This is a genomic window from Blautia sp. HCP3S3_C12 (genome assembly GCF_052064155.1).
Taxonomy (GTDB): domain Bacteria; phylum Bacillota; class Clostridia; order Lachnospirales; family Lachnospiraceae; genus Blautia_A.
Genome location: NZ_JBQHWC010000006.1, coordinates 57,672 through 115,342 on the forward strand (window position 1 = coordinate 57,672; position 57,671 = coordinate 115,342).

Annotated in this window: 51 protein-coding genes and 2 pseudogenes (1 of these 53 only partly in view); 3 read left to right on the plus strand and 50 right to left on the minus strand. The window is 44.8% G+C overall.

Going from position 1 to position 57,671, the window contains the following annotated elements:
• From ACTNDS_RS07400 to ACTNDS_RS07570, 35 genes are all read right to left on the minus strand, one after another.
• Window positions 1-282 carry the 5' end (the start) of a rod shape-determining protein gene (locus tag ACTNDS_RS07400; protein ID WP_441034740.1) on the minus strand. Its footprint begins 732 nt before the window's first position, so the window shows 282 of its 1,014 coding nt (coding positions 1-282); its start codon is at window positions 280-282; its stop codon lies beyond the left edge, outside the window.
• Between the two features lie 12 nt (window positions 283-294).
• Entirely contained in the window at window positions 295-1,005 is a 711-nt protein-coding gene (gene radC / locus ACTNDS_RS07405) for a RadC family protein (RefSeq protein ID WP_173742877.1), read from the minus strand.
• Between the two features lie 86 nt (window positions 1,006-1,091).
• Entirely contained in the window at window positions 1,092-2,678 is a 1,587-nt protein-coding gene (locus ACTNDS_RS07410) for an NAD(P)/FAD-dependent oxidoreductase (protein WP_441034741.1), read from the minus strand.
• 11 nt (window positions 2,679-2,689) lie between these two features.
• Window positions 2,690-3,886 (minus strand): NAD(P)/FAD-dependent oxidoreductase, encoded by a 1,197-nt coding sequence (locus ACTNDS_RS07415; RefSeq protein WP_441034743.1) that lies wholly within the window; start codon window positions 3,884-3,886, stop codon window positions 2,690-2,692.
• Window positions 3,887-3,920: 34 nt separating this feature from the next.
• Window positions 3,921-5,195, minus strand: a complete 1,275-nt coding sequence (locus ACTNDS_RS07420) for an aminotransferase class I/II-fold pyridoxal phosphate-dependent enzyme (RefSeq protein WP_441034745.1) — start codon at window positions 5,193-5,195, stop codon at window positions 3,921-3,923.
• A gap of 14 nt (window positions 5,196-5,209) precedes the next feature.
• Window positions 5,210-6,187, minus strand: a complete 978-nt coding sequence (miaA, locus tag ACTNDS_RS07425; RefSeq protein WP_441034747.1) for a tRNA (adenosine(37)-N6)-dimethylallyltransferase MiaA — start codon at window positions 6,185-6,187, stop codon at window positions 5,210-5,212.
• Between the two features lie 32 nt (window positions 6,188-6,219).
• Window positions 6,220-8,229 (minus strand): DNA mismatch repair endonuclease MutL, encoded by a 2,010-nt coding sequence (gene mutL / locus ACTNDS_RS07430; RefSeq protein WP_441034748.1) that lies wholly within the window; start codon window positions 8,227-8,229, stop codon window positions 6,220-6,222.
• Between the two features lie 6 nt (window positions 8,230-8,235).
• Window positions 8,236-10,875: a DNA mismatch repair protein MutS gene (mutS, locus tag ACTNDS_RS07435; RefSeq protein WP_441034750.1), complete on the minus strand. Its 2,640-nt coding sequence runs from the start codon at window positions 10,873-10,875 to the stop codon at window positions 8,236-8,238.
• Window positions 10,876-11,097: 222 nt separating this feature from the next.
• Window positions 11,098-13,662 carry a heavy metal translocating P-type ATPase gene (locus ACTNDS_RS07440; RefSeq protein ID WP_441034752.1) on the minus strand — a complete coding sequence of 855 codons (2,565 nt, stop codon included), beginning with the start codon at window positions 13,660-13,662 and terminating at the stop codon, window positions 11,098-11,100.
• Window positions 13,663-13,748: 86 nt separating this feature from the next.
• Window positions 13,749-14,108, minus strand: a complete 360-nt coding sequence (locus ACTNDS_RS07445) for a metal-sensing transcriptional repressor (protein ID WP_441034754.1) — start codon at window positions 14,106-14,108, stop codon at window positions 13,749-13,751.
• Between the two features lie 367 nt (window positions 14,109-14,475).
• Entirely contained in the window at window positions 14,476-15,810 is a 1,335-nt protein-coding gene (locus ACTNDS_RS07450) for an MATE family efflux transporter (protein WP_441034835.1), read from the minus strand.
• Between the two features lie 124 nt (window positions 15,811-15,934).
• Window positions 15,935-17,335 (minus strand): tRNA (N6-isopentenyl adenosine(37)-C2)-methylthiotransferase MiaB, encoded by a 1,401-nt coding sequence (miaB, locus tag ACTNDS_RS07455; RefSeq protein ID WP_441034756.1) that lies wholly within the window; start codon window positions 17,333-17,335, stop codon window positions 15,935-15,937.
• Between the two features lie 176 nt (window positions 17,336-17,511).
• Complete coding sequence (locus ACTNDS_RS07460) at window positions 17,512-19,674, minus strand: LPXTG cell wall anchor domain-containing protein (protein ID WP_441034758.1); 2,163 nt, start codon at window positions 19,672-19,674, stop codon at window positions 17,512-17,514.
• Between the two features lie 89 nt (window positions 19,675-19,763).
• Window positions 19,764-21,014: a glutamate-5-semialdehyde dehydrogenase gene (locus ACTNDS_RS07465; protein ID WP_433844378.1), complete on the minus strand. Its 1,251-nt coding sequence runs from the start codon at window positions 21,012-21,014 to the stop codon at window positions 19,764-19,766.
• Between the two features lie 27 nt (window positions 21,015-21,041).
• Window positions 21,042-21,605: a 5-formyltetrahydrofolate cyclo-ligase gene (locus ACTNDS_RS07470; RefSeq protein ID WP_441034761.1), complete on the minus strand. Its 564-nt coding sequence runs from the start codon at window positions 21,603-21,605 to the stop codon at window positions 21,042-21,044.
• Complete coding sequence (locus ACTNDS_RS07475) at window positions 21,583-21,804, minus strand: DUF896 domain-containing protein (protein WP_173742861.1); 222 nt, start codon at window positions 21,802-21,804, stop codon at window positions 21,583-21,585. Before ACTNDS_RS07475 ends, ACTNDS_RS07470 begins: the two co-directional genes overlap by 23 nt.
• Before the next feature lie 21 nt (window positions 21,805-21,825).
• Entirely contained in the window at window positions 21,826-22,683 is an 858-nt protein-coding gene (gene proB, locus ACTNDS_RS07480; protein ID WP_441034763.1) for a glutamate 5-kinase, read from the minus strand.
• A gap of 26 nt (window positions 22,684-22,709) precedes the next feature.
• Window positions 22,710-23,204: an rRNA maturation RNase YbeY gene (gene ybeY, locus ACTNDS_RS07485; protein ID WP_441034765.1), complete on the minus strand. Its 495-nt coding sequence runs from the start codon at window positions 23,202-23,204 to the stop codon at window positions 22,710-22,712.
• Complete coding sequence (locus tag ACTNDS_RS07490) at window positions 23,201-24,211, minus strand: PhoH family protein (protein ID WP_441034767.1); 1,011 nt, start codon at window positions 24,209-24,211, stop codon at window positions 23,201-23,203. Before ACTNDS_RS07490 ends, ybeY begins: the two co-directional genes overlap by 4 nt.
• A 71-nt stretch (window positions 24,212-24,282) precedes the next feature.
• Window positions 24,283-25,473, minus strand: a complete 1,191-nt coding sequence (locus tag ACTNDS_RS07495) for a sporulation protein YqfD (protein WP_441034769.1) — start codon at window positions 25,471-25,473, stop codon at window positions 24,283-24,285.
• Between the two features lie 9 nt (window positions 25,474-25,482).
• Entirely contained in the window at window positions 25,483-25,761 is a 279-nt protein-coding gene (locus ACTNDS_RS07500) for a YabP/YqfC family sporulation protein (RefSeq protein WP_173742856.1), read from the minus strand.
• A gap of 89 nt (window positions 25,762-25,850) precedes the next feature.
• Window positions 25,851-26,387, minus strand: coding sequence for a DUF2284 domain-containing protein (locus tag ACTNDS_RS07505; RefSeq protein WP_173742855.1), 537 nt, complete (start codon window positions 26,385-26,387; stop codon window positions 25,851-25,853).
• Window positions 26,388-26,402: 15 nt separating this feature from the next.
• On the minus strand, window positions 26,403-26,882 hold the full coding sequence (rlmH, locus tag ACTNDS_RS07510; RefSeq protein ID WP_173742854.1) for a 23S rRNA (pseudouridine(1915)-N(3))-methyltransferase RlmH: 480 nt from the start codon (window positions 26,880-26,882) through the stop codon (window positions 26,403-26,405).
• Between the two features lie 17 nt (window positions 26,883-26,899).
• On the minus strand, window positions 26,900-27,970 hold the full coding sequence (locus ACTNDS_RS07515) for a chitobiase/beta-hexosaminidase C-terminal domain-containing protein (RefSeq protein WP_441034771.1): 1,071 nt from the start codon (window positions 27,968-27,970) through the stop codon (window positions 26,900-26,902).
• Between the two features lie 65 nt (window positions 27,971-28,035).
• Window positions 28,036-30,720 (minus strand): DNA translocase FtsK 4TM domain-containing protein, encoded by a 2,685-nt coding sequence (locus tag ACTNDS_RS07520; protein ID WP_441034773.1) that lies wholly within the window; start codon window positions 30,718-30,720, stop codon window positions 28,036-28,038.
• Between the two features lie 100 nt (window positions 30,721-30,820).
• Window positions 30,821-31,699 carry an undecaprenyl-diphosphate phosphatase gene (locus tag ACTNDS_RS07525; protein ID WP_441034774.1) on the minus strand — a complete coding sequence of 293 codons (879 nt, stop codon included), beginning with the start codon at window positions 31,697-31,699 and terminating at the stop codon, window positions 30,821-30,823.
• A gap of 162 nt (window positions 31,700-31,861) precedes the next feature.
• A complete protein-coding gene (gene gltA / locus ACTNDS_RS07530; protein WP_441034776.1) occupies window positions 31,862-33,256 on the minus strand; it encodes an NADPH-dependent glutamate synthase in 1,395 nt (464 codons plus the stop codon).
• Window positions 33,256-34,143 carry a sulfide/dihydroorotate dehydrogenase-like FAD/NAD-binding protein gene (locus ACTNDS_RS07535; protein WP_173742849.1) on the minus strand — a complete coding sequence of 296 codons (888 nt, stop codon included), beginning with the start codon at window positions 34,141-34,143 and terminating at the stop codon, window positions 33,256-33,258. Before ACTNDS_RS07535 ends, gltA begins: the two co-directional genes overlap by 1 nt.
• Before the next feature lie 175 nt (window positions 34,144-34,318).
• Entirely contained in the window at window positions 34,319-35,080 is a 762-nt protein-coding gene (locus ACTNDS_RS07540; protein WP_019161628.1) for a ClpP family protease, read from the minus strand.
• An 82-nt stretch (window positions 35,081-35,162) separates the two neighbouring features.
• The gene (locus ACTNDS_RS07545) at window positions 35,163-35,894 is read right to left on the minus strand and encodes a YebC/PmpR family DNA-binding transcriptional regulator (protein ID WP_019161627.1); all 732 of its coding nucleotides are present in this window, start codon (window positions 35,892-35,894) and stop codon (window positions 35,163-35,165) included.
• A 48-nt stretch (window positions 35,895-35,942) separates the two neighbouring features.
• Window positions 35,943-37,277 carry a hemolysin family protein gene (locus tag ACTNDS_RS07550; RefSeq protein ID WP_441034779.1) on the minus strand — a complete coding sequence of 445 codons (1,335 nt, stop codon included), beginning with the start codon at window positions 37,275-37,277 and terminating at the stop codon, window positions 35,943-35,945.
• Window positions 37,278-37,370: 93 nt separating this feature from the next.
• Window positions 37,371-37,718, minus strand: coding sequence for a type II toxin-antitoxin system PemK/MazF family toxin (locus ACTNDS_RS07555; protein WP_173742846.1), 348 nt, complete (start codon window positions 37,716-37,718; stop codon window positions 37,371-37,373).
• 117 nt (window positions 37,719-37,835) lie between these two features.
• Window positions 37,836-38,993: an alanine racemase gene (alr, locus tag ACTNDS_RS07560; RefSeq protein ID WP_441034781.1), complete on the minus strand. Its 1,158-nt coding sequence runs from the start codon at window positions 38,991-38,993 to the stop codon at window positions 37,836-37,838.
• Window positions 38,994-39,073: 80 nt separating this feature from the next.
• On the minus strand, window positions 39,074-40,573 hold the full coding sequence (locus ACTNDS_RS07565; RefSeq protein WP_441034783.1) for an NAD(P)H-hydrate dehydratase: 1,500 nt from the start codon (window positions 40,571-40,573) through the stop codon (window positions 39,074-39,076).
• A 129-nt stretch (window positions 40,574-40,702) separates the two neighbouring features.
• Window positions 40,703-41,350, minus strand: a complete 648-nt coding sequence (locus ACTNDS_RS07570) for a redox-sensing transcriptional repressor Rex (RefSeq protein WP_019161622.1) — start codon at window positions 41,348-41,350, stop codon at window positions 40,703-40,705.
• Between the two features lie 271 nt (window positions 41,351-41,621).
• Here ACTNDS_RS07570 and abc-f point away from each other — a divergent pair, with 271 nt between their 5' ends.
• Window positions 41,622-43,532, plus strand: coding sequence for a ribosomal protection-like ABC-F family protein (abc-f, locus tag ACTNDS_RS07575; protein WP_441034785.1), 1,911 nt, complete (start codon window positions 41,622-41,624; stop codon window positions 43,530-43,532).
• Window positions 43,533-43,570: 38 nt separating this feature from the next.
• Here the strand turns inward: abc-f and ACTNDS_RS07580 are convergent, their stop codons facing one another.
• Window positions 43,571-44,779, minus strand: a complete 1,209-nt coding sequence (locus ACTNDS_RS07580; protein WP_441034787.1) for an NADP-dependent isocitrate dehydrogenase — start codon at window positions 44,777-44,779, stop codon at window positions 43,571-43,573.
• A 75-nt stretch (window positions 44,780-44,854) separates the two neighbouring features.
• The gene (locus ACTNDS_RS07585) at window positions 44,855-45,748 is read right to left on the minus strand and encodes a S8 family peptidase (RefSeq protein WP_441034788.1); all 894 of its coding nucleotides are present in this window, start codon (window positions 45,746-45,748) and stop codon (window positions 44,855-44,857) included.
• A gap of 205 nt (window positions 45,749-45,953) precedes the next feature.
• Here ACTNDS_RS07585 and ACTNDS_RS07590 point away from each other — a divergent pair, with 205 nt between their 5' ends.
• Entirely contained in the window at window positions 45,954-46,109 is a 156-nt protein-coding gene (locus tag ACTNDS_RS07590) for a hypothetical protein (protein WP_019161618.1), read from the plus strand.
• Window positions 46,110-46,114: 5 nt separating this feature from the next.
• Here ACTNDS_RS07590 and ACTNDS_RS07595 read toward each other — a convergent pair whose 3' ends face one another.
• From ACTNDS_RS07595 to ACTNDS_RS07615, 5 genes are all read right to left on the minus strand, one after another.
• Window positions 46,115-47,650, minus strand: coding sequence for an LCP family protein (locus tag ACTNDS_RS07595; protein WP_441034790.1), 1,536 nt, complete (start codon window positions 47,648-47,650; stop codon window positions 46,115-46,117).
• A gap of 62 nt (window positions 47,651-47,712) precedes the next feature.
• Window positions 47,713-48,513 carry an immunoglobulin-like domain-containing protein gene (locus ACTNDS_RS07600; RefSeq protein WP_441034792.1) on the minus strand — a complete coding sequence of 267 codons (801 nt, stop codon included), beginning with the start codon at window positions 48,511-48,513 and terminating at the stop codon, window positions 47,713-47,715.
• A gap of 12 nt (window positions 48,514-48,525) precedes the next feature.
• Window positions 48,526-49,245, minus strand: a complete 720-nt coding sequence (locus ACTNDS_RS07605; protein WP_303242776.1) for a polysaccharide biosynthesis tyrosine autokinase — start codon at window positions 49,243-49,245, stop codon at window positions 48,526-48,528.
• A gap of 3 nt (window positions 49,246-49,248) precedes the next feature.
• The gene (locus ACTNDS_RS07610) at window positions 49,249-50,004 is read right to left on the minus strand and encodes a YveK family protein (RefSeq protein WP_441034794.1); all 756 of its coding nucleotides are present in this window, start codon (window positions 50,002-50,004) and stop codon (window positions 49,249-49,251) included.
• A gap of 6 nt (window positions 50,005-50,010) precedes the next feature.
• Window positions 50,011-50,754, minus strand: coding sequence for a CpsB/CapC family capsule biosynthesis tyrosine phosphatase (locus tag ACTNDS_RS07615; protein WP_441034796.1), 744 nt, complete (start codon window positions 50,752-50,754; stop codon window positions 50,011-50,013).
• 199 nt (window positions 50,755-50,953) lie between these two features.
• On the opposite strand from ACTNDS_RS07615, the gene ACTNDS_RS07620 reads away from it, so the two are divergent.
• A complete protein-coding gene (locus ACTNDS_RS07620; protein WP_441034798.1) occupies window positions 50,954-52,057 on the plus strand; it encodes a ComEC/Rec2 family competence protein in 1,104 nt (367 codons plus the stop codon).
• Between the two features lie 13 nt (window positions 52,058-52,070).
• Here the strand turns inward: ACTNDS_RS07620 and ACTNDS_RS07625 are convergent, their stop codons facing one another.
• The 8 genes and pseudogenes from ACTNDS_RS07625 to ACTNDS_RS07660 form a co-directional block, all read right to left on the minus strand.
• A complete protein-coding gene (locus tag ACTNDS_RS07625) occupies window positions 52,071-53,411 on the minus strand; it encodes an MATE family efflux transporter (protein ID WP_441034800.1) in 1,341 nt (446 codons plus the stop codon).
• An 817-nt stretch (window positions 53,412-54,228) separates the two neighbouring features.
• Window positions 54,229-54,906: a transposase gene (locus tag ACTNDS_RS07630; protein WP_441034801.1), complete on the minus strand. Its 678-nt coding sequence runs from the start codon at window positions 54,904-54,906 to the stop codon at window positions 54,229-54,231.
• 420 nt (window positions 54,907-55,326) lie between these two features.
• Window positions 55,327-55,554 (minus strand): hypothetical protein, encoded by a 228-nt coding sequence (locus ACTNDS_RS07635; RefSeq protein WP_441034803.1) that lies wholly within the window; start codon window positions 55,552-55,554, stop codon window positions 55,327-55,329.
• A gap of 228 nt (window positions 55,555-55,782) precedes the next feature.
• Entirely contained in the window at window positions 55,783-56,028 is a 246-nt protein-coding gene (locus tag ACTNDS_RS07640; protein ID WP_441034805.1) for a DUF3791 domain-containing protein, read from the minus strand.
• Window positions 56,029-56,031: 3 nt separating this feature from the next.
• Window positions 56,032-56,271 carry a hypothetical protein gene (locus tag ACTNDS_RS07645; RefSeq protein ID WP_441034807.1) on the minus strand — a complete coding sequence of 80 codons (240 nt, stop codon included), beginning with the start codon at window positions 56,269-56,271 and terminating at the stop codon, window positions 56,032-56,034.
• Window positions 56,268-56,651, minus strand: a pseudogene (locus tag ACTNDS_RS07650) (DUF3990 domain-containing protein); the annotation flags it as partial. The gene ACTNDS_RS07645 and the pseudogene ACTNDS_RS07650, both read right to left, overlap by 4 nt.
• 53 nt (window positions 56,652-56,704) lie before the next feature.
• Window positions 56,705-56,848: pseudogene (locus ACTNDS_RS07655) on the minus strand (DUF3791 domain-containing protein); the annotation flags it as partial.
• 199 nt (window positions 56,849-57,047) lie between these two features.
• A complete protein-coding gene (locus tag ACTNDS_RS07660; RefSeq protein ID WP_019161589.1) occupies window positions 57,048-57,347 on the minus strand; it encodes a helix-turn-helix domain-containing protein in 300 nt (99 codons plus the stop codon).
• Between the last annotated feature and the right edge of the window lie 324 nt (window positions 57,348-57,671).

Consider the following 57,671-nt stretch of genomic DNA (forward strand, 5'->3'; position numbering starts at 1 on the left):
AGATCCTACCCCCAGAATGTGATCGATCCTGCGTATCATACTGTACAGCACGATCTCCTGCAGTTCCAGATTGGCGATCATTCCAAATGACATGGGCGAACACACTGCAACCTCTGCCGGAGACTTCTCAAACATCTCATAGGCTTCGTTGCCCACAGCAATGATCTTATGCCCTCTGGATGCGATCATGTTTTTTTCCATATAACTTTTGTTTTTAAATAATGAATAGACCTTTACAGAGCTGCTACCCAGATCTATTCCGTATGTTTTCTCAAACAGCATATATCTGCCCCTTTATCCTGTACATTCATCCCACAGACCGGTTTCCCTGAAACTGCAGTATCTTTGGTCTCCGATCACAATGTGGTCCAGAAGATGTATGCCCAGTAATTCCCCTGCCTGATAAATCCTGGCAGTGATTTCCATGTCCTCCTGGCTGGGAGTGGGATCCCCGCTGGGATGATTATGGATCAGGATCAGGCTGACTGCATGATAACGCAATGCCTCCAGATAAATTTCTCTGGGAGTAACCAGTGAACCGGTTACCGTTCCCCTGGTCAGCACCTTATCTCCAAGAAAATGTCCTTTCACATCAGACATCATGCAAAGTACAAGCTCCTGTTCCTCATGACGCAGCTGCTCCATATAATAAGCAGCAATAGAGGATGGATCATTCATTACCAGCTGCGGCCTGGCGGCTGTTCTGGCAATCCGTCTGGAAAGTTCTCCGATACATTTCAGCTGTACCGCTTTTACCTGTCCGATTCCATGAATCCTCATCAGATCCTGCAGAGATACATGGATCAGTCCTGCCAGCCCGCAATAGGCGGAATCTTCCATAAAATGTAAAATTTCCTGTGCCAGTGCCAGAGAATTCTTTCCCTGGGTACCGCTTCGCAGGATCACTGCCAGCAGCTCACTGTCACTTAATGTATTTTCACCCTGTTTGAAACATTTCTCATAAGGGCGTTGTTCTTCCGGTAAATTCTTAATAATATGATTCATAAATTCGCCAATACCGCTCTCTTAAATGCAGACGGCAAATCGTAACCTATATTCTAGCATAAAAAAGGGGAGATGTACACTCTCCCCTAGAAATTTCTATATTTTTTAGAAATGGTTTCTGCAATTTTAATCCCGTCCATAGCTGCACTGGTGATCCCTCCTGCATATCCTGCGCCTTCGCCACAGGGATAAACTCCCTGTATATTGGACAGAAGTTCACTGTCACGGGTAATGCGGACCGGTGATGAGGTACGGCTTTCGACTCCGCTGAGTAATGCATCCTCCCTGTCAAAGCCTGTGATCCTTTTTCCGAAAGAACGGATTCCCTCTTCAATAGAATCTCCCACTGCCTTGGGAAGAACAGAACGTACATTGGCAAGCACATATTCTCCCTTCATACAGGGAACCACTTCTCCCAGAGCAGTACTGGTCTGATTTTTACAGTAATCTCCAAACAGCTGTACCGGAATTTTACCCTGACCAAGCTCCCAGGCCTTCCGTTCCAGCTTGCGCTGAAATTCCACACCCCGTAAAGGACCTTCTCCGCCAAAGTCTTCAGGAGTTACTGTGACAATCATGGCACTGTTTGCATTCCGGGAATCCCTGGCCTGATAGCTCATACCATTGACTGCCAGTCTGCCTGGTTCCGAGGAAGCATTGACTACGTATCCTCCGGGACACATACAGAAGGAATAAACCCCTCTTCCGTTTTCACACTTATGAGTTACCTTGTAGGCAGCAGCACCCAGAAATTCATTTTCCTCCTCACCGTAAAGATCCATATTGATCATGGACTGGGGATGCTCAATACGCAGACCTACAGCAAAAGCCTTGGGTTCCATATAAAGTCCGCGGCGGTAAAGCATTTCAAAGGTATCTCTGGCACTGTGTCCCACAGCCAGCACACATACCTGGGCAGGAATGATTTCCCTGTCATTTACCTGAATTTCCTTTAACGCACCCTTCTCAAAATGGAGATCTGTAACCTTGGCGCGAAAACGGAAACTTCCTCCCATTGCCTCAATATCATGGCGCATTTTCTCCACGATCCCAATCAGTACATCAGTACCCAGATGAGGCTTCTGCTGATAAAGGATTTCCTCCGGTGCCCCAGCCTCCACAAAACGCTTCAGAACCTCATGATTCCTTCCATAAGGATCTTTGACCAGAGTATTTAATTTGCCGTCAGAAAAGGTTCCTGCTCCGCCCTCTCCGAACTGCACATTGGAATCCGGATCAAGAATACCGTTTTTCCAGAAATTTTCTACTGTTTTCTGCCTTTTGTCTGCTTCCTCTCCTCTCTCCAGGATCAGGGGCTTATAGCCTGCCTTTGCCAGATACCAGCCGCAGAAAAGCCCGGCCGGACCACTGCCGATCACAACCGGCGAACAGGAAAGAGGCTCCTGCCCAGGCTCCGGAAATACATAAGGCTTCTCTATTGTTAACATAACATTGTTATTGTTAACCCTTTTTGCAATTTTCTGTTCGTCCTTAATTTTTACATCAATAGTATATACAAACATTTTATCGTTTTTATGTCTGCAGTCCAGAGACTGTTTTCTGATCTCATAAGAAAAGGAAGCTGACGGACTTTTCAGAACCTTTCCGATCTTTTTTTCAAGTTGTTCCTTTGTATGGGAAACAGGAAGCTTAAGCTGTGAAATTCGAATCATAATCATTCTCCTTAAATGTCTGCAGCTGCATGTACACCGGCTGCTGCCCCGCTGCTCCATGCCCACTGAAGATTATAACCGCCGCAGGTTCCGTCTATATCCAGAAGCTCTCCTGTAATATACAGGTTCCTGCATTTACGTGATTCCATAGTACGGGAATGAATCTCCCTGGTATCCACCCCTCCGGAACATACCTGGGCCTGGGCAAAAGAAAGACTGTCTGTTACTGTAAGGGTCAGGCTTTTGACCGCCCTCACCAGATCCTTTTGTCCGGCAAAAATCCGGATCAGCTTTTCCGGAAATAATCCAATAAGAAGTTCTCTGTCATTTTTATAGGGGCAGGTTCTTTTTCGTTTTAAAAGCAGCTCCCGGAATTCATCTGCAGACAGCTCCGGCATAAAATCTATGGTGATTTCTGCATCACGGCCCTCTTTTATATTCCGTACTGCATATCTGCTAATCTGAAACACCGGAATCCCTGAAACTCCATAATCAGTAAGCTGCAGTTCTCCCTGCTCTGTAACAACAGGCTTCCCCTCTGAAAAAAGGGTGATTTTCCCCTCTGTACGCACCCCTGACCAGGTTTTAAAGAAATTCCCCTTACATTTCAGTGCAGTAAGTGCCGGCCATACAGGGACTATATGGTGTCCCAGCTTTTTGGCCAGTTCATAACCGCTTCCGTCAGAGCCGGAAATTACTGAAGCTCTGGAACCATTTGCCAGGATCAGGGCGTCTCCTTCGTAGTGCCATCCCTCTGTCAGCACACGAAAACCATTTGTTTTCTTCTGGGAAGATACCACTTTTTCAACAGATACTACTTTTTCATTTGTCTTTATCTTCACTCCCAGATTCACTGCTTCCATACACAGAACCTCAGTCACACTCTGTGCCTGGCCGCTTCTGGGATAAAGATAGCCTTTTCTGTCCAGAGGATAGATTCCCAGCTCTTTGAAAAACTCTATGGTATCAGACACAGAAAACTGTGCAAGAGCCTCCTGCACAAACTCAGGATGTTCTCCTCTGTATGCATTTTCAGGCATTGCCAGATTTGTATAATTACATCTGCCATTTCCTGTAGCATTGATTTTTTTTCCCGGTTTTTCATTCTGTTCCAGAATGGTCACAGCAGCCCCATTTCTGGCTGCCATGATTCCGGCCATAAGTCCGGAAGCCCCTGCTCCCACAATGATTACATGTTTTTTCTTCATAATGATCTGCTCCCGGCCCCTTCAGGCCACATAATTAGAGAGTAACCAGTTTTTTATCAACAAGCTTCTGCAGAGACATCAGTACCCCAAGCTTTGCATGCTCCCAGGTAAGTCCTCCCTGGAAATACACTGCATAAGGAGGTTTCATAGGTCCGTCTGCTGAAAGCTCGATGGAGGATCCCTGAACAAAGGCTCCTGCTGCCATAATAACCTGGCTGTCATATCCAGGCATGTCCCACGGCTCCGGATCCACATAGCTGTCCACAGGTGCTGATGCCTGGATTCCCTTGCAGAAAGCAATCAGTCCTTCCGGTGTACCAAGACTTACTGCCTGGATAATATCCTGACGTTCTTCTGTAGAATCAGGAATTACAGGGAATCCTAATTTTTCATAAATATTTGCTGCAAATACAGCACCCTTTAATGCACCTTTGGTAACCATTGGTGCAAGGAAAAATCCCTGGAAAAAGGAACGGTTAACTCCAAGAGTTGCACCTACTTCACTGCCAAGTCCTGGACAGGTCATTCTGTAGGAAGCGTTCTCTACACATTCTTTCGTTCCTGCAATATATCCGCCGATGGGTGCAAGTCCGCCCCCCGGGTTCTTGATCAGAGAACCTACGATCATATCTGCACCAACATCACTTGGCTCAATGGTATCTACGAATTCGCCGTAGCAATTGTCTACCATACAGATCACATCTGGTTTGATACTTTTAACGAAAGCGATCAGTTCCCCAATCTGCTTTACAGAAAATGAGGGGCGTGTCTGGTATCCCTTGGAACGCTGGATCTCTACAAGACGGGTTTTCTCATTGATTGCTTTGCGGATACTGTCATAGTCAAAGGTTCCGTCTTCCAGAAGTTCTACCTGCCGATAAGTTACACCATATTCCGCAAGGGAGCCTTTTGACGGACGGATACCGATGACTTCTTCCAGAGTATCGTATGGTTTTCCGGCAGGTGCCAGAAGTTCATCCCCCGGACGGAGATTTCCGAATAAGGCAATTGCCAGTGCATGAGTTCCACATGTGATCTGCGGACGTACCAGACATGCTTCTGTGTGGAAGGTGTCTGCATAAACCTTCTCAAGAGTTTCACGGCCAATATCATCATAGCCGTAACCGGAAGAGCTGCCGAAGCATTCTGCGCTTACCTTGTTCTTCTGCATGGCAAGGAGAACCTTCATCTGGTTATATTCTGCAGTTTTATCAAATTTTTCAAATCTTTCTTTTAAGGATTCCTCTATTTTATGACCGAAGTCATAAACTTCAGAGGAGATTCCAAGCTGTGCATACATTTCTTTCATAATCTTCTTATTCCTTAATATTCTATATTTTTATCTTTTATCTGTTCGTCAAGAATTTTCTTATCTTTACAGATTTCCACCATTCTCTCAAGGATCAGATCCTCGTTATAATCAAATTCATCTTTATTCATCCAGATCGTCTCTTTTTCTCTCCGAAACCAGGTCAGCTGACGCTTGGCAAAATGTCTGGTATCTCTTTTCAGAACCCGGACTGCTTCCTCCAGAGGATATTCCCCCTCCAGATATGCCAGGATTTCCTTGTACCCCAGTCCCTGCATGGAAACCATACCGCGATGACAGCCCCTTTTCTTCAGCTGCTCTACTTCCTCCAGAAGTCCCTCTTCCAGCATTTCATCAATACGGTCATCAATACGCTTATAGAGAAGTTCCCTGGGTACATTCAGCACAAAATAGGCCAGATTATAGGGCGTTTCATGTCCTTTCTGTTCCTGATTATGGGCAGAAATAGGGGACTGATTCTGGTGATAAAACTCCAGAGCACGGATCACACGCTTTACATTGTTGGCATGGATTTCCTTTGCGCTGACAGGATCCACTTCCTGCAGCATGGTGTGCAGGTAATCATTTCCTTTTTCTGCTGCCAGCTGCTCTAGCTCCCTGCGGTAGCCATCTTCCTGGTCTGCCTGGGTAAAATCAATATCCTTTGTGACTGCCTGTATATAAAATCCTGTTCCTCCTACCAGGATGGGAACCTTACCCTTTGCATATATTTCCTCCATAGCCGCTTTTGCCATCTGCTGGAATTTCACTATATGAAATTCTTCCTCCGGCAGCAGCTCATCTACCAGATAATGTTTTACTCCCTGCATTTCCTCCGGCCGGATCTTTGCAGAACCGATATCCATATATTTATAAACCTGCATGGAGTCTGCAGAAATGATCTCTCCGTTTACTGCCTTTGCAAGTGCAATGGAAAGATGTGTTTTTCCTGCTGCCGTCGGCCCTGTGAGAACGATCAGTGGCTTCTTCATTTTCAACTCTCCCTTTTTGTCAGATACTTTTATTATACGATACGCTTGAATTTCTTTTCAAGCTCTGTTTTAGTCATGGAAATAATGGTTGGCCTTCCGTGAGGGCAATGGTAGGGATTATCCAGTGTGAGAAGTTCATCGATCAGTGCGTCTGCCTCCTGGTTGGACATCTGATGATTGCCCTTTACTGCCGCTTTACATGCCATGGTAGCAAGTCTGGAAGCAAAAATCCCAAGAGGATCCTTATCTTTCTCAGAGGCAAGATTGTCAAGCATTTCCAGAAAAAGTTCTTCCTCCTCAAGACCATACAGATTGGCCGGGACTGCATTGATACAGTATTCCTTACCGCCGAAAGGTTCAATCTCAAATCCAAAATCCTGGAAATACTTACGGTTAGCCTTGAGAAGGGACTCTTCCTGAAGATTCAGAGATACAATCAACGGCGGACTGAGATACTGAGATTCTACTGTCTGCTCACGAAACCTTTTTACAAAACGTTCGTAATAGACCTTTTCATGTGCAGCATGCTGATCGATAATAAAAAATTTATCCTCAAACTGCACCAGCCAGTAGGTGTCAAAAATCTGTCCGATCAGCTTGTGGCGGCTGCGGGATTCCGGAGCCAGCAGTTTTTCCTCAAACAATTCCAGCTGCTGTGGCCTGGATACAGGATTATAATCTGATTCTGCAGATTCCTCTACCGTATTTTCCTTTATCGTTTTCTCTATAGATTCCGGCTGCCTTGTGGAACATGTTCTGTCTTTCTTATCATTCAGCGTTTCTTTAAAAAGCTGTTCTTCTGCTTTTGTAAATGGATCCTTTGTCTGATAAATCTGCTGTTCACGTACTGCCTGTTCTGCCATGGTGATCGTTCCTCTGGCAGGTATGGGATGTTCGGAAACTCTGGCAACCGTATTTTCAGTCCGAGCACTATATTCCAGGGCTTTTGCCCGGCGTCTGGTTTCAAATGGCTCCGGTACATCTCCGGGTTTTACCGTCGGCTGATGCTTTTTTACAGATTCTTCCCTGCCAAAAGGAACGTTCTGGATCATCTCTCTCTGGGTCAGAGCCTTATGGATAACTTCATAGATGGCATCATATACTTCCGGTCCTCTGGCAAAACGCACCTCCATTTTGCTTGGATGTACATTTACATCCAGATCATTTCCCTCCATCTGGATATGCAGGGAAACAAAAGGAAATTTATGCTGCATCAAAAATCCCTTATAAGCATCCTCAATTGCCTTGGCAATGATCCGGTTTTTTACAAAACGACCATTTATATAGTAATTTTCAAAGGTACGGTTTCCTCTGGAAATCTCCGGCTTGCCCACAAATCCCTCTATTTTCATAAAATCATTTTCACAGGAAATCTCAAGCAGTGCTTTTGTAATATCTCTTCCATATATATTATAAATAACATCCTTAATATTATAATTTCCGGAAGTATGCAGTTTCACCTGCTTATTCTGGATATATTTAAAGGAAATCTCCGGATGGGAAAGGGCCAGCTGTTCCATCAATGTTCCCACATAATTGGCTTCTGTGGAATCTGATTTCAGAAATTTGCTTCTGGCAGGAGTATTATAGAAAAGATTTCGTACCAGAAAGGTAGTTCCCTCCGGTGCCCCCATATCCTCTAAGGACTGCTCCACACCTCCGTTGATCACATAGCGGACTCCACTTAATGCGGAAGGGGTCTTGGTGATCAGCTCCACCTGTGCCACTGCAGCAATACTGGAAAGTGCCTCCCCTCTGAAACCCAGGGAAGCAATATTGGCAAGATCCTCTACCTTTTCAATCTTACTGGTGGCGTGACGCAAAAATGCCAGGGGTACCTGGTCGCGCTCCATACCCCCGCCATTATCTGTAATACGTATCATTTTTTTGCCACCGTCTGTGATCTCCACAGTTACCGCAGTTGCACCTGCGTCAATGGCATTTTCCACAAGCTCCTTCACAATGGAGGAAGGACGTTCCACTACTTCACCGGCAGCAATCTTATCTATAGTCTGCTGGTCTAATACTGCAATTTTTCTCAACTTTTATCACCATCTGTTCTTAATCTTATTCTGCAGGTTATAAAGTGTATTCATTGCCTCCATTGGAGTCATATTCCCCATATCAAGGCCCTTGATCTCATCAATAATATCGTCATCCTTAACCGTATCGAACAGCGACATCTGCGCCATATCCATCTGATCATATACCGGCTTTTTCTTTTTCGCTGCTGCCAGGTCTTTTACTGCTGCCGTAATGTCCGCATCGCTCAGCTCCTCTACCAGCTCCTTCGCCCTCTGGATCACAGAGTCCGGAACTCCTGCAAGCTTGGCAACCTGGATTCCGTAGCTTTTATCTGCTCCGCCCTGAACGATTTTTCGCAAAAATACAATATCGTCCCCCTTTTCTTTGACGGCAATACAGAAGTTATTAACTCCCGGTATTTTTCCCTCCAACTCTGTCAGCTCATGGTAATGTGTGGCAAACAATGTTTTGGCACCGCAAAGCTTGGTATTGCTGATATGCTCGATCACCGCCCACGCAATGGCAAGACCGTCAAAGGTACTGGTACCTCGTCCGATCTCATCCAGGATCAGAAGGCTTTTGGCAGTGGCATTTCTCAGGATATTTGCAACCTCTGTCATCTCTACCATAAAGGTACTCTGACCGCTTGCCAGGTCATCGGATGCACCAACACGGGTAAAGATCCTGTCAACAATGCCAATATTTGCCTTCTCTGCCGGAACAAAGCTTCCGATCTGTGCCATCAAAACGATCAGTGCCGTCTGTCTCATGTAGGTGGATTTACCGGCCATGTTCGGTCCTGTAATAATAGATACCCGTTTCTTATGACTGTCCAGATAAGTATCGTTTGCGATGAACATATCATTTTCTATCATCTGCTCCACAACAGGATGGCGGCCATTTTTAATATCGATCACGCCTGTGGTATTTGTCTTTGGGCGGACAAAATGATTCCGTTCTGCAACCAGGGCAAGGGAAGCAAATACATCCAGTGCAGCCACAGCTTTGGCAGTTTTCTGGATCCGCACAACCTCTTTTCCTACTGTATCACGTACATTACAGAACAATTCATATTCCAGGGCATAGAGCTTATCCTCTGCCCCAAGGATCATGTCCTCCAGTTCTTTTAACTCCTGGGTAATATAACGTTCTGCATTGGAAAGGGTCTGTTTCCGGATGTATTCCTCAGGCACCAGATTTTTAAAGGTGTTGCTGACCTCCAGAGAGTAACCAAATACACGATTGTATTTGATCTTCATAGTCTTGATCCCTGTACGTTCTCTCTCCTTTGCTTCCAGTTCAGACAGCCATTTCTTGCCATCTGTCCTGGAACGCCGGAATTTATCTATATCCTCATTATAACCCTCTTTGATGATCCCTCCATCCTTCTGTGCAAGAGGCGGATCTTCCACGATGGCACCTTTGATCAGATCTGTCACATCCTCCAGAGGATCCATATCCTCATAAATCTTCTGAAGCAAAGGTGTTTTAAATTCCTTCAGTACCTGTTTAATATAAGGAAGCATTTCCAGAGAAGAAGCAAAGGCGATCAGATCCCTTGGATTTGCAGATTTATAGCTGATACGACTGATCAGTCGTTCCAGGTCATAGACAGGTCCCAGATATTCCCTGATTTCATCCCGGAGCATTCCGTTTTTATTTAACTCTTCCAGTGCTTCCAGACGCTTTTCAATCTCATCTCTGTCGATCAGCGGCTGCTCCACATAACCGCGGAGGGTACGGGCACCCATGGCAGTTTTGGTCTTGTCCAGCACCCAGAGCAGAGATCCTCTTTTTTGCTTTTCACGGAGAGTTTCCACAAGCTCCAGATTTCTGCGGCTGGAGCTGTCGATCAGCATATATTTCTCTGCGGAATAGGGACGGATCGTTGCCATATGGGACAGGGCTGTTTTCTGAGTCTCCTGCAGATACTGAAAAAGAGCACCTGCTGCAATGATTCCACAGTCATAATCTCCGATTCCAAGCCCTTCCAGGGAGCCTACATGAAAATGCTCCTTCAGGGTTCTCCGGCATAATTCATCATCAAAATACCAGGAATCCAGAGAAAATACACAGATTCCCAGTCGATTTTTCAAATCATCCGTATCAATATTTGACATATAAAAGGAATCATTACAGATAATTTCTGCAGGCACAAATTTATTGATCTCATCCAGAAGCTTCTGCGGTTTGTCTACCTCTGTCAGTAAACAGTCACCTGTACTGATATCCGCAATGGCACAGCCAAAATGCTCCTCAATGGAAACAATGGACATAAGATAATTATTCTTGCTCTCATCCAGAGAAGCAGCATCCAGAGTGGTTCCCGGAGTTACAATACGGACAACCTCTCTCTTTACCAGGCCCTTTGCTTTCTTTGGATCCTCCACCTGCTCGCAGATCGCCACCTTATGTCCCCGCTCGATCAGACGGTTGATATAAGTTTCCGCAGCATGATAAGGGACACCACACATGGGTGCCCTCTCCTCTAATCCGCAATCCTTTCCTGTAAGGGTGATCTCCAGTTCCTTGGTGACAAGCAATGCATCATCAAAAAACATCTCATAGAAATCTCCAAGACGGTAAAATAGAATGCAGTCTTTATATTGTTCCTTTGTCTTGCAGTATTCCTGCATCATCGGCGACATGTTCTTACTACTCATAAAGCTCCTTATTATTCATGCGGCCTTACACCGCCTTTATCTTAAATCTGACCACGTTTTTGACACAGCATATGTTTTATAACTGTGTATAAACATGGTCAGGTAATAGTTAGTTACATTTTTGAAACTTATTCAGTTTAACACATATGAGCAGGAGGTTCAAGATGGGGTGGTGAGAAAATTTGCAGAAAACACTTATTGTATACAAAATTTTTCTTACTGTCAGTTCTGGATACCGGTTACCTCATATCCGGCTTCTGCGATCACTTCACGGATCTTTTCCTCATCCAGCTGCTTGTCTGTAGTGATTACCGTAGTTCCGTTTTCATGGGAGGATACCACATCCTCTACCCCAAAGGCTGTTTTGATTGCCTTATTTACATGTGCCTCGCAATGTGGGCACATCATTCCTGTTACGTTTACTGTGATTTTGTTCATTTTTTTATTCTCCTTTTCTTTCTCTGATTTGTGGTTGACATATTCGTGGATCTTTCTGCTGTCCGCAGGCTCTTTCAGACTTTTATCGCCGGCTGTATCATGGATTTTAAACAGATTCAGCCGCAGGGCATTGGTCACTACGCAAAAGCTGGACAGACTCATGGCAGCAGCCCCAAACATAGGGTTTAAGGTCCATCCAAAGATAGGGATCCACACACCTGCTGCCAGGGGAATGCCGATCACGTTGTAAAAGAATGCCCAGAAAAGATTCTCATGGATATTCCTCAGTGTGGCGCGGCTTAACCGGATCGCTGCAGGTACATCACTGAGCCTGCTCTTCATCAGAACCACATCTGCTGCATCAATGGCTACGTCTGTTCCTGCACCGATGGCAATTCCCATATCTGCCCTGGTCAGTGCCGGGGCATCGTTGATCCCGTCTCCCACCATTGCTACTTTTCCGAATTTTTTCAGTTCCCGGATCACACTTTCTTTTCCCTCAGGAAGGACACCTGCGATCACCTCATCCACTCCGGCCTGTTCTCCGATGGCTCTGGCTGTACGTTCATTATCTCCCGTAAGCATTACCACCCGGATTCCCATATCCTGCAGTTCTTTTACTGCCCGGGGGCTGTCCTCCTTTATAACATCAGCCACTGCGATCATACCGATCAGTGTCCCGCCTTTTGCAAAGAGAAGGGGTGTTTTCCCTTCTTCCGCCAGTTTTTCTGCCTGGCTGAGCAGTTCCGATGCCACAGAAACCTGATCACTGATAAACTTCAGGCTTCCTCCCACAATCACTTCATGGTTTTGCACTGCCCGAAGTCCGTTTCCGGGAAGAGCCTGAAAATCTGAGACCTCCTGCAGAGGGATTCCTTTTTCTTCTGCCCCGGCAATTATAGCCTTTGCAAGGGGATGTTCGCTCCTTTTCTCAAGGGCATAGGCACAGCTTAACAATTTTTCCTCTGAAATTCCTTTGGCAGGAATAATATCAGTTACCTCAGGTTCCCCCCTTGTGATGGTTCCCGTTTTATCCAGCGCAACAATCTGAACCTTACCTGCCTCTTCCAGGGAAACTGCTGTTTTAAACAGGATTCCGTTTTTCGCACCCATACCATTTCCCACCATAATGGCAACCGGTGTGGCAAGTCCAAGAGCGCAGGGGCAGCTGATGACCAGAACAGAAATTCCTCTGGCAAGTGCATATCCAAAGTCTTTTCCTGCAACCAGCCAGACAATGATAGTAACAATGGCAATACTGATAACTGCCGGAACGAAAACACCGGAAACCCGGTCTGCGATTTTCGCAATAGGAGCTTTTGTTGCAGCCGCATCACTGACCATCCTGATGATCTGGGAAAGAGTAGTATCCTCGCCTACACGGGTAGCTTCACATCTGATAAATCCGGACTGATTTACAGTTGCTGCAGAAACTGCATCTCCAGGATTTTTATCCACAGGAATACTCTCTCCTGTAAGTGCAGCCTCATTGACTGCGCTGCCTCCCTCAAGTACCACTCCGTCCACCGGAATGTTCTCCCCGGGACGTACTACGAATACATCACCTTTTTTTACCTGCTCAATGGGTATTTCCCTTTCCTGTCCCTCGCGGACAACCACTGCTGTTTTGGGAGCCAGCTTCATCAACCCCTTCAGCGCATCTGTGGTTTTTCCCTTGGAGCGGGCCTCCAGCATTTTTCCTACTGTGATCAGGGTAAGGATCATGGCAGCAGACTCAAAATAGAACTCCATCATATAATTCATAACTGCTGCCGAATCCCCATCCACCTGTGCCCTTGTCATGGCAAACAGCACATAGACACTCCACACAAAAGATGCCATAGAGCCAAGTGCTACCAGGGTATCCATATTTGGGGCACCGTGCCACAGGCTTTTAAATCCATTGATAAAAAACTTCTGGTTGATGACCATGATAATGCCGGCAAGAAGAAGCTGTACCAGTCCCATGGCAATATGATTATCATGAAACCATGCCGGAAGGGGCCAGCCCCACATCATATGTCCCATAGAAAAATACATCAGTACCAGCAGAAAACCGACAGATGCAATGAGCCTTCGTTTCAATATAGGTGTTTCATGATCTTCCAGTGCTTCCTCTGCTGCAGAAGCAGATATCTGTTCCCCGGATGCCCCCTTTAAAGAGGCTCCGTACCCTGCGTCCTGTACAGCCTTAATAATCGCATCTGTACCGGCAGTTCCCTCCACTCCCATAGAGTTGGTCAGCAGACTGACGGAACAGGATGTGACTCCCGGAACCCTGGATACCGCCTTCTCCACTCTGCTGCTGCAGGCTGCACAGCTCATTCCGGTTACATTGTATTGTTCCATTGTAATTCCTCCTCATAACTTTGTGACTTATTATCCCTGATCTGATATCTGCAGATTGCTTCCCTGCTTTACACCTTCCACAGTTTTTACTTCATCAGTTTCTGCAAAGTAACCACCAGCTCATCGATTGTCTCATCTTTCCCCTGTCGGATATCTCTTGCCACACAGGTACGGATATGCTGAGCCAGAAGCTCCTTGTTAAAGGCATTTACTGCAGCATTCACTGCGGCTGACTGGATCAGGATATCATTACAGTAGGCATCGTTCTCCAGCATCCGGATGATTCCGCGGATCTGTCCTTCCACACGTTTCAGACGATTGACCAGCTTCTTACGTTCTTCCTCTGAACGGGCAGTGTGTTTTTCGCAGCAGGGACAGACCTTCTTCATACCCTCCTCCTGTATTTCCATACTATCTATATTTCTGTTTTCCGATTTTTTCGCCATAAACCGCTCCTTCTTCCGGGCTTCATTTTCTCTTTTTTTGCATTAGTTAAGGGGTATCTGTATTTTTATCTTATACCCCTTACAGGTATTTTTATGATTTATAATATATACCCATTAGGGGTATTTGTCAATTATTTTTTGTCAAGCGGATATTCGCAATCCGCTTCGCTACGTAGCTCTACACCGAATAACTGCTCCGCAGTTTATCAGAAGGAGCTTGCACTCCTCCTGATACAAGCAAGTCCCCACCCACTGCTTATTGCTTTTCGCAACCCCCGCAGGGGACTTACTTGATTCGGTTAAAAAAAGCTTCTGCAAAATGCATCGCTGACGCAATATATTCTGCAAAAGCTTTCATTTTTATACTCTATATACAGGCCTTCATTTTCCCATGTACTTTCTTTCTCACAAAGTAGAAGCAGCATACCTGCATCAGTATGGTAAGGATCCAGGATACAGGGTAGGAAATAAACAGCACGGACAGAGATCTGTGGGATGGAAAGATTCCAAAGATCCATACGATTCTGGTTCCCACAGTACCGATGATGGACAGGATCATAGGAACTCCGGAATGCCCCATTCCACGAAGTGCCCCAGGAAACAGGTCCATCAATCCGCAAAGAAAATAGGGAACTGTGGCAAAGGTCATAATCTCCATTCCTGCATGGATCACATCCGGCTCCCTGGTATAAATCTGCAGGATCTCAGGCCCAAAAAAGTAAGCGCAGCAACCCAGAGTCAGAGAACATACCACAGACAAAATAATACAGTCCACAAGAACCCTGTCCATGCGCTTCCATTTACGGACACCGTAATTCTGGCTGGTAAAGCTCATACATGCCTGGGTAATGGAATTTACAGAGACATACAGAAATCCAAATACATTATTGGCAGCTGTATATCCTGCCATAGCCACAGAGCCAAAGGAGTTGACAGAGGACTGAAGGAGCGCATTGGAAAAATTGATGACCGTGCTCTGGATTCCCGCAGGAACCCCTACCTGGAAAATCTGTTTCAGGTATTCTTTCTTTATGGAAAGCCTGGAAAAGCGCAGCTGATAGCTTCCCTCCGACATATAAAGACATCGCAAAACCAACACACAGGAAATAAACTGTGAGAATACTGTAGCAATGGCAACCCCGGCCACGTCCATATGGAAGTACACAACCAGGATCACATTCAGCACTGCATTGATCACACCGGAAACTATCAGAAAAAATAATGGCCTTCTGGTATCTCCCACAGCGCGGAGAATGGCTGCACCATAATTATAAAGCATAAAAAAGGGCATTCCCAGAAAATAAATCCGCATATACAGGGCAGACTGACTGATTACATCCTCAGGAGTTCCCATAAGCTCCAGGGAAAATCTGGCAAACATCAGTCCCAGGATTCCCATAAGAACCCCACTGATCAGAGCTACCGTAACAGAAGTGTGGACTGTCTCTGACATCTCCTTCGATTTTCCGGCAGCATAAAATCTGGCAGCAAGTACATTGGCTCCCAGGGAAATGCCAATAAATAAATTAGTAAAAATATTGATCAGTGCAGTAGTAGATCCTACAGCAGCCAGTGCCTGACTTCCACTGAACCTGCCCACTACCACAATATCCACAGCATTAAACAGAAGCTGCAGGATTCCGGACAGCATTAAAGGCAATGAAAAAGAGATCAGCTTGTCCATGATCGTTCCATTGCACATATCTATCTCATATTTATTATGTTTCACGTTTCTTTTATTCCTTTCTCAGTTACAGTAACCAGTTTATCCGTTGAAAAGCCCGGATTTCCGGACTATGCCGGAAATCCAGGCCATATTTATCTGTTTATTCCTCAACCAGAGTACCAAAATAATAAAATCCCTTACAGGTATCCAGTCGTACCTTTACATATTTTCCAAGAAGATCTCTGCAGCCTGGGAAATGCACCAGCAGATTATATTCTGTTCTGCCTGTATAGATTCCCTTTTCCTTACTCTCCTCTTCCACCAGGATCTCCTGCACAGTACCCTGGAAGCGGGAAGAAGCCTGACGCCCCTTTTCCTGTACCAGGGAAAGCAGACGGTCAAAACGATCCTTTACCACATCCTCAGGAATCTGGTTCTCCATTTTTGCAGCAGGAGTACCGCTTCTCTTGGAATAAATAAAAGTAAAGGCTGTATCAAAATCACATTTATCTACCACATCCAGTGTGTCCCGGAAGTCCTCTTCTGTCTCCCCGGGGAAGCCTACGATAATATCCGTAGTAAGGGAAATATCCGGGATGGCTGTACGGATCTTCTGCACCAGCTCCAGGTATTTCTCCTTGTCATAGCGCCGGTTCATGATCTTTAAGATACGGCTGCTTCCGGACTGCATAGGCAGATGAAGATGATGGCATACCTTTTTGCTTTTTGCCATAGTTTCAATCAGTTCATCTGACAGATCCTTGGGATGAGAGGTCATAAAACGGATTCTCTTTAACCCCTCAATTTCCTCTACCTGCTGCAGAAGCTGGGCAAAGGTAATAGGATTCTCCAATGTCTTGCCATAGGAGTTTACATTTTGTCCCAGGAGCATAACCTCTGTCACACCGTCTGCCACCAGCTCTCTGATCTCCTGAAGGATAGCTTCCGGTTCGCGGCTTTTCTCCCGTCCACGGACATAGGGAACGATACAATAGCTGCAGAAATTGTTACAGCCAAACATGATGTTCACACCGGTTTTGAAAGAGTATTTACGGTCTGCCGGCATCCCCTCTACGATCTCGTCAGATTCTTTCCATACGTCAATGATCTGCCCCTCCGTATTTAAGCTTCTGTAAAAAAGCTCCGGGAATTTATGAAAATTATGAGTACCAAACACCAGATCAACAAAGGAATAATCCTTATGGATCTTCTCGATTACTTCCGGCTCCTGCATCATACAGCCAAACAGTACGATCTTCATTTCTTTTTTCTGTTTCTTAATGCTCTTCAAATGTCCCAGATGTCCGTAGATCTTCATATTGGCATTCTCACGGACAGTACAGGTATTATAGATCACCACATCCGCATCCTCTTCCCTGGAAACCTCTTCATAGCCCATTTTCTTCACAATACCGGCAACTGTCTCTGTCTGAAGGGAATTCATCTGACAGCCGGCATTCTGGATAAAAAAGGCAGGCTGATGATCATATCTCTCTGCGACCAGTGCCTTACATTTTTCAATATATTCTAACTGCACTTTACTTTCCTGTGTATTAATCACTGTATATTTCCTCGTCCTTTCACAAGTTCTGTTCTATATTTATTATAAATTTGTGCTTTTCTTATCATACAGAATTTAGAGACAGATGTCAAACAAAAAAGCATGAAAAAGGCAGGCCCGAAGGCCCGCCTTTTTCATTCTCACAGCCGCCTGACCCTGTCAGACGGTCCAATTGATTACATTTCTTTTTTACGTTTTCTCACCAGCACATAACCGCCTGCCAAGATAGATGCTGCTGCCAGTGCCATCATAGTACCAACCGGTGATTCATCTCCTGTAGATACTGCTGACTTGGAAGCAGATCCGCTTGTTCCATCTGCATAAGTGGTCGGTGTCAGATCTGATGTACCCTCTGTTGTTCCGTCTCCTCCATAAGTACCGTCTGAACCGGTAACACCAGGAGTTACAGATGTCTGAGCCAGAGGAGCTGCCTTAAACTGATATTTTACAGATTCGATAATACCGCTCTGTGCCTGCCATTCTGTTCCGCTGTATACCTCTTTCTGGAAGAATACATAAATATCATAGGTTGTCTCTGCATCCTTGTAAATACCCTTGGCAGCGCCGATCTTCCAGGTAGTATGCATATCCTTGGAAGATGGATTTGCTGACATGCTCCAGTACTGTGGTACCCATCTCACATCTCCCTCATGAGGATCTGCATTGTCTGTACCTGCACCGATTGCTCTGAAATCATAGAAAGTTCCAGGATAGAAGGTAAGTGCGTTTTCAAAGCCCTGAACCTTACTTTCTGTAACTGCCGGAGTCTTCGGTACCGGAGTAGGTGTCACAGGAGCCTCCGGGCGTTTCTGTGCACTGTTGTCAACCTTTACGGATTTATAGTTTTTAGAATCCTTTTCACTGATTACAGTTACATAAATATCTACATCATAATCCGGCAGATCTGTTACTGTAACAGTTGTACTCTTATCAGCCTTGATCTTCTGACCGCTTACAGTGATCTCCGGCGCTTTTTCACCCTTTTTCACCCAGTCTACCTGGTAAAGTCCGTTAATGTTGGTATGGAATTTAATCTCATAGCTGTTGTGGCTGGTCCATTTACCACTTTCGATTTTGATCGCAGCCTTTGCTTCCGGTTTCTCAGAAGGAGTGGGAGCTACCGTTACAGTGGGATCTACCAGTTTTCCGTCTTCCCCAATGGTAAAGGTCTGTCCTTCATAAGTAAGCTGAGGCAGAACTTCTGCCAGTGTTACATCTGTTACACCTTCTGCTAATCCTACTACTGATACACCGGCCTTTGCATCCTTTACCTGGACGCCGATGGTAGAACCGGTTGTTGCACCGGTCACATTGATCTTGCCTTCTCCTGCCAGAACCAGGTTGCTGACAGCATCATTCTGATCCTTATTTTCTGTTACAGATACAGTGCCCTTTACATTTACTGCACTTTCACTGTAGATACCACCGCCAAGTGCTGCGGTATTGCCTGTAACAGTTCCGCCCTGCAGATATACGTTGGCGCCGGAGACTGCATTAACAGCTCCACCCTGTGCCGCAGTGTTACCTGTAACAGTTCCTCCTAAAAGATAGAAAGCTGCACCGGAAGCCACGTTAACAGCTCCACCATTTACCTCTGTGGAAGTGTTAGCATTTCCGGAAAGTGTTACACCGTCAGAAATTCCAAAGGTGCCGCTCTGTACATCAACCATAGGTGCTGTCACAGCTGTTGTGCCATCCCCTGTACCGTCTACTGTAATGGAACCGGTTCCTATTGCATTTCCGTCTTTATCATTTACTGTACCGCCGGCAATCTGGAAAGTACCGCCGGATACTGAGAAAAGGCTTCCTGCAAAACCGGCAGCACGTTTGATCTTAATATCCTCTGCTGTTGCAACCAGCATAATATTTTTGTTAGCCGGAACATCAATTGTCTCTCCAAGCTCAATCTCGCTGCTGATCTTAATGTATGTAGGATCATTGGCTTCAGCTGTACTGTCAGGTACTGCTGCAAATGCTTCCTTCAGAGTTGCATAGGCAGTCTCGCCGATCACGATTGTTCCGCTTCCTGCTTCTTCTGCAGCCGGTACCTCAGTAGGGTCTGCTGACTGTGTTTCCGGAGTCTCTGCAGGAGTCTCCTCTGACGGTGTTTCATCAGGAGTCTCTGCAGGCTCTTCTGCCGGTGTTTCCGGAGTCTCTGCAGGAGTTTCAGAAGCTGCCGGATCCTCTGCCGGTGCATCTGTACCTTCCTCTGCTGCCAACTCTCCCTCTGCTTCTGCCTGTGCTGCTACTGTATCTGCTGCTGCAAATGCAGCAGAAGGAGCCATTCCCATAGATAATGCTCCAGCCATCAAAATGGCAAATAATTGTTTTCTCCTCATTTTATGTCCTCCATAAATAAGTCTTTTATTTCATTTTTGCAATTCAAAACTAATTTTGAGTATAGCACACCTTTTGCAAAAAATCAAACTTACGGACGAATTTGTCCGTTTCCATAGATAATATATTTGGTAGTGGTAAGTGCCAGTAATCCCATAGGTCCCCTTGCATGTAATTTCTGGGTACTGATACCGATCTCCGCGCCAAAGCCAAACTCAAACCCATCTGTAAATCTGGTGGAAGCATTCACATACACTGCCGCAGCATCCACCTGATCCAGGAATTTCTGGGCATGCTCATAATTATTGGTAATGATTGCCTCAGAATGTCCGGTATTATATTGATTAATATGGCTGATTGCTTCTTCTACAGAGGAAACTACCTTCAGGGAAAGAATATAATCCAAATACTCTCTGCCCCAGTCTTCCTCTGTTGCATGTACAGCTCCGGGGATCAGCTCACAGGCTGCTTCATCTGCCCGGATTTCCACCTGTTTCTCCTGCAGGCGTCTGGCCAGAACAGGCAGAAACTCATCCTTTACTTTCTCATGGACCAGTACAGACTCACAAGCATTGCACACACCGACCCGCTGAGTCTTGGCATTCATAATAATATCTGCTGCCATCTGCAGATCGGCAGTTTCGTCCACATAAATATGGCAGTTACCTGTACCGGTCTCGATCACAGGGATTGTACTATTCTCAACTACTGCTTTGATCAGTCCTCTGCCGCCTCTGGGGATCAGCACATCCACATACTGATTCATTTTCATAAATTCTGCTGTGGTTTCTCTGGAAGTGTCCGTGATCAGCTGGATGGCATCCTCTGTGATCCCCTGCTCCCGTAATACCTCACGGATACATTTTACAATGGCCTCATTGGAATGAATGGCATCGCTTCCTCCCTTTAAGATCACCACATTTCCGGTCTTAAAGCAAAGGGCAAAGGCATCTGCTGTTACATTTGGTCTGGCCTCATAAATAATTCCGATCACACCTAAGGGCACTCTTTTCTGCCCGATCATCAGACCGTTGGGACGCTTCTTCATCCCCAGGACCTCACCTACAGGGTCCTCCAGCGCCGCCACCTGGCGAAGTCCCTCTGCCATCCCCCGGATCCGGTCACCGGTAAGAAGCAGTCTGTCCACCAGAGCCTCCGGCATATTATTTTTTCTGCCGTTTTCCACATCCAGGGCATTGGCTGCTGTCAGAGTATCTGCATTCTCTGTCAGTGCCTCTGCAACCTTAAGAAGCACCTCATTTTTCTCATTTGCAGAAAGATTTCTCACAAGAACTTCCGCATTCCTGGCATTTTTTCCAAGAGTATTCAGCATTTCATTCATTTCTCAAACTCCTTTCGGTCACAAGATTTAAGCCTCAGACGTCAGGCAGCAGGTTTCCTCCTCTGTCACCAGGATCTGAGGACAGATATCTGTAGGTTCTGTGGGAACCTGATCAAACATCTGAAAGGAAAAGGCCACTGCCACTCTCTGGATATCCGGATGCTTCTCCAGATAACGGTCATAAAACCCTCCACCGTATCCTACCCGGTGATTCTCCCTGTCAAAAGCCACACCAGGCATGATCATAAGTGCTGTGGGCCATTCCACGATTTCCCCTGAAGCAGGCTCCGGGATCCGGAAATACCCAGGTTCAAGCTGGGAAAAATCAGTAAGCTTATAAAACACCATATCCTTTCCCACCACCTTGGGTACCGCAACCTCTTTGCCGGCCTTCCATGCCTCTTCAATAAGATACTCCGTGATCACCTCATGATTGTAATCTGCATATGCCAGGATCCTGTCTGCATGCTTAAAGGCAGGAAGAGCCACCACTCTCTGAGTGATCGCTTTGCTCATTTCCTCCACCCAGGCATCTGTACACTGTTTTCTGGCTGCAAAAACTTTTTTCCTAATTTCCTTTTTTGTGTCCATATTTCTCTCCAAGATTTACTACTGAGCCATCTGCTTCTTTGATATCAATATTATCCAGCTGAGTACGAAGATTCAGACGGACATAGGCAATATATTCCTTGCGCAGCAGTTCCCTCTCCTTTTTTTCTTCTTCCGTAAGTCCTACGCTTTTCGCCTTATGTGCCAGTGCATTGATCCGTTCAATCTTTTCTGCCTCCATAAATAAATTCCTCCTGTGTTTTTATAATAATTTATCAATAATATCGATAAGATAAAACTCTTCTCTGGACTGACCCACAAATAAGGTACCGTAGTCACGGCCCTCTGTGATCTTGTGGATAATATGGAAATCAGCTCCATTGGCAATGACCATATCCACTCCTGCAGCAGAGGCAATCCTGGCAGCCGTAAGCTTGGTAGCCATTCCTCCGGTTCCCACAGTGCTCTTGGATGTGGATTTTCCCATCTCCAGGAACTCCTCATCCAGATTCTCCACCAGATCAATAAATCTGGCATCCGGATTGATATTGGGATCATCCGTAAAAAGTCCGTCAATATCTGACAGCAGGATGAGCAGATCTGCCTGCACCAGTGCCGCAACCACTGCAGACAATGTATCATTATCTCCAAACTTCTCCAGAGACTGCAGCTCATAAGTGGAGATAGAGTCATTTTCATTTACAATGGGAATGACTCCCAGACTCAGAAGCTCATTAAAGGTATTCTGAGCATTTTTACGGTTCGCATTATTAACCATTGTATTTTTTGTCATCAAAATCTGAGCTGAGGGCTGGTTGTATTCCAGAAAAAGCTTCTGATAGATCATGATCAGACGGGCCTGTCCCACTGCAGCGCAGGCCTGCTTGGTCTTAAGCTCTGTAGGCTTTTCCTTCATTCCCAGAGCAGCTACTCCTGTAGCCACAGCTCCGGAAGAAACCAGGATCACATCTTTTCCCTGACTTCGCAGATCACTTAGTTCCCTGGCCAGAACCTCCAGCTTTCGCAGATTCAGTCTCCCTGTTTCCGAATGGGTCAGGGATGAGGAACCGATTTTAATTACTATTCTCTTTTTATCCTTTAATCTTTCCCGGTAATTCATTTTTCACTCCGTAATTTCAAGTCTTTTTATCGTGTAATGCCAAGCTCATCCAAAGCAGTTCTCTGTTTATTTTCCATAACAACAGCCTCCTCAGGTGTCATATGGTCATAGCCCAGCAGATGCAGCATACTGTGGGCTACCAGGAAACAGAATTCTCTGGTAACACTGTGTCCGTATTCCTCAGCCTGGGCGAAAACCTTATCTACAGAGATCATAATATCTCCCAGTAATAATTCATCTGTATCCAGGTCAAAATAGGATTCGTCCTCCTCCACAATGGCGTAATCTGCCGGTGTCTCAAATGGGATCATAGGAAAAGACAGAACATCTGTAGGCGCAGGGATCTCCCTGAATTCTGTATTCACTCTCTGGATCTCTTCATTATCTGTGAGAACCAGATTTACCTGTGCATCATAAGGACAGCCTTCCATATCCAGAACCTTCTGCACTACTTTTTCTGCCAGCTCCTCATACTCAATTCCGATTTCACGGTCTGTCTCATAATCTATCTGTAATGTCATCTCTCATATCCTCCTCTTCGTCCCCTGGCAGGGCGCTCCGGCTTCTGCTTTTTTTCATAGGCATCGTAGGCCTGGACAATCTGCTGCACCAGAGGATGACGTACCACATCCTTGCTGGTCAGCTGGCAAAAGCCAATATCATCTATTTTCTTCAGCACCTTCATAGCCACATCCAGCCCGGAAACAGCATCCCGGGGCAGATCCTTCTGGGAAGCATCTCCGGTAACAATTACCTTGGAGCCAAATCCAATACGTGTCAGGAACATTTTCATCTGTGCAGGGGTGGTATTCTGGGCTTCATCCAGAATAATGAAAGCATTATCCAAAGTACGTCCTCTCATATAGGCAAGAGGAGCCACCTCGATCAATCCTCTCTCCATATTTTTGGCAAAGCTGTCTGCTCCCATGATCTGATACAGCGCATCATAGAGAGGGCGCAGATAGGGATCTACCTTACTCTGGAGATCACCGGGCAGAAAGCCAAGCTTTTCTCCTGCTTCAATGGCAGGGCGTGTCAGGATGATCCTGCTTACCTCTTCATTTCGAAAAGCAGTCACTGCCATGGCCATAGCCAGGTAAGTTTTACCTGTACCTGCAGGCCCCACTCCGAAAACAATCATTTTTTTGCGGATCTGGTCTACATATTCCTTCTGTCCCAGAGTCTTGGGCTTTATTGGCCTGCCCTGAATGGTATTGCAGATAAAATCCTTATCTATTTCTGTAAGTACCTCATTCCTCTGCTCCATGGCAAGAGAAAGAGCATAGTTTACATTCTGTCTGGTAATCGTATTGCCTCTTTTTGCCAGAACCACCAACTCATCGATCAGTTTTTTCGCAGAGGCTGCATTCTGTTCACTTCCTAATATTTTCAAAACTCCATCTCTGGAGATCACAGTTACATTTAAGGTCCGCTCGATCAGCTTCAGATGCTCATCAAACTGTCCGAACACATTTGATTCCTGATCAGCCGGTACTTCTGTATGCAATTCAATAATACTGCCTGCCATTTAAAATAATTCCTTTCTGTAGTTACTGTGTTTTATTGTATCACCCTTTTGTATTTTTTGAAATAAAAAATTTAAGGTTTTTCCCAGGGCACTTCTTTTCCTGTCTTTTCAACTATTTCCAGAACACCGGAGCTTATACAGGCAGAGTCTGTGACCCTTATGGCAACACGATTGTCTGTAATCTCTTTTCCCTCTTCCAGAAGTTTTTTCATATATGTGCGCAGGCAAAGCTCTGCCTGGGTCCTGGCTTCTGCAGGTGTATAAATTTCCGTAATCTGTCTGTATTTTTGAAACTCCACTTTTCCCACAGACAGAGGCAGGCTGAAATTCTCATTAAGATATAAGGGATATTCTGCGGAAGATATCCTCCAGTTACCCTTTGGAATATGAAAAAGTTCCAGGTACCAGGCTCCTGCCTTCAGATAAAAGCCCGTTTCAGTTTTACCGGTCATCTCTCTTTCTCTATGCTTAAGAGGAAACTCCCTGTGATAAACTACAGGATGAGAAATGTAGATATCCGCATCTGCATGGACATATTCTCTGCGCTGGATCTCCTGGTTATCATTCATAATATGTAATTCACCGGAAACAAGAAGATCTCCGGCATCACAGGTGTCTCCCACTTTTTTTACAGGAATTCCTGCACGGGCAATGATCCGGACAATTTTCCCCTTTTGATTCGCCACCAGATCGCAGGGCATACTATTTTTTTCTGTTTCCTGCAGTTCCTCCTTCTCTTTTATATCCAGTATCAGTTTACAGCCTGTGATCCTGGCAGATACCCAGGTAATATCCGGAAAATCTTTTCGCACAAAGGCAGCAAGCTGTGTACAGTTTACTTTCTTTTTGGACATCCCATGGACGATTTCTTCCTTTTCCAGATATTTCAGTATTTCCGGAGTACTGTTTTTTATATTTCCACTGATCTGAATATTCCATATTCTGCCGGACAGAAAGATCACAAGAATGCTACCCAGAAGAAGCCCTGCTGCAAAGGCCTTTTTCTTCCTGCACCGGATCATCCGGACCGGAAGCCCTCCCTTTTTCAGTATTTTAATATGAACTCCTGTTTTATTTCTGACAGGCCTTAATTTAAAATAATCTCTCACAGAAACACAGGCCTGTATCCTGCCTTCACCTTTATAAGAGATCTTTTCCATAAAAATCCCACGGTTCCTGCACAGATTAAGAAATCGTCCTAATTGCTCTCCCTCTATGCAAAGGATCACATATCCATATAGAAATCTTAATAATTTTCCCATATCCGGTAGTCATTTCTGCTGCAAAAGAATACTGGAGATCGCCCCGGTAATCTTCATTTCCAGAGAGGTATACCAGACAATTTCCAGATTTCTGCCACGCAGAAGGACCTTTCCCCGAAGAGACTGGAGCAGAATTTCAGAATCTGTATACTGCAGAATACCTTTATAATTTTCTATCACTGCTTCCCCGCTTCCTGTGAGGGAAATCTTAGTTTCCCCACCGTCCAGATCCGGCGCCAGCTCCAGTGCAGTGACCACCTGCTTCTTCCACAGTCTGTTTTTTTCCATAAAAAATCCCTCCGGCTTTTACTGTCAGTTTATGCCGGAGAGATTTATGGTATGCAAAAGCCCAGGAAAATACAGGGAAACCTTCACTTTCATCGGATCAGGATCATGGAAAACCAGAGGATGGTATTTCCGCCCAGGTTATATTCCATGGACTGCTCTTCCACAATTTCATTTACCACTACGCCGTGGCTTTCCAGGCAGGGATGCATTCTGTCTGGATGTCTGCAGGGCTTTCCTTCTGTATATGCACATTTCTCACAGATATCACAGGACTCTGTAGAAAGGATAAAGGTTTCATAGCCTTCCTCTTTCAGATATCTTCCCACCTCAGTGGTCAGGTCCTCATGAGCCCGCCTGGTAGAGAGCATTTCTTCCATATTCAGGATATCTGACACCTCTGCCACACTGGAAAAAAATACAGCCTGGGGGTATTTTTTGATTCTTTTCTCACACTCCTCCAGAGTGCCCACAGCTGGGGGACAGGCCCAGGTAGAGCCATAACGGGTACACTCCTGCCTGCAGATCGTCCTGACCCGCTCTTCTATCCTTATATTCTGAGTGTCCAGCAACCGATATTCATAAATGGGATACTGTGAAATAAATTCTTCAAATTTCTGTCTGTCCATAACCTGCTCCTTGTACTATTTGTGATATGGCTCATGATTTATGATCCTGTAGCTTCGATAAATCTGCTCAAGAAGGATCATCTGCATCAGCTGATGGGGAAAGGTCATTTTCGAAAAGCTCAGCTTATAATCTGCCCGTTTCAGCACCTTATCACTTAGCCCCAGGGAGCCCCCGATCACAAAGGCAATGGAGCTGACACCTGAAACGCCAAGACGTTCTATCTTTTGGGACAGCTCCACAGAATCTGCCATTTGTCCGTCAATAGCAAGAGCGATCACATAATCCTGCTCCCGGATATGTTTCAGAAGCCGTTCCCCCTCTGTATCCTTAATCTGCTGATTCAAAGTCTCAGAGGCTTTGTCCGGTGTCTTTTCATCCGGCACCTGACAGAAGGTCAGCTTGCAATATCTGCTAAGGCGCTTGGCATATTCTGCAATTCCTGCACTTAAATATTTTTCTTTAATTTTTCCAACTGATACAATACGGATTTCCATTCTCTTCTTTCCTGTCTTTAATATTGTAAATAGTATTCCCTGGAAGTAAGCTTGCTGGTTTTTCCGTTGGCTGCCACAAGGATCACATTAAATATATGGTATCCCACAGGCATGGATATGGGCTGTTCATATTCTGTACTGTTCACATCCGGTTCTCTGTCAAAGGCATAATAAGCCTTACATCCATCCGGCACACTGACCTTGATGGTTGTCTCTTTGCTGAAATCCCCTGACTTTGGATAAACAACAGGGGCTGCCGGAGTTTTCAGCACAATAATATATTTTCCGGAAGCCACTTCGCTTATAATGTTTTTGGCATTCACACCGATTGCCTTTATACAGGTAGTTCCCTCATTTAATTCAACGGGTTCCGTATACACAGAACTTTCCAAAGTAGGATCTGTACCGTCCAGAGTATAATAAATCCTCTGGTAATCTCCAGAAAGCTCCAGTTTCTGAAGTGAAGTATAGGTTCCCGGAGCAATGCTGAAAGCCGGGGGACTGCACATATATTCCCCACAGGCCTCCTGGACTTTTTTGCTGCTGTTCTGCAGAATATCCCGTACCTCTGCACTCTGTCCATTTTTTGCAAGCAAAGATACCAGCTCCTCATAAACACCTACACCTGCATCTGCTTTTTTTACCAGCGGCTTCAGAATCAGGATTCCTTCCTTCAGTTTCCCTTGCTTCTCCAGACATTTTGCCAGAAGAATATTTGCAGACTCATTATTGGGCTTTTTTTCCAGGGCTGCTTCTATAGATCTGGCCGCTGCCCCATAATGTTCCTGTTCAAACTGCTGGCTGGCATGACTGTATAATGCCGAAAAAGTATGTAACTGCCGGTAACAGAACGCTCCCAGAAGGACTGCAGCTGCCAGACAGACAACAATAGTCCTCTTCCGGTTATAAATAAACTTTCCGGCAGACAGTCCTTCCCTGTCACTTTCTTCACCTGAGTCCTGCTGTTCCTTTTTTCTGAGCTGTGTTTCCACAGAATCAAATTCCCTGACCCAGGGAATTTCTGAAAGGCAATGAGGACAATACAGGGAGCCTTTTTCCACTTCTTTGTGGCAACTGGGACATTTCATAGACACCCTCACTGTTTCTTAAACCTATTATCCATGTTACTGCGCACAAAGCAGGCAGTAACCCCTTAATTGTTCTCTATATAATTTTCAAACTGCTCCATAGACATAAGCACTTTTCTGGGCTTGGTTCCCTCCTCAGGTCCTACTACTCCTGCATCACAGAGCTGATCCATGATCCTGGCCGCTCTGTTAAATCCTATCTTAAACATTCGCTGAAGCATGCCTATGGAAGCTTTCTCCTTCTCAATAATAAACTTTCCGGCTTCCTCAAAGTGTACATCCCTGTCTTCACCGGCTCCGCCGGCTGCTGCCCCAGGAGAATTCACCTGCTGCTCAATCTGCTGGTCATACTGTACTCCAGGATTTTTATCTGCCAGGAACTCAACCACCTGGCTGACCTCCTCATCCGATACAAAAGCTCCCTGTAATCTGGCAGGCTTCTGATATCCCTGAGGATAAAAAAGCATATCTCCCTTACCCAGAAGCTTCTCTGCCCCATTCATATCCAGAATGGTGCGGGAATCCACTCCCGATGACACAGAAAAAGCAATTCTGGAAGGCATATTCGCCTTGATCAGACCTGTAATAACATTTACGGAAGGTCTCTGGGTAGCAATGATCAGATGAATACCTGCTGCACGGGCAAGCTGAGCCAGACGGCAGATGGCATCCTCCACTTCACCGGGTGCTACCATCATAAGATCTGCCAGCTCGTCTACAATGATTACAATCTGAGGCATTTTATCCGGTCGGGGCTGCTCTTCTGTGAAATGCATGGTTTCAATCTTACGATTATATTCGGAAAGATTACGGACTCCGTACTCCGCAAAGGTATTATATCGGTTTGTCATTTCTGTAACAGCCCAGTTCAACGCTCCTGCTGCTTTCTTCGGATCTGTGACTACCGGAATAAACAGATGAGGAATTCCATTATATACACTAAGCTCTACCACCTTGGGGTCGATCATGATCAGCTTCACTTCTTCAGGCTTCGCCTTGTACAAAATGCTGACGATCAAAGTATTAATACATACGGATTTACCGGAGCCTGTGGCACCGGCGATGAGAAGATGAGGCATTTTTGCAATATCTGTTACAACTGTTTTGCCTGCAATATCCTTACCTACAGCAAAAGAAAGTCTGGATTTTGCTTTCTGAAATTCCTCTGACTGAAGGAGATCGCGGAGCATGACCGTACTGTTTTCCTTATTGGGCACCTCAATTCCCACAGCTGCTTTGCCGGGAATGGGCGCCTCGATACGGATGTCAGGGGTAGCCAGATTCAGCTTGATATCATCTGCCAGACCTACGATCTTGCTGACCTTAACCCCCATTTCCGGCTGAAGCTCATACCGGGTTACAGTAGGACCACAGCTTACATTTGTCACTGTCACATTTACTCCGAAATTGTGAAGAACCTCCTGCAGCTTCTGAGCAGTTTTCCGCAGATGGGCATCCGTATCTCCCTGGGATTTTCCGCTGCCTCTTTTCAGCAGGTTAAGAGGTGGAAATCTGTATTCTTTTTTCTCAGCGGCTTCGTTCTGGCTAATCTCGTGCTGTATACTTACAATGCCGTTCTGAATCTCTGCTTCAGAAGATTTCGGATTCTTCGAAGGCTGCCGCTGAGCCTTCTCCGGCTGAAAAGGGGGCACTTCTTCCTCTTCTGCATCACTTTCTGTATCGTCTTCTGTATTTTCTTCTATATTTTCTTTATCATCTGCCGGAACATCTGTCAGTTCATCCGCTCTCTGAATCTGGAAATCCATAGCAGGAGAGAATTCTTCATTCTCCTCCGGCTGAACTTCATCCATTTCTTCCGACACATCTGAAAGATTATCTGGCTCATCTGCATCCGCAGAAACCGCAGCTTTCTTTGATGGCTTCCCTGACTTCTTCTTATTTTTCTGAGATTTCGGCTCTGTCAGTCTGGTACCTTCCAGAAATCCGGCTTTTTTCATATTCTTTGCTTCTTTTGGGTCTAGCAAGAAGTCCTCCTCATTGTCAAGAAAGTCCTCCTCTTCCTCTCCTTCAGCTGCAATCTCCTCTTCCAGCCTCCGGATTTTTTCCTCTCTGCGTTCCTCACGAAGCTGTTTTCTCTGTTGCGCACGAACCTGGCGGCGCATCTGTCTCTCCGGTTGTCCCTCCATATACTGGGCACGACCGTTCTTAATCAGATCAAGAATCCGGATCACCAGCATGGTGACAAAGTCAAGAAGGGATCTCTGAGTAATGATGATCAGGCATACAATATACACCAGAATAATGATTACTATCCCTCCTGCTGTACCAAAGGCAGATGTAATTGAAATACAGAGTGCTCCGCCAATCAATCCTCCACCGGTTTTATAATCAGCACTTAAATTAAAATAATCCATTAAAGTAGTGCCTGACATGTATCCGTCTGTGAGAAGCTGTGCTGTTGCACACATAAAAAGAAACATCACAAAAACTGCTGCCATTTTTTTGTATGCCAGACGGTTAGTTTTATTGATCAGAATAAAGGCTGCCCCTACAAAGAAAATGACAGGAAAAAGATATGCCATCATTCCCATCAGTCCAAAGCAGAAATGACTGATGGCATCCCCTACAAAGCCTCCCATTCCGAAATTGCTGACCAGAAGGATCACACAGGCTGCCAGGATCACAAATAAAATAATCTCTGTCTGAAACCCTGCTGTCTCCTGCCTGGATGCAGCTCCTCTGCTGTTTTTCCCCTTTTTTACTGTACGTTTCCTGTTAGATGCTGCCATTTCCAGGCTCCCCTCCTAATTATGTTACTGTTTTTTGTTACTGTCTTCGCCCACTGATTATCACTTTTTGTAAATCGAACACAGAGCTCACCTGATCCGGTCAAAAGGCATAATTACACAGCAAAACGATCACACCAATGGCAAACGAATAAACTGCAAAATACCGAAACTTTGTTTTCTGCACAAGCTGAACCATAAAACGGATCACCAGACATCCTGCCACCCCCGCCAGGAGCATTGCAAAAATGCTGGCAAAAATCATTCCAACTGTCATACTGGGCGCACCAAAATATCCTATTTCCGTAAAGAACGCCCCGATCACAGCCGGTAAACTCATAAAAATCGAAAAAAGCAGGGCAAATTTACAGCTGTATCCGCACAGCAGAGCTGCACATACAGTCAGCCCCAGCCTGGAAATCCCCGGAAATACAGAAAGCCCCTGACAAATTCCAATCCACATGGCACTGTCCCAGGACGCTTCACGGGGGCCCTTCTCGCCGCCGGAATTATTCAGATCTGTCACCAGAAGGATAATTCCTGAGATCAGAAAACCAATTCCCTGACAGATAGGAGAGGCTCCCGCCACAACTGCCAGTCTTCTGGAGCTGATACCCAGTAATGCGGTAGGAATCATAGATACAAGCAAAAGTGCCGCAAACTTACGATAGGATCCTGTTACGATCCTGGCATATTTTAAGTTGTTTCCTGTCCGCCTGTTATGAATGTACAGATTTAGATTACCAATGGCATCCATAAGCATTCCCACAGCTTCAAAAAGCAGTCTCTTTAATTCATTCCTATAGAGAAAAATAATGGCTGCAGCTGTACCCAGATGCAGCATGGACTCAATGAGAAGGCCTGTATCCTGTTCCATTCCCAGAAAATGCTCCATCACTCCAAGATGTCCCAGACTGCTCACCGGCAAAAATTCTGTGACCGCCTGGATTACAGCCAATAAAATCAAATATAAAACGATCATAAATGTATTTCCTTTTCCTATATTCGAAATCCGTTGATATCATATTATAGCACACCTATATTCAATTGACAACTGCCTCTAAAATACAGCAAAAACTCCTGTCCGCATTTCTATGCAGACAGGAGCCTGAATATGTATCAGTCCAGTTCAAAGAACCGGGTTTTATTTATTTTTCAGATATTCATCGATACCTTTGGCACCTGCTTTACCAGCACCCATGGCAAGGATAACAGTAGCTGCACCTGTAACAGCATCACCACCGGCATATACACCGTCTTTGGATGTCTTACCTGTTTCTCCTTCAGCAACGATACATCTTCTCTTATTCACTTCAAGACCCTTTGTGGTAGAAGAGATCAGTGGGTTCGGGGAAGTACCAAGAGACATGATCACTGTATCTACATCCATATCATACTCAGATCCTGGGATTTCAACCGGACGACGTCTTCCGGAAGCATCCGGCTCACCAAGTTCCATCTTGACAACCTTCATACCTTTTACATGGCCATTCTCATCAACAAGAATTTCCTTCGGGTTTGTGAGAAGATCGAAGATGATTCCCTCTTCCTTAGCGTGATGAACTTCCTCTGCTCGTGCAGGAAGCTCTGCTTCACTTCTTCTGTATACAATATGTACCTCAGCGCCAAGTCTCAGAGCAGTTCTTGCAGCATCCATAGCAACGTTACCGCCGCCTACAACTGCTACTTTCTTGCCAGCTGCGATCGGTGTGTCATAAGACTCATCAAAGGCTTTCATCAGGTTGCTTCGTGTAAGATATTCGTTGGCAGAGAATACACCGCTTGCATTCTCACCCGGGATACCCATGAACATTGGAAGTCCGGCACCTGATCCGATGAACACAGCTTCAAATCCTTCGTCCTCGATCAGCTGATCGATAGTTGTAGATTTACCGATTACTACGTTAGTTTCGAATTTAACACCTAATTCTTTAACTTTTTCGATTTCTTTTTTAACAACCTTCTGTTTCGGAAGACGGAACTCCGGAATACCGTAAACAAGAACGCCTCCAAGTTCATGAAGAGCTTCGAATACAGTTACATCATAACCTGCTTTTGCAAGGTCACCTGCACAGGTAAGTCCGGAAGGACCGGAACCGATTACTGCAACCTTATGTCCGTTCTTAACCTCTGCTCCTACAGGTTTGATATCATGCTCCAGAGCATAGTCAGCAACAAATCTCTCCAGTTTACCGATAGAAACGGCTTCCCCTTTGATTCCACGGATACATTTACCTTCGCACTGGGATTCCTGAGGACATACACGTCCGCAGATAGCCGGAAGTGCAGAAGATAATCCGATTACTTTGTATGCTTCTTCAATCTTACCTTCTTTGATCTGTTCAATAAATCCAGGAATGTTGATGGATACCGGGCAGCCTTCTACACATTTGGGTTTCTTGCAGCCTAAGCATCTCTGTGCCTCTTCCATTGCTTCTTCCTGATTATATCCAAGACAAACTTCTTCAAAGTTTGTTGCACGTACCTTCGGATCCTGTTCTCTTACAGGAACTTTTTTTAACATCTTTGCATCTGCCATTACTCGTCACCTCCACAATGTCCGCATCCGCCGTGATGGGTATCGCCTTCCTGAAGCTTCAGTAATGCACGACCCTCTTCTGTCTTATACATCTGACTTCTCTTCATAGCCTGATCGAAATCAACCAGATGTCCGTCGAATTCCGGTCCGTCTACACATGCAAATTTAATCTCATCACCAACCTGGAGACGACATGCTCCGCACATACCTGTTCCGTCAACCATGATCGGATTCATGCTGACAATTGTATGAATGCCAAGCTTTTTGGTAAGAAGACAGACAAATTTCATCATGATCATCGGTCCGATGGCTACACAGACATCATAATGTTTGCCTTCATTTGTTACCAGATCCTCAAGAGTCTTGGTAACCATACCGGAACGTCCATAGGAACCATCATCTGTTGTAACATACAGATTGGAAACTTCGCCAAGTTCCTTCTCAAGGATAACCATATCCTTTGTCTTGGAACCAAGGATAACATCTGCTGTGATGCCATGCTCATGGAGCCATTTAACCTGTGGATAAACAGGTGCTGTACCAACACCGCCGGCAACAAATACCATTTTCTTTTTCTTTAATTCTTCAATATCTTCGTGAACAAATTCAGATGGACATCCAAGAGGACCTACGAAATCGCGGAAAGAATCTCCGGCTTTTAATTCTGCCATCTTGATCGTGGATACACCGATCTCCTGGAATACAATGGTAATTGTACCCTCTTCACGGTCGTAGTCACAGATAGTAAGAGGAATTCTCTCACCCTTCTCATCTAACTTAACGATAATAAATTGTCCTGGCTGGCAATGGCTTGCAACACGCGGTGCATGTACAACCATTAAATGAATTTTAGCGGCCAGTGTCTCAGCTTTTAAAATCTTATACATGGTTTTCCTCCTCGCAAATAATAAGCCTTCAATTATAATACGTCAAAAAAAGTCAGATGGCAAGTATTCTTTTCCAACAATATAAGATTTTTTCAGTTTTTTAACCGAATAAACTGCGGAGCAGTTATTTGGTTATGAGCAAGTAGCAAAGCGGATTGCGAATATCCTCTTTAATTCATTCCTTCTTCTGCATTTCAATCAATTCATATAACTTTCCCAGCGCTTCCCGGATACCACCCACCTCATCGATCAATCCCTCTTTCACTGCCTCAGGACCTTCCAGCATGGTTCCCACATCTTTTACCAGCTGGGAGGTATCCAGCATCAGCTCCTCCAGTCTCTTCTGTGTCATATGGGAATGGCCGGAAATAAAGGTAGTGATCCGGTCCTGGATTTTTTCCATATTCCGGTATGTCTGCGCCACTCCGATAAACATACCATTGGAACGGACCGGATGGATCACCATAGTGGCACTTGGTACTACGAAGGAATAATCTGCAGAGACAGCCATAGGCACTCCAATAGAATGTCCCCCGCCAAGAACCAACGATACGGTAGGAATACTTAAGGATGCGATCATCTCCGCAATGGCAAGCCCCGCTTCCACATCTCCTCCTACTGTATTAAGCAAGATCAGTAATCCTTCTATTTCTTCATCATCCTCAATAATCGCAAGTTTTGGAAGTATATGCTCATATTTCGTGGTTTTGGAATGAGAGGGTGCAGACTCATGGCCCTCCACTTCTCCGATGATAGTCAGAAGTTCCACCTTATGATTGCGGGAATTTCCGTTCAAAACCGCCTGTCCCATTTCCTTGATCTGCTGGTTTTTACTTTCCTGGGCATTGTTTTCCTGTTCCTGGTTTTCCGGTTTTCTGTTTTCTTCCTCTCCGGCGTTTTGATTTTCCTCTTTCACTTCATATTTATTTTCAGACATAAAAATACCTCCAGTTTTCTTTCTGGAGGTATTTTTGCCTTTTTTATACTAAACTATACACCATTTCTGCGTTCAAAAGGATTTACTGCTCATCCCAGTTTGTCCAGTAATCTGTTACATCATCGTCATCATCCAGCAGATCCAGAGTTCTCTGAAGATCCTTGAGAGCCTGCTCATCTGTAAGCTCCACATAAGTCTGAGGGATCATGGCAACCTGTGCCTCTGCAATAGGCAGACCTGCTTTATCCAGAGCTTCACGGACTGTACTGAAATCATCAGGAGCAGTAAGAACCTCATAGCTATCCTCTTCCTCGCTGAAATCCTCAGCACCTGCATCCAGGGCAAGCATCATAATCTCATCAGCATCCATCTCACATTCTTCTTTGTCAATGATGATCTGTCCCTTCTGGTCGAACATATAGGATACACAGCCCTGGGTACCAATACTTCCGTTACCCTTTGTAAAGGCATTACGCACGTTACCTGCTGTACGGTTTTTGTTATCTGTCAGAGTCTCAACGATGATCGCAACACCGTTTGGACCGTAGCCTTCATATACAGCCTTCTCATAATTATCAGCAGAATCAGCACCTGCAGCCTTTTTGATGCCACGGTCAATGGTATCATTAGGCATGTTGTTGGCTTTTGCTTTCGCAATTACATCACGAAGCTTGCTGTTGTTATTTGGGTCCGGGCCGCCTGCCTTCACAGCCATAACCAGCTCACGGCCGATTACTGTAAAGATCTTTCCCTTCTTTGCATCGTTTTTCTCTTTCTTATGCTTAATGTTTGCAAATTTTGAATGTCCTGACATTTCACTTTCTCCTTTTGTTATACACTTTTTTATTTACACTTCCTGTATTCAGGAATTATTTTTATCTGCCGGATTCTTTTCCTCTGCCAGCTTCTCGGCACGTACCTTACCGATAGTCTTATTTCCGATGGACAGAATGGTAAACATATAACCATTTGCCTTAATGACCACATCAACATCCTTCTTTGAGGGAACATGCCCCAGAAAGCTGGTAAGGTATCCATTCAGTGTCTCAAACTCCACATCTCCAAAGTCGATATCCAGTTCTTCCTCCACATCCTCCAGATAAGCCAGTCCGTCAATGATCAGACTGTGATCCTTCTGAGCTCGGATGGTAACCTCATCCTCATCATACTCATCCAGGATATCACCTACGATCTCCTCCAGAATATCCTCCATGGTAACAATTCCTGCAGTCTGTCCATATTCGTCCACTACCACGGCCATATGGATTTTTTTTGCCTGCATGGTATGAAAAAGATCTCCGATACTTCTGGTCTCAGGGATCAGTGAAGCCTCTCTGATGATTCCGGGCAGCTCCTTTAAGGGCTTAAATTTGGCCCAGGGATTCTGAGTCATAAATTTCAGTGCATCCTTATAATGAACGATTCCCCTGATATTGTCAATATTTTCCTCATAGACCGGATATCGGGAATTGCCCTCCTCCAGCATGGTATCGATCATATTTTTCAGAAGAACCTCTTGATCAAAGGCTACCACATTGGTCCTGTGGGTCATAATATCATGGGCTTCTGTCTCATTAAAGGAAATAATATTCTGGATCATCTCCGCTTCGTTCTCCTGGATCACGCCCTGTTCATGGGCCTCATCCACAATGGAAATAATCTCCTCCTCTGTTACCGCCGCCTCTGTCCGGTTCAGCTCTACCCCAAAGGGTACAGCCGCCAGCCTGGCAATCCAGGTGATAAACAGAGTAAAAGGCCTGAGCACCATTACCCAGAAATGCACCAGCTTCAGATAACGGTATGCATATTTCTCCGGATGATAGGTACCCACCCGGCGAAAAGTAAGGATTCCAAGTCCTGCAAGCAATATCACACATACTGCCAGAACCAGAACAAGAGCCGCTGCATGCTGTATGTATGGACGAAAAGCCGCCACTGCCCATGGCACCAGAAAAGCACCAAAACAAATTCCCGATGCCATGACCATCAGAGGGATGGCATTGACAAACTGAGCCGGCCTGTCAATCAGCTCCAGAAGCATCCTGGCTTTCTCGTCTCCTTCGTCCGCTTTCTTTTGTGTATCATTCTCACTGATATTCCGCATTGCTGCCGCAAACCCATAAAAAATGCCGTTCAGCCACAGCAGAAACACCAAAACAAATACGCCCCAGAGGGGCATACTACTGCCGTCTTCCATTACGCTTAACCTTCTCCTTTATAAAGAAAACGCATAGTTACTGGTAAAATATATCACTTTCGCCCATATCCGTCAAGCGATAAGTACGTCTTTTCAGAAGCTGAGCTCCAGGCTGATCTCCAGTGCATGGTTTACCTTATCAAGCATAGCATCATCCAGATGACAGACCTTATCCTTCAGTCTTCGCTTATCTATGGTACGAAGTTGTTCCAGCAGGATCACAGAATCCTTCTCGATTCCATACTTCACTGCATCGATCTCTATATGTGTAGGAAGCTTTGCTTTATTCATTTTAGATGTAATGGCAGCACAGATCACTGTAGGACTGTGCCTGTTCCCTACGTTATTCTGAATGATCAGTACCGGGCGGATCCCGCCCTGTTCGCTCCCCACTACAGGCCGCAGATCCGCATAATAGATATCCCCTCTTTTAATTACCACACAATTCACACTCCGATTCTGTTTGGGATTTTTACTTTAAGTATTTCCAACTTTCTCCTGTGTATACATGCGTGGTTGATTTTCCTTTATGGCTCTGCCGCCAGAAGGCATTTACCTTTAATTGTATTTTTCGGTTTCCTTTCCGTCCTTTATATAGACTCTGGGAACCCTGTCACTGATCTCGCAGGCGAATTCATAGGAAAAACGCCCGGAAAGATCACCCATCTCCTCAATACTGATAAATTCATCTCCGTCTCTGCCGATCAATGTAACCTGGTCTCCCTTCTTCGCATCCGGGATTTCTGTCACATCTATCATGAACTGATCCATGCAGACTCTGCCCAGGATTGGTGCCTTCTTTCCATGGACCAGAACCCATCCTTTGCCAGAAAGCTGTCTGGGGTAACCATCCGCATAGCCCACCGGCACTGTTGCCACACGAAGCTTCCTGTCTGCCACATAGGTTCCTCCATAGCTGATCGCCGTGCCCGGAAGTACATCCTTTACATATGTAATATGGCTCTTTAACTCCAAAACCGGAGACAATTTCACAATATCCCTCTCCACCTGAGCAGAAGGATAGATGCCATAGATTGTAATTCCTGCTCTGACAATGCTTAAATTTGCTTCCGGAATACGGATAATACCTGCACTGTTGGAGCAGTGGCGCAGAGGAATCTCAATTCCTGCCTCTGAAAGCAGACTGCAAAAATCCAGGTAACGCTTCAGCTGAACCATGGCAGGACTTCTGTCATACTCATCTGCCCTTGCAAAATGAGTAAACATTCCTTCAATCTCCAACCCGGGAAGTGCTGCGATTTTTTTGATTTCCTCCACGCTTGACGGTTCATCGGCAAAACCGATTCTGGTCATACCCGTATCCAGCGCAAGATGAATATGTATGGTCTTTCCCTGAGACACAGCCTCTGCGGAAAGCTTTGCAGCCTCCTGATATTCACACACAGCAGGGCGCAGATCATAAGAAACCAGCTCAGGATAAAATTCCTCAAATATAATTCCCAGGATCAGGACAGGCTTGGTGATCCCTGCCTTTCTCAGAGCAATGGCCTCCTCTGCTGTAGCAACAGCAAATCCCCAGATATAATCATAACCCTCTATCATATGGGCAATCTGCACAGCGCCATGACCATAAGCATTTGCCTTGATCACAGCAATCATTTTTGTGTCACTGGCAATATTTTTTCTCATCTGGCGGAAATTTTCCTCCACCGCATCCAGAGAAATCACTGCTTTTACTCGGTTACATTTTTCCATAATAATCTCTTCCTCTTTTTGTATTCTTTATCTGTCCCACATTCCATCAAAGAAACTCCGGACACTCAAAATCTCTTCCTTTACTGCACCTTCAGCACTTCAGGCAGAAACCGGATAATATCCCTGGCAGTCATGCCTCTTTCTCCCACATTCTCAGCTGCCATATCTCCTGCCAGTCCATGGATCAGTACTCCCAGCGCTGCCATCTGACCATAAGCAGGCTTTTTTTCTGCTGCCAGAAACATGCATAAAACTCCTGCCAGTACACCGCTTAATACATCTCCGCTGCCAGCAGTAGCCATGCCTGCATTACCACTCATATTCAGATATTGTTCCCCTTTCTCAGAGGCCACTACTGTACAGGCATCCTTCAGGACACATACTGTATGAGTCTCTTCTGCATACAGGGAAGCAGTCTCTGCCAGGTTTTCCCGGATCTCACCGATGCTTTTCCCGGTCAGGCGGCTCATTTCTCCCAGATGGGGAGTGAGAATTACCTGTTCTCCCAGATATTTCTTCCATTCTCCATGTACTGCCAGCAGATTCAGGCCATCTGCATCCAGGATCACAGGCTTACCACACCAGGCAGCATGAGACAGGAACCACTGTACCCTTTCTCTGCTCTCTCCTGACATCCCCAGTCCAGGTCCGATCACAAGCACATCGCACCAGTCCAGTATTTCCTGATTGCTTTTCTCATTAAACTCACAGGTAACCATAACCTCCGGAAGCTGTGACTGAAGAGGAATCCTGTTCTCCTCCACAGTCTGAACCTTCACCATACCTGCCGAAGCTCTGAGTGCCGCAGCACTGCTCAGGCAGGAAGCCCCGCACATTCCGCGGGAGCCGGCTATCAGAAGCACTTTTCCGAAAGTTCCCTTGTTTCCCCAGGGAATTCTGGAGGGCAGCATTGACAGATCCTCTTTCTCCAGATAAGCCATAGAGGGATCTCTGTCCGGATTTGCATAAATCCCTATATCTGCAACGATCAGCTCTCCTGCATACATTCTTCCCGGATAAAAGCACAGCCCCCTTTTACAAAAAGCAAAGGTTACTGTAAGATCTGCCCGAAATCCGATTCCCATTTCCCGTCCTGTATCTCCGTTGATGCCGGAAGGAATATCCACAGCCACCCGGAAAGCCCCGGACTGGTTCAGCATGTGGATGATTTCTGCATATCTGCCCTCTACAGGTCTGGACAGACCAACCCCCAAAAGGGCATCTACTATAATAGTATATTCATCCGGCTGCAGGTTATGCTCCAAAGGTACCTGATAATATTTGGCAATCTGCAGCTGCTGCCTGGCCTGGTCTGTCAGCTTCTCCTCCTGACCGGCCAGATAAATCCCGACTTTGATCCCCTTTAGATGGAGAAGTCTGGCAATGGCCATCCCGTCACCGCCATTATTGCCATTTCCGCACACCACCAGTACACGATCCTTGTTACCCAGATATTTTTCCATAGCCTCCACTGTTTTCAGTGCAGCTCTTTCCATAAGTACCATACCCGGAACCCCGGCAGATTCTATTGTGTTCCGGTCCAGCCCTTTCATTTCACCGGCTGTTACCACAGGTTTCATTCAGCCACCTCCTGTCATTGGAAACAGTATACACCTATTTTTTCAAAAAGAAAAGCTATGATCTAACGACCACAGCCATTCAAATCGTCACCGTCCCCTCTGCTGCCGGCAACTACATATGTACTATTATTACTGGTTCTCATGTTCCTTACGATATTCACTCAGATTATAGGAAAGGGTCATCAGGCTCTCTGACAGATGTACATTTTCTACCATAACATCCTCCGGTGCATCCAGATCAATATGTGCAAAGTTCCAGATTGCCTTGATCCCGTTTTCTATGAGAATCTTCGCCATTTCCTTGGCCTTTGCCTTAGGTAAGGTCAGAATCGCAATCTCCACATTATTCTCTTTGAGAAAAAGGGGAAGGTCACTAAGCATCTGTATCTCAATTCCCCTTACTGCAATGCCCTCCAGCACAGGGTTTACATCAAAAATACCAACCAGCCGAAAACCGCGCTTCTCAAAATCTACATAATTTGCCAAAGCCTGTCCCAGATTACCGGCACCCAGGATAATCATCGGGTGCACTGTGTCAAGTCCCAGAATCTTACCGATTTCAGTATATAAATAACGTACATTATATCCATACCCCTGCTGTCCGAATCCACCGAAATTATTCAGGTCCTGACGGATCTGTGAAGCAGTCACGTGCATTTTCTTGCTGAGATCGTTGGACGAGATCCGTTCTACATTCTCCTCCATCAGTTCTCCCAGATAACGGTAATATCGAGGCAAACGTTTGATCACCGCTTTTGAAATTTCCTTAGGTTCCACAAATATTCCCTCCTTATATATCCTAGGTCAATTATAACCAAATGTTATTTTATTGTCAAATTAAATTTGTACTTTATTTACAAATTTTTATCATTAAATTTAGACTATCTGATAGAATGTGCAAAATTTCATCCAAATCATAAATTAAAATACTTTTTTTCTTTCAAAAACAGTCCGGTTCAGTTATAATAAATTCTGTATGCGTACATTTCAGCAGTCAAAGCGGATATTCGCAGGCTGCTGCAATAATATAAATTTCGGAGGAATTTGTATGATCCTATCATGTCAGAATATCTGCAAATCCTTTGGCGAGAAGGTAATCCTTCAGGATGCCAGCTTCCATATAGAGGACAGGGAAAAGGCAGCCCTGATCGGCAACAACGGTGCAGGCAAAACCACCCTGCTGCGTATTATCATCCACGAACTGTCCCCGGATTCCGGAAATGTTATTCTTGCCAAAGATAAAACCATCGGTTACCTGGCCCAGTACCAGGATATCCATGGACACCACACCATCTATGAGGAGCTGATCTCTACTAAGCAGCACATCATTGATATGGAAAACCGTCTCCGCTCCATGGAGCATGAAATGAAAACTGCTGCCGGGGAAGCCCTGGACAGCCTGATGAACACCTATACCAGACTGAGCCATCAGTTTGAGCTTGAGAATGGTTATGCATATAAAAGTGAGATCATGGGTGTATTAAAGGGGCTTGGCTTTACAGAGGAGGACTTCGAAAAACAGATTGAAACTCTTTCCGGCGGTCAGAAAACCCGGGTTGCCCTGGGAAAGCTTCTGCTCTCCAATCCTGACATTCTTCTGCTGGATGAGCCCACCAACCACCTGGATATGGAAAGCATTTCCTGGCTGGAAACCTATCTGCTGAATTATCCGGGAGCTGTTTTTATTGTCTCCCATGACCGTTATTTCCTGGATAAGGTTGTCACTAAGGTAGTAGAGATTGAAGCCGGCAATATGCGAATGTACAGCGGCAATTACTCTGCCTACGCTCTGAAAAAAGCCCAGCTCAGGGATGCCCAGTATAAAGCTTACTTAAATCAACAGCGGGATATTAAGCACCAGGAGGCGGTCATTGCCAAGCTGAGATCTTTTAACCGTGAGAAATCTATCAAACGTGCCGAAAGCCGTGAAAAAATGCTGGATAAGGTGCAGCGGATCGAAAAGCCTCTGGAGATTCAGAATCAGATGCGGATTTCCCTGGAGCCCAGATACATCAGCGGAAATGATGTACTCACTGTGGAGGATTTATCCAAAGCTTTTCCCGGACAGACTTTGTTTTCTAATATTTCCTTTGACATTAAACGTGGGGAACGGGTGGCTCTCATCGGCAATAACGGTACCGGCAAAACTACCATTCTGAAAATCCTTAACGGTCTGGTAGACGCTGACAGCGGACGCTTTGCTCTCGGCTCCAAGGTACAGATTGGATATTATGATCAGGAGCACCATGTACTCCACATGGAAAAAACTATTTTCCAGGAAATTTCAGACACTTATCCAACGCTTACAGAGACAGAAATCCGAAATATGCTGGCAGCCTTTCTCTTCACAGGGGATGACGTATTTAAGCTGATCTCCGCCCTCTCCGGTGGCGAGAGAGGCCGTGTATCCCTGGCAAAGCTTATGCTGTCAGAGGCCAACTTCCTGATCCTGGATGAGCCTACCAACCATCTGGACATTGCCTCCAAGGAAATCCTGGAGGAGGCTTTAAACAGCTATACCGGTACTGTACTCTATGTCTCCCATGACCGATATTTTATCAATCAGACAGCCACCAGGATTCTGGATCTGACCAATCAGGCCATTGTAAACTACATTGGTGACTATGATTATTATCTGGAAAAGCGGGAAGAGCTTACAGAAAAATATGCTCCGGCAGCAGCCCAGGCTGAAACAGAGGTCAAACAAGCCTCAGACAATAAGCTTTCCTGGCAGCAGCAGAAGGAAGAGCAGGCGCGGCAGAGAAAGCGTGAAAATGAATTAAAGAAGGTGGAAGCCCGGATTGAAGAACTGGAAACCAGAGATAAGGAAATCGATGAAACCATGGTTCTCCCGGAGATATGCACCAATGTGGCAGAATGCGCCAGATTAAGCAAAGAAAAGACAGCCATCACAGAAGAACTGGAGGGCTTATATGAAAAATGGGAAGAGCTTGCATAATGCAGGCCCTTCCCTTTTTATTTTTATCAGATTACCTCTTACATCAGGGATGTAAGCTTTTCACGGATTGCTTTAATAAACTGCTCACTGTTTAATACTTCTACATCCTTTAAGGTTGTGATCAGAGCCAGATCCTTGGTCATTCTGCCATCCTCGATGGTTCCCAGAGTAGCTTTTTCCAGCTTATCTGCAAATTCCATCAGTTCTTGATTGCCGTCCAGCTCTCCTCTCTTTCTGAGAGCACCTGTCCATGCAAAAATAGTAGCAACGGAATTGGTGGAAGTCTCTTCCCCTTTCAGGTGACGATAATAATGTCTCTGTACAGTTCCGTGTGCAGCCTCATATTCATAATATCCGTCCGGAGATACCAGCACAGAAGTCATCATTGCCAGAGAACCAAAAGCAGAGGAAACCATATCACTCATAACATCTCCGTCATAGTTCTTGCAGGCCCAGATAAATCCCCCTTCTGCCTTCATAACACGGGCAACGATATCATCAATCAGGCTGTAGAAATATTCAATTCCGGCAGCCTCAAATTTCTCTTTGAACTCCTGCTCATAAACCTCTGCAAAAATCTCCTTGAAGCGTCCGTCATAAATCTTGGAGATCGTATCCTTGCCTCCAAACCACAGGCTCTGCTTTGTATCCAGTGCATAATTAAAGCAGCACTTTGCAAAGCTTGTGATGGATGCATCCAGGTTATGCATTCCCTGAAGGACACCTGCATCCTCATAATGATGGATCAGTTCCTTTTTCTCCTCACCGTTCTCACCCTTAAACAGCAGATAGGCATCTCCCGGTCCGTCAATATACATTTCTGTATTCTTATATACATCTCCATAAGCGTGACGGGCAATGGTAATGGGTTTCTTCCAGTTTTTTACGCATGGCTCAATCCCTTTCACTACAATAGGGGCACGGAACACGGTTCCGTCCAGAATGGCACGGATGGTACCGTTAGGACTTTTGTACATTTTTTTCAGTGTGTACTCTTCCATTCTGGCTTTATTGGGAGTGATGGTCGCACATTTTACAGCAACGCCATATTTCTTTGTAGCTTCTGCTGCATCTACAGTTACCTGATCATCTGTTTCATTTCTGTATTCCAGGCCAAGATCATAGTACTCTGTGTTCAGATCAACAAAAGGAAGAAGAAGCTCATCCTTGATCATCTTCCAGAGGATTCGGGTCATCTCGTCTCCGTCCATCTCCACAAGCGGTGTCTGCATCTGAATTTTTTTCATAAAGATCCTCCTCTTTGTACGGGTTTATCCCTTTAGCATTTTACAGTAACTGTTCAGCGCTACTACACTGAAGCATTACATTTTACGTATCATTTTAACGGAAATAGATTCGTTCGTCAATGCCTGTTTCATATCCAGTTCTCCTGAGCCCTGCAGATTCCGAGGCAGACCCAGGTCTCTGGCCGATTCCTTCAGGCATCTTTTGATTTCCACATTGGTAAGGGTAGGATATTTTTGCAGAAGAAGGGCTGCAGCGCCGCTGACTAAGGGTGTGGACATAGAGGTCCCGCTTTTTACCCCATAGGCAAAATCCGTTCCCGGAGCACAGGACAGAACGCGATTACCCGGAGCTACCAGATCCGGCTTACAGATGCACTCTGAAGTAGGTCCCCGCCCGGAAATAGCCGTTCTGCCTGTAAGCAGGTCGCTTGACCCCACAGTGATAATCTTACGGCTGCTGCCCGGAGCCGTAACACTTCCTGAACGGGGACCCTGATTTCCTGCTGCAGCCACTACTACCAGCCCTGCATCCCACAGTCTTTCCACCCCTTCGATCAGCTGTCTGTGATCCTGTTTTTCCCTGCAGGTTGTCCCTATGGAAATATTTACTACCTGAATCCCGTAAGCATCTTTATTTTTCAGAATCCAGTCAAAGGCCCGCAGTACATCCCTCTTTTTTCCATTTCCATATCTGTCAAGTATCTTCAGGGCAACCAGATTGCACTCCGGGGCGATTCCCCTGATTCTTCCTCCTGAAGCGCTCCCGTCGCCGCCGATAATGCCGCTTACATGGGTTCCATGGGAATTGTCATCATAAGGTAACATATGCTTTCCCACAAAATCCTGAAACCCGATAATCCGGTCTCTGAAATCTATATGAGGATAAATGCCGGTATCCAGCACACACACGCAGACATTTTTTCCGGTATAGCCTGTATCACCTAATTGATCTATGTCAAAATTTTCCATATAAAAATCCTCCGAAAAAGCAGAAGATGTCGCTTACTCTACTTTATTCGGAGGATTTTTAAATGAAACTTCATATGTGCTTTGAACACATATTTCTGCCGATTTTTCATAAAATGTATAAATCCCGGATGATAGGCCAATACTTAAAAAGTGATGTATCTCACAACAATCCGTCAAACATGTCATCCAAGGGGAGGAATATTCTATGATCTTACTGTTGATACTTATCTTTCTGCTGTTTCAACTCTTTATCCTGCTCTGCTGTGTAGCAGCCGGAAACGACGCTGCTTCCCAGGAAATCTCCGACCAGGAACAGCTGGAATTCATCCGTGAATGGAAGAAAAAGCACCCGCTGCGGTAGTCATCCTATCTGGCCACATCTGCCTCAGATAACCGGAAGCCTTCCCGTACCTTCTTCATCAGCACCTTAGCCTTATCCACTGTGTTCTGATCCGGAATCATAACATATGCCTTAGAGCTCATGGAATAAGGCTTCTGGGTATCCCCTGTACCATCTACGCTATAAGACAATACCTGCCAGCTTCCACCCTCATCCAACTGTTTGCGGACCAGAGAGGCCATCACATCATAAGGAACATTGGTCTCAAAAGCACCATCCAGACTGTCCAGAACAGAAAGGTAATTTTTCAGGAACGCAGGCTGGGTTGCCTTATCGACTACACCCTGGATCACAGCCATCTGATTGCGTCCTCGCTGACGGTCTCCCTCTTTAAAAGCATAACGTTCTCTGGCAAAGACAAGAGCCTGTTCACCGTTCAGGTGGTTTTCACCTTTATTAAAGTGATAGCCCGTAGTATTACCAGAATCAAAATCATAATCAGAATTAACGTTAACTCCGCCAAGGGCATCAATAATCTGCTCAAATCCTGCAAAATTCAATCTGAAATAGTAATTGATATCGATATCATAAAGCATATCCAAGGTATCCATACATACATTTACACCATAGATGCCTGCATGGGTCAGCTTATCCGGCACACCGTTGGAAATAGACAAGGGCACAAAATAATCTCTGGGTGTGGAAATCATAAGAATCTGCTTTGTAGTAGCATTAAGGGTAAGGATAATATTCACATCACTGCGACTGGAGGCAGTCATTCCGCCTCTGGTATCAATACCGCTGACAAAAATAGTATATACCTCATCTGTAACCGCATCATCCTTTGCAGAAGTATCTGAAGAGGTCTGTTCCTGATCAGCAGAGGATGTCTGCTGGGCTGCAGGTGTATTTCTCTCAACCACTGTAGCAACCTTCAGGGAAGCGATTTCTCTGATCTGGGATGGAAAAGATCCATACTGATCCATTTCTGCGATCACATCCAGGTAAGCCTTATTCAGCAGAATGGCACCGCAGATTCCATTGTTCAAAGCATCTGCCAGTTCTCCCAGGCCTGCATATTCGCTGGTCTGTACATCAGTTCCCAGTTCATTATACACCTGCTTCAGAGCTGCATCTGTGTTGGTACGGTCCAGCTCTCCCAGAATACCAAAGGTATAACCGGATGCATCGGCCAGTTTCTGGGCTTTATCATCCTGCTTTACATACACATTGATCTCTGTATACTCCTGATTTACTCCGGTAATACTATCCAGCGTAGATACTGTCTTGTATATATACAGACTGGCCAGACCCAACACTACTGTAATCAAAAGAGCCAGCACTACACCGATACAAAAAGGCACCGTCTTTCGTATTTTTCTCACCAGAAAATATACGATCACCAGAAGCAAAAGAAGCCCGGCAGCTATTATGCCGATATATTTCATGGAAATAAGCTTCGTATAAAGGAGCAGCACCAAAAAAGCGCACTCAATAACAAATAAGATCAGGGAAATGACAATTCCGGGAATCCGATCCTGTTTTTTTGATTTAACCTTCATCTTATATCCTCTCTACGACTGAAAGCTGCCTGTCTTTACAGGCAGCCCAATCACTTTCTAAGCTATTCTACAACCACCGTCAACTCAGCACTGTTGGACGTATTGCCGGCTGTGTCAACCACATAATAGGTACAGGTATAGGTACCTGCTACTGCAGTATTCACCTGTCCTGTGATCTGGATCCTCTTCCACAGTTCAGAGGTCTCATCTGTATCATCCTGGATATCCTTCACATAAGAAAGCAGATTCACAGAGCTTCCCACAGAAGTAGTCACATAATAGTCTGTAAGATAAATTTTCGGGCTGGTGGATGGCATGGCATCCGCCTTTGCCTCCTGCTCCTGTTCTGCCAAGACAGCAGGGTCATCTGAGGCAGGGGTTAATTCAGGGGTTGGAGTCAAAGACAGATCTGTACTGCCAGACTCAGAATCACCTGTCTCCACATCCTCCACCGGAACCTGGGTAGGCTCTGCATCTGTTTCCGTCTCAGCATCAGACTTCGTTCCTCTCTTCACTACCCCACTGTCCCGCATTTCCTCGGGATCAGCATCTAAATTTCTCTTAAACTTAGTAATATTATTGGATTTGTCCTTTGCCACATAAGTGACAACCACATGAGAATCATCCACCTCATACACGGATTCCACAGTCAGAGTATCTGTCACATCTCCGTCTACATCATCACTGGCAGTAATACCCTGGGTCAGGTCTGCGTCGCTCATAGAAGGGTCATATTCTTTTGCCGCCTGATCTGAGCAGACAATCTCAGGACCCTTATGATCGGACTCCGTTCTCAGATATACGACTCCGCCAGCCAGCCCCACGCAGACAACCAGCATCACTGCAATCCACTTTTTTGCCATAATCACTGCTCCTTACTGGTCTTTACTGTTATTATCTTTGCCATAATATTTTCCGTAGTATTTGCCATAGTGCTTACCATAATATTTACCATAGTATCCCTGCTTACTCATATCTACTTTATTCAGGATCACACCAAGGATCGGGCAGTCACATTTCTCCAGCTGCTCCTTAACCTCCTGGGCAAAACGATAACTGATGGCTCCGGATTCCATAACAATGATGGAACCGTCACATTCATCTGCAATAACCGCACTGTCAATAACACTTCCAAGAGGAGGAGTATCAATGATTATGTAGTCATAAACCTTCTTTACAGCTGCAAGCACACGCTTAAAGTATTCTGCACCAAGAAGCTCCGCAGGGTTTGGCGGTACAGTTCCTGCATAAATAATATTAAATCTGGGGATATTGGTTGCATAAATCACGTTTTCAATGGTTTCCTGATGAGAAAGAAGGTGGGAAAGGCCCTTGATCTCCTGATCAACCTCTGTTCTTCCCAGAAGTACAGATTTACGAAGGTCCGCATCGATGAGCAGGACTTTCTTACCGGAATCTGCCAGAGATAAAGCCAGATTCAGTGATACTGTACTCTTACCTTCATTTGGAGTACAGCTGGTAATGGCAATTACCTTTTTCTCTTCTCCACAGAAAAGGAGATTGGTTCGTAAGGATTTATAGGACTCATTGGCACTATAATCCAGCATTGGACGATATATATTTACTTCTTTCATGACTTATCTTCTCCCTCTTCCCCTTTTTTGTTTTTTCTGCTTCTTTTTCTTTTTATTCTTACGGTCCTCTTCAGACATAGGGATCGTACCCAGTATACTCAGATTCAGATAACGTTCTACATCCTCCTGAGTCTTGATAGTATCATTAGACAGATAGGAAATCAGGATCACTGCTGCTGCAATAAGCACACCTGACAGTCCGCCGATCACACCATTCTTGGAAATGCTTGGGCTTACCTTCTGCTCCGGAATATTGGCAGTCTCAACTACATTTACCGCATCGATATCCATAACATTCTTGATATGGTTGGCAGCCACATCACGGATAGCATTGGCAATCTCACAGGCTACATAAGGATCTGCATCTCTCACAGAAATTGACAGGATACGGGTATCTGTGGCAGAATCCACTGTCATCTTCTTGAGAAGTTCCTCATGAGTCATATCCAGATTCAGCTGGGTAATAACTCCCTCTGTAACTGTACGGCTCTTGATCAGCTCTGCATAGTCCTTGGTCAGGGACAAACTGGTCTGCATATCCTGGCTGGTCAGCGTATTACTGTCCTGCTTGCTGAGCACATACATCTTGGTAGTAGATTCATACTGCGGGGTCACAAACAGAAGCGTAGCTGCCACTACCACCAATGCTGCAAGCACACCTGACAGGATAATGGCCCAGATCTTATCCAGCAATACATAGAATACTTCCAGTAAATCAATTTCTACTTCATCGTTGTTCTGTACATTGTGTTGTTCCATTTGGCTTTATCTTTCCTTCCTTCTTTTCGCATCCTCCAGAATTCTCCGGGGATTTTCTATAAATAAATGGTCTGCATAAGCTTCTCCCATTTTTTTCGCAACATAATCATAGGCCTCGCCCATCCTTGAGATACGGCTTCTGGTATTGTGACAGTCCGAGCCTACAAACTTCACCAGATCATATTTCATCAGCTTCCTGCAATACCGTTTGGTGGAAAAGCCTTCCTTGCCGACAATACTGTCTGCATTGATCTGCATGGATACTCCCATATCCACAAGCTCCTCCACGAAGCCCAGGTCTGACCTTGTGGCCTCATACCTTTCTATATGAGCTGCAATGGGCTTATAGCCACTGGAAATCAGCTTGTTCAGCCTTTCCCTTATGTAAGAGCCCTCTGAGCTCTCCGAAAACTCCGCCAGCACATACCTGGAACCTGCCATGGTGCTGACCTCTCCCTCTCTCAGCATACGGTACATCTCCATATTGGCATGGAACTCACAGCCAAGATATACCTGAAGATCATCACCGATCTCCGCTGCTGCCTTCTGTACAAGCAAAAACTGCTCCTGCACTCTGGACAGAGGGGTCTCAAACATACGAAATCTGAAATGAGGGGTGATAATAATGTTCCTTACCCCCTGATCATATTCCATACGCAAAAGCTTCTTCGTATCCTCATAATCCGAGGCACCGTCATCCACTCCCGGTACAATATGACAGTGAATGTCATAGATACCTGTTCTGGACATATTTATCAATCCTCCTTCGCATGGTAAAAATAGCATACCATCTTTTTCATTAAACCATTTCTCTGTTCAAATGTCAATATACTTGCTTTACAGAATATGAAAAATATAATAGAATTTGTCGGTTCCATTTGCTATAATCAAACAGAGAAAGCAAAAGAAAAAAATGCCTGAAAACAAACAGGCAATACAGGAGGTACCTATGAAAAAGCAGAACAAATTACTTTCCTTATTATTATCCCTGTTTCTGCTGCTGTTTACCCTGGCTCCCCAGTCGGCACTGACAGTCTATGCAGATGCAAACGGAGACATGGCTGTACATTTTATTGATATCGGACAGGGAAATGCCATCCTGGTACAGTCAGGAGGCCAGAATCTTCTCTATGACGGAGGAGACCCAAGCCACGCTGATCTGCTCATCTCTTATCTGCAGCAGCAAAATGTAGAAACCATTGACTATATGATTGCCTCACACTATGACGAGGATCATATCGGTGGCCTTGTTCCCTGCATAGATGATTTCTCTGTAAGCAATATTTTCGGCCCGGATTATGTACATACGTCCAATTTGTTCAACAATTTCATGAATACTGCCACTGCAAATGCCATCATCGTACAGTATCCTTCTGTAGGTGAGACCTTTGATTTCGGTACCGGAAGCTTCACTGTACTGGCACCGGACGGCATCAGCCAGAACAGTAATGACAACTCCCTTGTGATCAAGCTTGAAAATGGCTCCAACAGCTTTATTTTTACAGGCGATGCCGAGGAAACCAGTGAACAGGATATGATCAGTACAGGCATGAACCTTGACTGCGATGTGCTGTCTGTAGGCCATCACGGATCCGCAAGCTCTACAACCTGGGATTTTCTTGCAGCAACCTCACCTTCCTACGCAGTGATAAGCTGTGGGATCGATAATCAGTATCATCACCCGTCTGCTGATACCATGGGACGCCTGTCAGATATGGAAATCCCTGTATTCCGTACAGATAAACAGGGCACAATCATTGCAGTATCTGACGGAACCAACATCACATGGTCTCAGGAGCCCTGCAATGATTATTCTGCAAGCGGCTCTTCTGCAACATCTTCAGGTCAGAATGAAACGACGGTATCCGATCCGGCTCCTGCACAGACAGAAAATGCCGGAGTAGATATAGGCACAATGGTGTGGATACCTGCAACCGGCAAAAAGTATCACAGTATTCCCAACTGTGGAAGAATGAATCCGGACAATGCCAGACAGATTTCAAAATCTGACGCAGAATCCAGAGGATATGATGCCTGCAGTAAATGCTGGTAAAAATATCTGATACTTACAGGCACAGTTTTTTCTTCATATCCTTCATTACATAGAAATAAAGTACAAACAGAAGGGCTGTGGCCACGATCCAGGCAAAGGGACTGGCCATACAGGCCATTCTGTAGCTTTTTTCGTGGGCAGCCACAACAGCCATCACTCCCCTGCCGATCAGCTCCGCAACACCGGAAAGCATAGGCAAAAGCCCATATCCCATTCCCTGAAATCCATTGCGGTAGCAATTGACCACATAAAGAGGGATCATAAACATTCCCTCACACTGCAAGTAGATATCCACCATAGGAATCACCGTCTCCGCATTATCTGAGATAAACAGATATGCAAAATACTTTCCTGCAAAAAACAGAATAAAGCCCACTGCCACTGCATAGATACAGCCGATCACATCTGCCGAACGGAAGCCTTTGCGCACACGTTCCAGCTGACGGGCACCAATATTCTGTGCATTGTAGGTAGACATGGTGGTACCCAGAGTAACAAAGGCCTGGGTAAATACATTATCAATCTTGGAACCTGCTGTAAAAGCGGCTACTGCACCGGAACCCAGAATATTCAGTGAGCTCTGCACCATCATAGTTCCAATGGCAGTAATAGAATATTGAAGTCCCATGGGGATTCCCACACGGATCTGTTTTCCTGCAATCCCGGGATCAAATCTCCAGTCCTCTCTCTCCATCCGAAGCTCCGGGACACATTTCCTGATATAGATCAAGCAGAGAACTCCTGACACTCCCTGGGAGATTACGGTAGCCCAGGCAGCTCCCGGCTCTCCAAAATGGAACACAATGATAAAGACCAGATCAAGGACAATATTAAGCCCTGCCGCCAGAATCAGGAAATACAGAGGTGTCCTGCTGTTCCCCAAAGCCCTGAGGATGCTGGCCACCAGATTATACAATACCTGGGTAAAAATCCCCCCACAGATAATCATAATATATCCATATGCTCCGTCAAAAATATCCTCCGGTGTATTCATAAAGACAAGCAGCCAGTGCATTCCCAGCATACTGACTGCAGTCAAGACTATCGTGATCACTGCTGAAAGAATTGCCGCATTTCCTACAGTCTTACGCATTTCATTCATACGTCCGGCGCCAAACTTCTGAGACGTCAGAACCGCAAATCCTGCAGTAATACCAAGCACAAAACCAATAATAAGGAAATTGATGGTGCCTGTTGCCCCAACTGCAGCCAGGCCTCCGGTACCCACAAACTTTCCTACGATCACTGCATCTGCCATACTGTACAGCTGCTGAAACACATTTCCAAGAAAAACAGGAATGGTAAAACCAAGCACCATCTTCATAGGCTTCCCTGCTGTCATATCTGTCTGCATCTTGTCATTTTCCTCCTATAAAGCCCTGATAAAAAAAGCTATCCTGCTGGCTGTCTGCCAAAACTTTTTCTGGAATTATACCACTGGGTATATCCATCTGCAAGATATTTTCTATTCTTTTTTTACGTCTTTTTTATCTCAAATATTATAGCTTTTTCTGTCCATATCTGTTAGAATTGACAATGATTAATAACAGGGGCTGCTGCACATACAGATGCGGCAGTCCCTGTCGAATGGATGAGGAAAATTAAAATGAACACAACAGCAAATCTTGGCAAGGCACCCGTACGCACTCTGGTGCTCCAGCTTTCCATCCCTTCTATGACCGCGCAATTGGCACTCTGGTAGGAATCGGAGGTTCCATTACCATGGGAATCCGAATGGGCGAAAAAAATCATAAAAAAGCAGAACAGATACCTTTTTCGCACTGATGGCTACAGAGCTTAATTACTTTATCAACTGTCAGGGCTTCCCCCTTGTAGGAATGTTTACCGTACTGATCGGCGCAGGATGTAACATCCTGTTAGACCCGATTTTTATTTTTGGTTTTCATATGGGAATTTCCGGTGCTGCCATTGCAACGGTTATTTCGCAGATACTCTCCTGCATCTTTGCAATGACCTTCCTGTTAGGAAAAAAGGTTCCTGTAAAGATTACCTTCGGACAATACAACGTGACATGCTCTCGCCACTTAAATCTTACAGATTTTGAAGTGGAAGCTTCCTGCTCAATTGCCCTTCAGGGCAAAGCTAAAACAGGCTATCCCCGCGTGTCCCGCGGTTCTTTTTTTATCCGGTTACGGATCTTTTCTGTGCTATTATGCACATTTTTTATATATTCTTTTTCCTTCTTTCAGAATATTGACCGCCGCATTCACATCCCGGTCCATCCGGTTTCCACATTCGCATAGGTATATCCGTTCTGATAATGCCAGCTCTTTCTTCTTATGTCCGCATACGCTGCATATCTTGCTGGATGCAAAATATCTGTCTACTTTTATCAGATATTTTCCACGTTCTTCCAGCTTATATCCAAGCATGGAAAGGAACTGGCCGTATCCGTTATCCTGTATCCCTTTTCCGAAATGCAGGCCTCCGGCTATCCCCTTCAGGTTCAGATCCTCCACACATACTGCGTCATAGTCTTCTGCAAGGCTGTGGCTGAGCTTATGCTGGAAATCCTTCCTCTGGTTCTTTATCTTTTCATGATATAAAGCAACCTTTTTCTTCTGTTTCTGATAGTTACGGCTGCCCTTTTCACATCTGGAAAGTTTTCTCTGTTCCCGGGCAAGTTTTTTCTCTGCATTCCGGTAGAACATGGGATATCCGGCCGGCGTATTTTTCAGCATCTTTTTTTCTTCCTGATAATAACGGATCTTATCCGCAAGCATCCGGTTATAGAGAAAACGACTGCAGCCGATTGTCTTCTCTATCTGGGTTATCTGTTCTTTATTTGGATAGATCCTTATTTTTACTGCCCGGTTTATCTTTCTCACCCTGACTCTCTATATACTGATGGATTGTTTCAACAGGTGCTATATTTCAAAGATTTCTTTTGTTCTCTCTGACATCTTATCGTCCAGCATCTTTCTGCTATATTTCATAACCAGAATCAAACAAAAACACTGAATGAGAATTATTATCTAAACTCATTATGTACACTCACTCATTGCTTATTTCGACCGTCCAAATTCCAAGAGCATATTGTTCTTTTTTCTATTATAATATATTTATTGTATCAGAACAAGTGTTTTGCGATTTTTTATGAATTTGAGCAGATATGCTCGAATGTGCAATTCATCCCATCACCTATAGAGGTGAGGGAATTCTTGCTACGGTTGTTAAAAATCCAGTTATCTTTTCTTTCATATAGTCATACAAATACATTGTACTAATTAAGCCTCTTCCCAAACGATTCATCTATATTCTTCTGTACTGTAGTTCCCTTTTATATCAAATAATGCCAATGCAATAGCCTCTCTTAATCTTCGGCTGTTTGATTCCGGGAATTCACGGTGTATTTTTAATACATTTCCTTCCATTGGTAACAGCAGCATAGCGTATGTTTCTTCTTCGCCCTTTCTGATCTTTCCGAATTTCCTCTCCATCTGTGAATAAATTTTTTCAAACTGGTATAACTGCATAATTCTTTATCCCTTTACAACTTCATGGGGTCAGACTCGCGTATTGACTCGAGAATCCCTCCTAATCTATAATTCATCACCTTACCGCATACTTCAGTTCTTTTCGCTTTTCCAATTTCAACAAACTCTTCCCCTACCCCCTGTTTTTTATAAGCACTTCGCAAAGTCTGACCCTTGGTATCTTTTTTGTTTTACACCTCATACGCACTTTTAAAAATAATAGACACTTCACAAAGTCTGGCCTGTGCAGTTTTGAGAGCTTCCATTCCTATTCCCAGTTATACTGCTGATATAATCATCAATGTCCTGCACAATACAATTATCTCCCATTGTATGCAGTGATTCAAAATACTTTATTATATACCCATAGATATCATATTTTTCAAATTTTTTCGCCACATCAACCCCAGAAAGCCCTTTAAAATAACGATACCGTTCCATGCAGTAAATTAAAAAGTTCGATTCCTTGCTCATCTCTCATGCCTCCTCCGGGTAATCGTAAGAACCTGTCAAAAGTTCATCTTGATACATTGTATATAATGTCATAGGACTGTAATGCCACAGCTTTGACTTTTCATCTGCCAGTTCCCGATAAAGATTGGATTGATAAAAACGAGATATCGCTTTAACATCATCTACATTACTGTTTTTAGTAATCAGCTCAATAATAGGCGGCACAATAATCGCCAGCATTGCGCTAAACTGATTTTCATTCATACAAGCTCCCTCCCCTCAAAATGTAGATATTGTAAAGATTTCTCAGTTCCAAATACCAGCTGGTTGAACAACTTCCGAATCTTCAGTGCCATCAAAGTCTGCTCCTTATCCAAAACTCCAGTCATATACAGGGTAATTGTACGATACACATCATCGTTTGCGACTGCACCATAAATCAAATCATACTGCTTTTCCTGGTATGTACCCTGACGATTCTCAGCTACAAAATCCAACCACATCTCATCCGGATTATCAAATCGCAGCAAACTACACTCTTCGAATGCAACGTTCTCGTCCACTGAGTAAATGTTCAGCGTAGCTTTCCCTGTTTTACGTCGCTCCGTAACCTTTTGTGCAAAGCTCACCGCCTGATCACGATTAGTAGTACAAAATCATATCAGACATCTCCTGTTCCGATTATTTTTCTCTTTCACTATATTATTACGTAAGCCACACCCCCATTTTTTCTGCATATTGCAGATAAATCATCTATAGTATCATCAAATGAGAGGGTATGCTCTACATCGTAAAACTCTTTTAGAAATTGAATTCCTTTATAACGGTTCAAATAAATATAAGCATCTCTTACATAGCCATTAGCAACCTTTCTGGTATATTCTTACTTAGATTATAACAATTATTTTATTTTCATACACTATATTTTTTTATTATTATCAAAAAAGCAGCCTCCAATATTGCATTCCTCCAAATTATGCAGTCTTTTTGATATTGTTTTACTTTATGTTATCATGCATGATTCTTCAAATAAAAATCTGTCAGTCATCACAGATTTTTATTTCGATGTGTTTCCCAAGAGCATTGGCATATTTCTCCAATACTATCAAGGTGGGTACTCTGCCTCCGCTCTCGAAGCGGGCCAGATTTGACGGCTTGATCCCGGTAATATCTGAAATCTCCTGCTGCGTCATCTTCTGGTTATGTCTTTCATCTACCAGGCTTCGGATCGTTTCTGCTGATTTATTTAACACGGTTTCCTGTATCTTTTCTGTATAAATCGCCAGACGCCTTTCACGGGCTTCCTTTTCTGAAAAATACTCTTTCATATTTTCCTGCATATGCTTCTCATCCTTTGCTCAACATAATTTTCAAGCAAATTATATCATAGATGATATGCCTCTGCAAGATATTTATCTTTCTTTACAGAACTTTTATGGCTCGTTCACTCATTTTATGGGTACTTCATAAAGTATGACCCATGAATTACATAATAAAAGCACAATTATTTTTGGATGGGCGGTGTATCCATCATCTCAGGTACTCTTTTCAGAGTGCGTCAGGAACCTTTTCTGACCTCAAAAATAATTATGCTTGTTATTATCATATTCACTTTCTATAAAAAGGATACTATTTATTTTCTTCTTTGTCAATATTATTTTTTT

Bases quoted from the DNA above. Each gene is read 5' to 3' on its own strand.
- ACTNDS_RS07635 (WP_441034803.1), bottom strand. From the start codon at position 55,554: ATGCAGTTATACCAGTTTGAAAAAATTTATTCACAGATGGAGAGGAAA.
- ACTNDS_RS07585 (WP_441034788.1), bottom strand. From the start codon at position 45,748: ATGGAAAATTTTGACATAGATCAATTAGGTGATACAGGCTATACCGGA.
- ACTNDS_RS07475 (WP_173742861.1), bottom strand. From the start codon at position 21,804: ATGGAGGCAGAAAAGATTGAACGGATCAATGCACTGGCACATAAGGCG.
- ACTNDS_RS07550 (WP_441034779.1), bottom strand. From the start codon at position 37,277: ATGGAAGACGGCAGTAGTATGCCCCTCTGGGGCGTATTTGTTTTGGTG.
- ACTNDS_RS07450 (WP_441034835.1), bottom strand. From the start codon at position 15,810: ATGTGCAATGGAACGATCATGGACAAGCTGATCTCTTTTTCATTGCCT.
- ACTNDS_RS07660 (WP_019161589.1), bottom strand. From the start codon at position 57,347: ATGCAGGAAAATATGAAAGAGTATTTTTCAGAAAAGGAAGCCCGTGAA.
- alr (WP_441034781.1), bottom strand. From the start codon at position 38,993: ATGGAAAAATGTAACCGAGTAAAAGCAGTGATTTCTCTGGATGCGGTG.
- ACTNDS_RS07520 (WP_441034773.1), bottom strand. From the start codon at position 30,720: ATGGCAGCATCTAACAGGAAACGTACAGTAAAAAAGGGGAAAAACAGC.
- abc-f (WP_441034785.1), top strand. From the start codon at position 41,622: ATGATCCTATCATGTCAGAATATCTGCAAATCCTTTGGCGAGAAGGTA.
- ACTNDS_RS07580 (WP_441034787.1), bottom strand. From the start codon at position 44,779: ATGAAAAAAATTCAGATGCAGACACCGCTTGTGGAGATGGACGGAGAC.
- ACTNDS_RS07495 (WP_441034769.1), bottom strand. From the start codon at position 25,473: ATGGGAAAATTATTAAGATTTCTATATGGATATGTGATCCTTTGCATA.
- mutS (WP_441034750.1), bottom strand. From the start codon at position 10,875: ATGAGTAGTAAGAACATGTCGCCGATGATGCAGGAATACTGCAAGACA.
- ACTNDS_RS07565 (WP_441034783.1), bottom strand. From the start codon at position 40,573: ATGAAACCTGTGGTAACAGCCGGTGAAATGAAAGGGCTGGACCGGAAC.
- ACTNDS_RS07470 (WP_441034761.1), bottom strand. From the start codon at position 21,605: ATGGACACAAAAAAGGAAATTAGGAAAAAAGTTTTTGCAGCCAGAAAA.
- ACTNDS_RS07620 (WP_441034798.1), top strand. From the start codon at position 50,954: ATGAAAAAGCAGAACAAATTACTTTCCTTATTATTATCCCTGTTTCTG.
- gltA (WP_441034776.1), bottom strand. From the start codon at position 33,256: ATGGCAGATGCAAAGATGTTAAAAAAAGTTCCTGTAAGAGAACAGGAT.
- radC (WP_173742877.1), bottom strand. From the start codon at position 1,005: ATGAATCATATTATTAAGAATTTACCGGAAGAACAACGCCCTTATGAG.
- ACTNDS_RS07605 (WP_303242776.1), bottom strand. From the start codon at position 49,245: ATGAAAGAAGTAAATATATATCGTCCAATGCTGGATTATAGTGCCAAT.
- ACTNDS_RS07525 (WP_441034774.1), bottom strand. From the start codon at position 31,699: ATGATCGTTTTATATTTGATTTTATTGGCTGTAATCCAGGCGGTCACA.
- ACTNDS_RS07410 (WP_441034741.1), bottom strand. From the start codon at position 2,678: ATGATTCGAATTTCACAGCTTAAGCTTCCTGTTTCCCATACAAAGGAA.
- proB (WP_441034763.1), bottom strand. From the start codon at position 22,683: ATGAATTACCGGGAAAGATTAAAGGATAAAAAGAGAATAGTAATTAAA.
- ACTNDS_RS07625 (WP_441034800.1), bottom strand. From the start codon at position 53,411: ATGCAGACAGATATGACAGCAGGGAAGCCTATGAAGATGGTGCTTGGT.
- ACTNDS_RS07540 (WP_019161628.1), bottom strand. From the start codon at position 35,080: ATGTCTGAAAATAAATATGAAGTGAAAGAGGAAAATCAAAACGCCGGA.
- ACTNDS_RS07505 (WP_173742855.1), bottom strand. From the start codon at position 26,387: ATGGACAGACAGAAATTTGAAGAATTTATTTCACAGTATCCCATTTAT.
- ACTNDS_RS07610 (WP_441034794.1), bottom strand. From the start codon at position 50,004: ATGGAACAACACAATGTACAGAACAACGATGAAGTAGAAATTGATTTA.
- ACTNDS_RS07600 (WP_441034792.1), bottom strand. From the start codon at position 48,513: ATGGCAAAAAAGTGGATTGCAGTGATGCTGGTTGTCTGCGTGGGGCTG.
- ACTNDS_RS07535 (WP_173742849.1), bottom strand. From the start codon at position 34,143: ATGTATAAGATTTTAAAAGCTGAGACACTGGCCGCTAAAATTCATTTA.
- ACTNDS_RS07490 (WP_441034767.1), bottom strand. From the start codon at position 24,211: ATGGCAGGCAGTATTATTGAATTGCATACAGAAGTACCGGCTGATCAG.
- rlmH (WP_173742854.1), bottom strand. From the start codon at position 26,882: ATGGAAATCCGTATTGTATCAGTTGGAAAAATTAAAGAAAAATATTTA.
- ACTNDS_RS07420 (WP_441034745.1), bottom strand. From the start codon at position 5,195: ATGAAAGAAATGTATGCACAGCTTGGAATCTCCTCTGAAGTTTATGAC.
- ACTNDS_RS07640 (WP_441034805.1), bottom strand. From the start codon at position 56,028: ATGAGCAAGGAATCGAACTTTTTAATTTACTGCATGGAACGGTATCGT.
- ybeY (WP_441034765.1), bottom strand. From the start codon at position 23,204: ATGACATTACAGATAGATTATGAGACAGACCGTGAAATCGGAATTGAG.
- ACTNDS_RS07445 (WP_441034754.1), bottom strand. From the start codon at position 14,108: ATGGCGAAAAAATCGGAAAACAGAAATATAGATAGTATGGAAATACAG.
- miaA (WP_441034747.1), bottom strand. From the start codon at position 6,187: ATGAAGAAGCCACTGATCGTTCTCACAGGGCCGACGGCAGCAGGAAAA.
- ACTNDS_RS07460 (WP_441034758.1), bottom strand. From the start codon at position 19,674: ATGAGGAGAAAACAATTATTTGCCATTTTGATGGCTGGAGCATTATCT.
- ACTNDS_RS07515 (WP_441034771.1), bottom strand. From the start codon at position 27,970: ATGAAATGTCCCAGTTGCCACAAAGAAGTGGAAAAAGGCTCCCTGTAT.
- ACTNDS_RS07590 (WP_019161618.1), top strand. From the start codon at position 45,954: ATGATCTTACTGTTGATACTTATCTTTCTGCTGTTTCAACTCTTTATC.
- ACTNDS_RS07645 (WP_441034807.1), bottom strand. From the start codon at position 56,271: ATGAATGAAAATCAGTTTAGCGCAATGCTGGCGATTATTGTGCCGCCT.
- ACTNDS_RS07465 (WP_433844378.1), bottom strand. From the start codon at position 21,014: ATGAATGAAATGCTGAATACTCTTGGAAAAAATGCCAGGAATGCGGAA.
- ACTNDS_RS07595 (WP_441034790.1), bottom strand. From the start codon at position 47,650: ATGAAGGTTAAATCAAAAAAACAGGATCGGATTCCCGGAATTGTCATT.
- ACTNDS_RS07615 (WP_441034796.1), bottom strand. From the start codon at position 50,754: ATGTCCAGAACAGGTATCTATGACATTCACTGTCATATTGTACCGGGA.
- ACTNDS_RS07415 (WP_441034743.1), bottom strand. From the start codon at position 3,886: ATGAAGAAAAAACATGTAATCATTGTGGGAGCAGGGGCTTCCGGACTT.
- ACTNDS_RS07500 (WP_173742856.1), bottom strand. From the start codon at position 25,761: ATGGAAAAAAACAGACTGTGGAAGAAGCAGGTGGTCACTGCACTGGAG.
- ACTNDS_RS07545 (WP_019161627.1), bottom strand. From the start codon at position 35,894: ATGTCAGGACATTCAAAATTTGCAAACATTAAGCATAAGAAAGAGAAA.
- ACTNDS_RS07440 (WP_441034752.1), bottom strand. From the start codon at position 13,662: ATGGAACAATACAATGTAACCGGAATGAGCTGTGCAGCCTGCAGCAGC.